This is a genomic window from Paenibacillus sp. yr247 (assembly GCF_900103825.1).
GTDB lineage: Bacteria > Bacillota > Bacilli > Paenibacillales > NBRC-103111 > Paenibacillus_E.
This window is the reverse complement of record NZ_FNIF01000022.1, coordinates 1-57,671: the sequence shown is the minus strand read 5'-3', so window position 1 is coordinate 57,671 and position 57,671 is coordinate 1. Positions and strand designations below refer to the sequence as shown.

55 protein-coding genes and 4 pseudogenes (1 of these 59 running past the window's edge) are annotated in these 57,671 nt (G+C 44.5%); 45 read left to right on the top strand and 14 right to left on the bottom strand.

The annotated features are described in order from the left end of the window. From BLT91_RS24125 to BLT91_RS24095, 7 genes are all read left to right on the top strand, one after another. A protein-coding gene (locus BLT91_RS24125) for an ABC transporter substrate-binding protein (protein ID WP_090825760.1) crosses the window boundary here: on the top strand, window positions 1-557 show its 3' portion. Its footprint begins 541 nt before the window's first position; 557 of the gene's 1,098 nt are visible here — the last part of the coding sequence; the start codon falls outside the window, past its left edge; the stop codon is at window positions 555-557. 72 nt (window positions 558-629) lie between these two features. Then, window positions 630-1,562 carry a nucleoside hydrolase gene (locus tag BLT91_RS24120; RefSeq protein ID WP_090825757.1) on the top strand — a complete coding sequence of 311 codons (933 nt, stop codon included), beginning with the start codon at window positions 630-632 and terminating at the stop codon, window positions 1,560-1,562. Window positions 1,563-1,589: 27 nt separating this feature from the next. Then, window positions 1,590-2,411, top strand: coding sequence for an ABC transporter permease (locus BLT91_RS24115; RefSeq protein ID WP_090825755.1), 822 nt, complete (start codon window positions 1,590-1,592; stop codon window positions 2,409-2,411). A gap of 4 nt (window positions 2,412-2,415) precedes the next feature. Beyond that, entirely contained in the window at window positions 2,416-3,204 is a 789-nt protein-coding gene (locus BLT91_RS24110) for an ABC transporter permease (RefSeq protein ID WP_090825752.1), read from the top strand. Window positions 3,205-3,219: 15 nt separating this feature from the next. Next, window positions 3,220-4,281, top strand: a complete 1,062-nt coding sequence (locus BLT91_RS24105; protein ID WP_090825749.1) for an ABC transporter ATP-binding protein — start codon at window positions 3,220-3,222, stop codon at window positions 4,279-4,281. A gap of 21 nt (window positions 4,282-4,302) precedes the next feature. Then, entirely contained in the window at window positions 4,303-6,015 is a 1,713-nt protein-coding gene (locus BLT91_RS24100) for an adenine deaminase C-terminal domain-containing protein (RefSeq protein WP_090825746.1), read from the top strand. 221 nt (window positions 6,016-6,236) lie between these two features. Further along, on the top strand, window positions 6,237-6,455 hold the full coding sequence (locus BLT91_RS24095) for a hypothetical protein (protein ID WP_090825743.1): 219 nt from the start codon (window positions 6,237-6,239) through the stop codon (window positions 6,453-6,455). Window positions 6,456-6,501: 46 nt separating this feature from the next. Here BLT91_RS24095 and BLT91_RS24090 read toward each other — a convergent pair whose 3' ends face one another. Continuing rightward, the gene (locus BLT91_RS24090) at window positions 6,502-7,938 is read right to left on the bottom strand and encodes a MocR-like pyridoxine biosynthesis transcription factor PdxR (protein ID WP_090825740.1); all 1,437 of its coding nucleotides are present in this window, start codon (window positions 7,936-7,938) and stop codon (window positions 6,502-6,504) included. Between the two features lie 253 nt (window positions 7,939-8,191). Between BLT91_RS24090 and BLT91_RS24085 the strand changes: the two genes are divergently transcribed. The 9 genes and pseudogenes from BLT91_RS24085 (at window position 8,192) to murQ (ending at window position 16,537) form a co-directional block, all read left to right on the top strand. Continuing rightward, window positions 8,192-9,010 (top strand): uroporphyrinogen-III synthase, encoded by an 819-nt coding sequence (locus tag BLT91_RS24085; RefSeq protein ID WP_090825737.1) that lies wholly within the window; start codon window positions 8,192-8,194, stop codon window positions 9,008-9,010. Between the two features lie 117 nt (window positions 9,011-9,127). Continuing rightward, window positions 9,128-9,367: pseudogene (locus tag BLT91_RS33155) on the top strand (hypothetical protein); the annotation flags it as partial. A 98-nt stretch (window positions 9,368-9,465) separates the two neighbouring features. Further along, entirely contained in the window at window positions 9,466-10,323 is an 858-nt protein-coding gene (locus BLT91_RS24080; protein WP_090825736.1) for a MurR/RpiR family transcriptional regulator, read from the top strand. Between the two features lie 13 nt (window positions 10,324-10,336). Beyond that, window positions 10,337-11,332 (top strand): serine hydrolase domain-containing protein, encoded by a 996-nt coding sequence (locus BLT91_RS24075; RefSeq protein WP_254777120.1) that lies wholly within the window; start codon window positions 10,337-10,339, stop codon window positions 11,330-11,332. 41 nt (window positions 11,333-11,373) lie between these two features. Beyond that, on the top strand, window positions 11,374-12,675 hold the full coding sequence (locus BLT91_RS24070; protein ID WP_090825731.1) for an ABC transporter substrate-binding protein: 1,302 nt from the start codon (window positions 11,374-11,376) through the stop codon (window positions 12,673-12,675). A gap of 22 nt (window positions 12,676-12,697) precedes the next feature. Continuing rightward, a complete protein-coding gene (locus BLT91_RS24065; protein ID WP_090825728.1) occupies window positions 12,698-13,624 on the top strand; it encodes a carbohydrate ABC transporter permease in 927 nt (308 codons plus the stop codon). Between the two features lie 52 nt (window positions 13,625-13,676). Then, on the top strand, window positions 13,677-14,501 hold the full coding sequence (locus BLT91_RS24060) for a carbohydrate ABC transporter permease (RefSeq protein WP_090825725.1): 825 nt from the start codon (window positions 13,677-13,679) through the stop codon (window positions 14,499-14,501). A 1-nt stretch (window position 14,502) separates the two neighbouring features. Next, window positions 14,503-15,564, top strand: a complete 1,062-nt coding sequence (locus BLT91_RS24055) for an N-acetylglucosamine kinase (RefSeq protein WP_090825722.1) — start codon at window positions 14,503-14,505, stop codon at window positions 15,562-15,564. Window positions 15,565-15,610: 46 nt separating this feature from the next. Continuing rightward, on the top strand, window positions 15,611-16,537 hold the full coding sequence (gene murQ / locus BLT91_RS24050; RefSeq protein WP_254777119.1) for an N-acetylmuramic acid 6-phosphate etherase: 927 nt from the start codon (window positions 15,611-15,613) through the stop codon (window positions 16,535-16,537). A gap of 130 nt (window positions 16,538-16,667) precedes the next feature. Here the strand turns inward: murQ and BLT91_RS24045 are convergent, their stop codons facing one another. The 6 genes from BLT91_RS24045 to BLT91_RS24020 all read right to left on the bottom strand — a co-directional run bounded on the left by BLT91_RS24045 (window position 16,668) and on the right by BLT91_RS24020 (window position 22,730). Continuing rightward, window positions 16,668-17,615, bottom strand: a complete 948-nt coding sequence (locus BLT91_RS24045) for a DMT family transporter (RefSeq protein WP_090825717.1) — start codon at window positions 17,613-17,615, stop codon at window positions 16,668-16,670. Continuing rightward, window positions 17,612-18,319, bottom strand: a complete 708-nt coding sequence (locus BLT91_RS24040) for an ABC transporter ATP-binding protein (protein ID WP_090825714.1) — start codon at window positions 18,317-18,319, stop codon at window positions 17,612-17,614. The genes BLT91_RS24045 and BLT91_RS24040 overlap by 4 nt, the downstream gene beginning before the upstream one ends. Next, the gene (locus BLT91_RS24035) at window positions 18,316-19,101 is read right to left on the bottom strand and encodes an ABC transporter ATP-binding protein (protein ID WP_090825711.1); all 786 of its coding nucleotides are present in this window, start codon (window positions 19,099-19,101) and stop codon (window positions 18,316-18,318) included. The genes BLT91_RS24040 and BLT91_RS24035 overlap by 4 nt, the downstream gene beginning before the upstream one ends. Continuing rightward, window positions 19,098-20,402 (bottom strand): branched-chain amino acid ABC transporter permease, encoded by a 1,305-nt coding sequence (locus BLT91_RS24030; RefSeq protein ID WP_090825826.1) that lies wholly within the window; start codon window positions 20,400-20,402, stop codon window positions 19,098-19,100. Before BLT91_RS24030 ends, BLT91_RS24035 begins: the two co-directional genes overlap by 4 nt. A gap of 15 nt (window positions 20,403-20,417) precedes the next feature. Continuing rightward, complete coding sequence (locus BLT91_RS24025) at window positions 20,418-21,404, bottom strand: branched-chain amino acid ABC transporter permease (protein ID WP_090825708.1); 987 nt, start codon at window positions 21,402-21,404, stop codon at window positions 20,418-20,420. A gap of 93 nt (window positions 21,405-21,497) precedes the next feature. Further along, window positions 21,498-22,730 (bottom strand): branched-chain amino acid ABC transporter substrate-binding protein, encoded by a 1,233-nt coding sequence (locus BLT91_RS24020; RefSeq protein ID WP_090825705.1) that lies wholly within the window; start codon window positions 22,728-22,730, stop codon window positions 21,498-21,500. 460 nt (window positions 22,731-23,190) lie between these two features. Between BLT91_RS24020 and BLT91_RS24015 the strand changes: the two genes are divergently transcribed. The 6 genes from BLT91_RS24015 (at window position 23,191) to BLT91_RS23990 (ending at window position 31,003) form a co-directional block, all read left to right on the top strand. Next, a complete protein-coding gene (locus tag BLT91_RS24015) occupies window positions 23,191-24,972 on the top strand; it encodes a sensor histidine kinase (protein WP_090825702.1) in 1,782 nt (593 codons plus the stop codon). Then, a complete protein-coding gene (locus BLT91_RS24010) occupies window positions 24,965-26,056 on the top strand; it encodes a response regulator (RefSeq protein ID WP_090825699.1) in 1,092 nt (363 codons plus the stop codon). The genes BLT91_RS24015 and BLT91_RS24010 overlap by 8 nt, the downstream gene beginning before the upstream one ends. A 105-nt stretch (window positions 26,057-26,161) precedes the next feature. Continuing rightward, window positions 26,162-27,487 (top strand): ABC transporter substrate-binding protein, encoded by a 1,326-nt coding sequence (locus BLT91_RS24005; protein WP_090825696.1) that lies wholly within the window; start codon window positions 26,162-26,164, stop codon window positions 27,485-27,487. A 33-nt stretch (window positions 27,488-27,520) separates the two neighbouring features. Beyond that, window positions 27,521-28,408 carry a carbohydrate ABC transporter permease gene (locus tag BLT91_RS24000; protein WP_090825693.1) on the top strand — a complete coding sequence of 296 codons (888 nt, stop codon included), beginning with the start codon at window positions 27,521-27,523 and terminating at the stop codon, window positions 28,406-28,408. Window positions 28,409-28,473: 65 nt separating this feature from the next. Beyond that, complete coding sequence (locus tag BLT91_RS23995) at window positions 28,474-29,322, top strand: carbohydrate ABC transporter permease (RefSeq protein WP_090825823.1); 849 nt, start codon at window positions 28,474-28,476, stop codon at window positions 29,320-29,322. 46 nt (window positions 29,323-29,368) lie between these two features. Further along, entirely contained in the window at window positions 29,369-31,003 is a 1,635-nt protein-coding gene (locus BLT91_RS23990) for a cellulase family glycosylhydrolase (RefSeq protein WP_090825690.1), read from the top strand. Between the two features lie 97 nt (window positions 31,004-31,100). Here the strand turns inward: BLT91_RS23990 and BLT91_RS23985 are convergent, their stop codons facing one another. Then, complete coding sequence (locus BLT91_RS23985) at window positions 31,101-32,687, bottom strand: FMN-binding glutamate synthase family protein (RefSeq protein ID WP_090825687.1); 1,587 nt, start codon at window positions 32,685-32,687, stop codon at window positions 31,101-31,103. Between the two features lie 181 nt (window positions 32,688-32,868). Here BLT91_RS23985 and BLT91_RS23980 point away from each other — a divergent pair, with 181 nt between their 5' ends. Next, complete coding sequence (locus tag BLT91_RS23980; RefSeq protein ID WP_217635273.1) at window positions 32,869-33,900, top strand: sulfite oxidase; 1,032 nt, start codon at window positions 32,869-32,871, stop codon at window positions 33,898-33,900. A 144-nt stretch (window positions 33,901-34,044) separates the two neighbouring features. Here the strand turns inward: BLT91_RS23980 and BLT91_RS23975 are convergent, their stop codons facing one another. Beyond that, a complete protein-coding gene (locus BLT91_RS23975) occupies window positions 34,045-34,341 on the bottom strand; it encodes a hypothetical protein (protein ID WP_254777118.1) in 297 nt (98 codons plus the stop codon). Window positions 34,342-34,564: 223 nt separating this feature from the next. Here BLT91_RS23975 and BLT91_RS23970 point away from each other — a divergent pair, with 223 nt between their 5' ends. The 10 genes and pseudogenes from BLT91_RS23970 (at window position 34,565) to BLT91_RS23935 (ending at window position 44,293) form a co-directional block, all read left to right on the top strand. Further along, complete coding sequence (locus BLT91_RS23970; RefSeq protein WP_090825681.1) at window positions 34,565-35,782, top strand: MFS transporter; 1,218 nt, start codon at window positions 34,565-34,567, stop codon at window positions 35,780-35,782. 160 nt (window positions 35,783-35,942) lie between these two features. Beyond that, a pseudogene (locus BLT91_RS33990) lies at window positions 35,943-36,167 on the top strand (alpha/beta fold hydrolase); the annotation flags it as partial. Between the two features lie 129 nt (window positions 36,168-36,296). Then, window positions 36,297-37,478 carry an alanyl-tRNA editing protein gene (locus BLT91_RS23965; protein WP_090825678.1) on the top strand — a complete coding sequence of 394 codons (1,182 nt, stop codon included), beginning with the start codon at window positions 36,297-36,299 and terminating at the stop codon, window positions 37,476-37,478. A gap of 134 nt (window positions 37,479-37,612) precedes the next feature. Further along, window positions 37,613-37,894, top strand: a complete 282-nt coding sequence (locus BLT91_RS23960) for a hypothetical protein (RefSeq protein ID WP_090825675.1) — start codon at window positions 37,613-37,615, stop codon at window positions 37,892-37,894. A 227-nt stretch (window positions 37,895-38,121) separates the two neighbouring features. Continuing rightward, the gene (locus BLT91_RS33650) at window positions 38,122-38,244 is read left to right on the top strand and encodes a hypothetical protein (protein ID WP_302847543.1); all 123 of its coding nucleotides are present in this window, start codon (window positions 38,122-38,124) and stop codon (window positions 38,242-38,244) included. Window positions 38,245-38,549: 305 nt separating this feature from the next. Further along, window positions 38,550-39,311 carry an SDR family NAD(P)-dependent oxidoreductase gene (locus BLT91_RS23955; RefSeq protein WP_090825672.1) on the top strand — a complete coding sequence of 254 codons (762 nt, stop codon included), beginning with the start codon at window positions 38,550-38,552 and terminating at the stop codon, window positions 39,309-39,311. Window positions 39,312-39,327: 16 nt separating this feature from the next. Beyond that, on the top strand, window positions 39,328-40,308 hold the full coding sequence (locus BLT91_RS23950; RefSeq protein ID WP_217635272.1) for a sugar phosphate isomerase/epimerase family protein: 981 nt from the start codon (window positions 39,328-39,330) through the stop codon (window positions 40,306-40,308). A 36-nt stretch (window positions 40,309-40,344) separates the two neighbouring features. Further along, window positions 40,345-41,130 (top strand): SDR family NAD(P)-dependent oxidoreductase, encoded by a 786-nt coding sequence (locus BLT91_RS23945; RefSeq protein ID WP_090825667.1) that lies wholly within the window; start codon window positions 40,345-40,347, stop codon window positions 41,128-41,130. Window positions 41,131-41,153: 23 nt separating this feature from the next. After that, window positions 41,154-43,148: a YjhG/YagF family D-xylonate dehydratase gene (locus tag BLT91_RS23940; RefSeq protein ID WP_090825664.1), complete on the top strand. Its 1,995-nt coding sequence runs from the start codon at window positions 41,154-41,156 to the stop codon at window positions 43,146-43,148. A gap of 272 nt (window positions 43,149-43,420) precedes the next feature. Then, window positions 43,421-44,293 (top strand): proline iminopeptidase-family hydrolase, encoded by an 873-nt coding sequence (locus BLT91_RS23935; RefSeq protein ID WP_090825821.1) that lies wholly within the window; start codon window positions 43,421-43,423, stop codon window positions 44,291-44,293. Between the two features lie 508 nt (window positions 44,294-44,801). Here BLT91_RS23935 and BLT91_RS23930 read toward each other — a convergent pair. Further along, window positions 44,802-45,113: a YmaF family protein gene (locus BLT91_RS23930; protein ID WP_090825661.1), complete on the bottom strand. Its 312-nt coding sequence runs from the start codon at window positions 45,111-45,113 to the stop codon at window positions 44,802-44,804. 239 nt (window positions 45,114-45,352) lie between these two features. On the opposite strand from BLT91_RS23930, the gene BLT91_RS23925 reads away from it, so the two are divergent. Next, on the top strand, window positions 45,353-45,982 hold the full coding sequence (locus BLT91_RS23925; protein ID WP_090825658.1) for a DUF421 domain-containing protein: 630 nt from the start codon (window positions 45,353-45,355) through the stop codon (window positions 45,980-45,982). 102 nt (window positions 45,983-46,084) lie between these two features. Here BLT91_RS23925 and BLT91_RS23920 read toward each other — a convergent pair whose 3' ends face one another. Further along, window positions 46,085-46,582 carry a YhcN/YlaJ family sporulation lipoprotein gene (locus tag BLT91_RS23920; protein WP_175532496.1) on the bottom strand — a complete coding sequence of 166 codons (498 nt, stop codon included), beginning with the start codon at window positions 46,580-46,582 and terminating at the stop codon, window positions 46,085-46,087. A 277-nt stretch (window positions 46,583-46,859) separates the two neighbouring features. Here BLT91_RS23920 and BLT91_RS23915 point away from each other — a divergent pair, with 277 nt between their 5' ends. The 4 genes from BLT91_RS23915 to BLT91_RS23900 all read left to right on the top strand — a co-directional run bounded on the left by BLT91_RS23915 (window position 46,860) and on the right by BLT91_RS23900 (window position 50,113). Then, window positions 46,860-47,954 carry a low temperature requirement protein A gene (locus tag BLT91_RS23915; protein WP_254777117.1) on the top strand — a complete coding sequence of 365 codons (1,095 nt, stop codon included), beginning with the start codon at window positions 46,860-46,862 and terminating at the stop codon, window positions 47,952-47,954. Between the two features lie 161 nt (window positions 47,955-48,115). Beyond that, window positions 48,116-48,313 carry a hypothetical protein gene (locus BLT91_RS23910; protein WP_090825652.1) on the top strand — a complete coding sequence of 66 codons (198 nt, stop codon included), beginning with the start codon at window positions 48,116-48,118 and terminating at the stop codon, window positions 48,311-48,313. Continuing rightward, window positions 48,294-48,998, top strand: a complete 705-nt coding sequence (locus tag BLT91_RS23905; protein WP_302847546.1) for an FGGY family carbohydrate kinase — start codon at window positions 48,294-48,296, stop codon at window positions 48,996-48,998. The genes BLT91_RS23910 and BLT91_RS23905 overlap by 20 nt, the downstream gene beginning before the upstream one ends. Before the next feature lie 131 nt (window positions 48,999-49,129). Continuing rightward, window positions 49,130-50,113, top strand: coding sequence for an ROK family protein (locus BLT91_RS23900; protein WP_254777116.1), 984 nt, complete (start codon window positions 49,130-49,132; stop codon window positions 50,111-50,113). 68 nt (window positions 50,114-50,181) lie between these two features. Here BLT91_RS23900 and BLT91_RS23895 read toward each other — a convergent pair whose 3' ends face one another. Genes BLT91_RS23895 through BLT91_RS23885 form a run of 3 tightly spaced genes read right to left on the bottom strand, consistent with a single transcriptional unit; the run spans window position 50,182 to window position 54,008 of the window. Beyond that, complete coding sequence (locus BLT91_RS23895) at window positions 50,182-51,309, bottom strand: GerAB/ArcD/ProY family transporter (protein ID WP_090825646.1); 1,128 nt, start codon at window positions 51,307-51,309, stop codon at window positions 50,182-50,184. Between the two features lie 32 nt (window positions 51,310-51,341). Next, a complete protein-coding gene (locus BLT91_RS23890) occupies window positions 51,342-52,451 on the bottom strand; it encodes a Ger(x)C family spore germination protein (protein WP_090825644.1) in 1,110 nt (369 codons plus the stop codon). A 6-nt stretch (window positions 52,452-52,457) separates the two neighbouring features. Next, window positions 52,458-54,008 carry a spore germination protein gene (locus tag BLT91_RS23885; protein WP_254777115.1) on the bottom strand — a complete coding sequence of 517 codons (1,551 nt, stop codon included), beginning with the start codon at window positions 54,006-54,008 and terminating at the stop codon, window positions 52,458-52,460. 87 nt (window positions 54,009-54,095) lie between these two features. Here BLT91_RS23885 and BLT91_RS33150 point away from each other — a divergent pair, with 87 nt between their 5' ends. The 7 genes and pseudogenes from BLT91_RS33150 (at window position 54,096) to BLT91_RS23865 (ending at window position 57,320) form a co-directional block, all read left to right on the top strand. Beyond that, a complete protein-coding gene (locus BLT91_RS33150) occupies window positions 54,096-54,278 on the top strand; it encodes a hypothetical protein (RefSeq protein WP_254777114.1) in 183 nt (60 codons plus the stop codon). After that, window positions 54,278-54,403 carry a hypothetical protein gene (locus BLT91_RS33645; RefSeq protein ID WP_302847542.1) on the top strand — a complete coding sequence of 42 codons (126 nt, stop codon included), beginning with the start codon at window positions 54,278-54,280 and terminating at the stop codon, window positions 54,401-54,403. Before BLT91_RS33150 ends, BLT91_RS33645 begins: the two co-directional genes overlap by 1 nt. Then, window positions 54,400-54,822 (top strand): annotated as a pseudogene (locus BLT91_RS33145) (MFS transporter); the annotation flags it as partial. The gene BLT91_RS33645 and the pseudogene BLT91_RS33145, both read left to right, overlap by 4 nt. 91 nt (window positions 54,823-54,913) lie before the next feature. Next, the gene (locus BLT91_RS33140) at window positions 54,914-55,126 is read left to right on the top strand and encodes a hypothetical protein (protein WP_254777113.1); all 213 of its coding nucleotides are present in this window, start codon (window positions 54,914-54,916) and stop codon (window positions 55,124-55,126) included. 544 nt (window positions 55,127-55,670) lie between these two features. After that, a complete protein-coding gene (locus BLT91_RS23875) occupies window positions 55,671-56,534 on the top strand; it encodes an aldo/keto reductase (RefSeq protein WP_090825641.1) in 864 nt (287 codons plus the stop codon). Window positions 56,535-56,616: 82 nt separating this feature from the next. Then, window positions 56,617-57,024, top strand: a pseudogene (locus BLT91_RS23870) (cupin domain-containing protein). 35 nt (window positions 57,025-57,059) lie between these two features. After that, entirely contained in the window at window positions 57,060-57,320 is a 261-nt protein-coding gene (locus tag BLT91_RS23865; protein WP_090825638.1) for a hypothetical protein, read from the top strand. Window positions 57,321-57,671 lie beyond the last annotated feature (351 nt).

Here is a 57,671-nt window from a genome sequence, read left to right as displayed (position 1 = left end):
AGCTGACATTGCCTAGCATTACGTCTACAACTGGCCCAATGGTCTTGGATGCTGCCTCTCTCGTTGCTGGAAGCACTACATTTAATGAGGATCAAGCTTTTGCAAAGGTTAAAGAGCTGAACAAAGGAGTTGTCAAATACTACGGTCAGACCTCTGAATTCGTTAACATGTTTGCACAAGGGGAGATTGCTGCCGGTCCGATCATGGAAGTGTATGTGAAGGATCTGAAAGCGGCTGTGCCAGAAACGAAGTTCATTTCCCCGCAAGAAGGGGCATATGCCGTCATGAATACGGTCAATGTCATCAAAGGAAGTAAAAATAAACAGCTTGCCGAAGATTTCATCAACTGGCATTTAAGCAAGGATGTCCAAGAGAAATCAGCTAAAGCGAAAGTGGATTCCCCTGTGAACACGACGCTTAAGCTTTCGGATGAAGAAGCTCAGGGGATTACCTATGGTGCTGATGTCGTGAGCAAGCTTCACAAATTGGATATGAAATTTGTCAATCAGAATCTTAAATCGTGGATTGACCGCTGGAACAAGGAAGTTGCAAAATAAATAAACATTCAAGGGTATATGATCGTGTATATACCCTTGGTTTCTTCATGAGGACTTAAAGGGGGTTTAGTCATGCAAAAGAAGGTCATCCTCGATGTAGATACGGGAGTAGACGATGCTCTAGGTATCCTATTAGCTGTCCGCAGCGGGGAAATGGATGTACTTGGCATCACCACAGTGAACGGAAACGTTTCATTGGACCAAGCGACTAAGAATACATGCAAGATCCTTCAATTACTTGGGATGGAGCAGAAGATTCCCGTCGTTAAAGGAGCAAACAGGCCTTTGATGCGCTCTACTTTTTTTGAGCATCGCGTCCATGGTAAAGACGGGCTTGGCGGAGCTTTAAGTGACATGCTGATTCATACGAAGGTGGCCGATGGGCATGCATCCGATTTCATCGTGGACCAAGTGAAGCAGCATGCTGGAGAAGTCACTTTGGTCATGACTGCGCCGCTGACAAATCTGGCCTTAGCTGTGATGAAGTATCCTGATCTGATCCATCAGGTGAAAGAAGTGATTGTGATGGGGGGCGTAGTCCAAGGCTTCGGCAATGTGACGCCCACTGCGGAGTACAACATGTACGTCGATCCTGAGGCGGCAAAGATCGTTTTCCAAGCAGGTTTTCCAGCCTTAACGCTCGTAGGGTTGGATGTGACCCGTAAGGCTCTGCTGACAGAGGAGCATATCCGAGAACTCGGGGATTCTCTACTAAGCCGATATATTAAGGAAAGCACGGCGGACTATATGCAGCGGTACTATGAACGCAACGGAGTCAGGGCATGTGCGCTTCATGATCCTCTTGCCGTCGGAGTTGCTCTGAATAAACAGCTTGTCACTACACGCCATTATTACGTTGATGTAGAAACTAAAAGTGAGCTGTGCGACGGACAAACGGTATGTGATTTTCAGAATCGCTTGTCCAAAGAGGCTAACGTTCATGTTTGTACCGATGTATCGGCTGACGAATTTCTCCAGCTTTTTATCCACGCGCTGCGTGCCTAGCGAACCCATGAACAGGAGAAAAGCTACATGAAAAAAACCCACTTAACTTTATTATTGCTGCCGGGATTACTGTTCCTGACTGTTTTCATGGTGGTTCCGATCCTTCTTACGATAGGTTCGACTTTTATCGATAAAGGGACATTTACGCTTGGAGGGTACTTGAATTTCTTCAAAGACCCTTACTTTCTCAAAATTGTGTGGACGACACTGCGTGTCAGCTTGGTAACCACCCTCCTATGTATATTGCTTGGATTTCCGGTAGCGTACTTTATCTCTAAACAGAGTCAGAGACAAAAGGCGATCCTGCTTGCCTTAGCGATTTTTCCGCTGCTGACGAGCTCGGTTGTCAGGTCGTTCAGCTGGATGATTATTTTGGGAAAAAAAGGATTACTCAACAATGCTCTGATCACCATCGGTCTCATAAAGGAACCATTGGATATTTTGTATACGCCGGCAGCGATGATGATCGGTCTCATCCATTTGTTTTTGCCGCTCATTATTATTACGTTGGTCGGTGTTCTTGAGAATATAGATCCGGATCTGATCAAAGCGGCAGAGAGCTTGGGGGCTAATCGATTTACGGCTTTCGTTAAGGTCATCGTGCCGCTTAGCGTACCCGGATTAATTATAGGAAGTATTCTTGTTTTTGTCGGAAGCTTGACGGCCTATACGACGCCGGCTTTGCTCGGAGGCAAGCAGCGGGTCATTTCCACATTCCTCTATCAGAATGCGATTACTCTTAACGATTGGTATCTCGCCTCCGTTATTGCCGTGATTATGATCGTGATCACCTTTGTGGTCATCGCGATTATGAACAGACTAGCTGCTAAATTAAATCCGAAGGGGTAGAAGTATGCGGGAGAAGAATCGAGGGCTGGCCTTATTTACGCTTCTTGTTTATATGTTCTTGCTCGGGCCGCTCGTCATTATTGCATTTGCTTCATTTGAACCAGGGAGTATATTGAAGTTCCCGCCGACAGGATTCTCTTTAAAATGGTACCGCAACATTCTGGAAGTCAAGATGTTCATGACCACTGCGGGCACCTCAATCTTCGTATCGCTGATCGGTAATTTGTTTGCGCTGCTGATCGGTATACCTGCGGCTTATGCATTAAGCCGATTTGAGTTTAAGGGGAAAGAAGCACTGAATGCGGTTTTTATTTCCCCGGTGCTTATTCCTGGTATCGTCCTTGGGTTTACGATGCTCAAGTACCTTATTGTCATGTATCACCTGCCGATATACGCAGCATTGCTGATTGGGCATACGGTGATCATGCTTCCTTTTATCATCCGCGTTATTGCATCAAGCTTATCGAACTTCGATTTTGCGATCGAGGAAGCTGCGCTAAGTCTTGGGTCCAGTCAACTTAAAACCTTTTTCAAAGTGGTTTTGCCGAACATCAAATCCGGTATTATCGCTGCCATTCTAATAGCTTTTTTGGAATCTTTTAATAATGTCGACATCTCGGTCTTTATGACGGGACCCGGAGTCAGTACACTGCCAATCCAGATGCTGACCTATGTAGAGAACCATTTTGACCCAACGATTGCGGCTATTTCTGTATTGCTAATGATCTTCACTGCGGTACTTATGTTCATCATTGAACGGTTGATGGGTTTATCCTACTTCACCAAACGATAACGGAGGCTTTCATCCATGGCATTGCTATCACTGGAAAATATATCGGTTGCCTATGACCAGCAATATATTCTGCAGAACTTCAACCTGAGTGTTGAAAAAGGAAGTCTGATCTCGCTGCTCGGTCCAAGTGGATGCGGGAAAACGACGACTTTGCGGCTTATCGCGGGATTCATAGAGGCGAAGGCGGGCAAATTCTCATTAAACGGAAAAGATTACACACACGTTCCCGTCAACAAACGGAACTTTGGATTCGTGTTTCAGAGCTATGCATTGTTCCCGCATTTGTCGATTTACGATAATGTGGCCTTCGGCCTTCGTCTTCGGAAGGTGAGTGGAGCGGAGCTTGATCGACGTGTCCGGAACATCCTGGATAGCGTAAGCTTGTCAGGCTTCGAGAAGCGCTTTCCGAAGGAGCTTTCCGGAGGCCAAAGACAGCGGGTCGCCATTGCCCGCGCACTAGTGATCGAGCCGGAGCTGCTGCTCTTCGACGAACCCCTCAGTAATTTGGACGCCAATTTGCGCATTAACACTCGGGTGGAGATTCGCCGCATTCAGCAGGAGTTGGGTATCACCACCGTTTATGTTTCCCATGATCAGGAAGAATGTTTCTCGATCTCGGATCAGGTTGCGATTATGAATAAAGGGATCATTGAGCAGCTAGGCGCTCCGGCAACGATTTTCAAATATCCGAAAACGGAGTTCGTGGCTCGTTTTATCGGATTTACGAATTTTATTACTTTCGATACAAGATTTGATGGAAACGAAGAAATTTTGTTGAAGGTGAAGGACTATATGTTCACCGTAACTAAGCATGCCAGCAAGGGAGAACAACTGGGTAAGCAAGGGGCTATTCGTCCAGATGATGTCGTAATCGGAATGTCAGATGAAATCGAGGAAGGCCCGAATCGATTGACAGGCCGCATCAAAGTCAGCACCTTCCTCGGGAGAAGCTATCAATACGTCGTCGAGACGGCGCTGGGAGACTTTACAGTGAATAAAGAAATGGAACTTCCGTATCACAACGGTCAAGAGGTTCGGCTTCTTTTTCCAAGCGAGAAATTGGTGTTAGTTAAGTAGTGTACTTGGAGGTGAAGACATATGCATGTAGATTTACTGATCGAGAATGTACAGATTTATAACAGCTACTTTAAAACATTCGTTCAAGGCAACGCAGCCATCTTGGATGGAAAGTTCCTATATATTGGGAAGCGAGGAGCCGAAAGCTTTGAAGCGGCCGAGCGCTTGGACGGGGAAGGGCGCTATATGATTCCTGGTCTCATTGATATCCATCTGCATATTGAAAGCACCATGGTCACACCGGAAACGTTCTCCTACGGACTCATTCGCAATGGTGTTACGACGATCGTACCAGAGCCTCATGAGATCGCAAATGTCTTCGGACTAGATGGGGTAAAGGAAATCATTAAGGCTAGCCAGCATTGTGTAGCGGACATGTTCTATGCCATCCCCAGCTCGGTTCCTGCCACTTCGATGGAAACGACTGGTGGCGCAATTGAAATTGAGGATTTGGACGAGCTGCTTCGTACGGAACGAATCATCTGTTTAGGCGAAATCATGAACTACGTAGACGTCATAACGGATCCTGACAGCAAAACGAATCACATCCTAAACCATATTCGCAGCCACTATCCTCATCTCATTATTGAAGGACATGTTCCAAAACTACTGGATTTGGATTTGCATCGGATGATCTACAGCGGGGTGGATTCCGATCATACGCATCAGACGATCGAAGGTATGGAAGCTCGGATCGCCGCGGGCATGTTTATAGAAATTCAAGAAAAATCGATGACGCCTGAAGTGATGGCGTATTTGATGGAGCATGAGGTATCCGAGCATTTTTGCTTTGTTACCGATGATGTGATGGCCGACTCCTTTGAACGGCGAGGGCACTTGAACCATATTGTCCGTAAAGCAATCGAGATGGGCATGAAGCCTGAGCAGGCGATTTATGCCAGTACGCTTTCTCCAGCCAAAAGGATGCGGATGTATGATCGCGGCGTTATAGCGCCCGGGAAAATTGGTGATTTTCAGCTGATTTCCAATCTGGAGCAGCTGACGATAGACCAAGTTTTCAAGCACGGATGTAAGGTATACGATGTACATGAGGCTTACACCCCCACAACAAGCTCACCCGCCTTTCCGGCACACTATTATCAAAGCGTTCATATGTTACCGTTAACGGAAGCGGATTTCTCCGTCAACATCGGAGCAGCGGATGATCGTTATGCATGCCGCGTGATGAGGGTGAAGGATGGATCTACATTTACAGAGGAACATCAGGTCGAGGTTGAAGTTCGGCAAGGGAAGCTTTGCTGGCAGGAAAGCGGTAGCGGACTCATCGCTACGTTTGAACGCTACGGGAAAAATGGAAATCGCGCTTATGGTTTAATCGGCGGCGATACGATCAAGAGAGGAGCCGTGGCGACAACTTATTCTCACGATAACCATAACTTGCTTGTTGTCGGGCACAATCCCCTCGATATGATGATTGCAGCTAATGAAGTGATCAATAATCAAGGGGGCTTTAGCGTCGTTGAGGATGGCAAAGTAATTGCCAGCCTTAGATTGCCTGTCGGCGGTATTTTAACAGAGGTCCCTTTGGAGCAAGTAGCCAAGGAAGTAGAACACCTGCGTAAAGCCATGGAATCGTTAGGCTACTTCCATTATAACCCTATTATGTCAATCAGCACGCATTCTTTACCCGTAAGTCCTGCTCTCAAAATTACGGACTTTGGTTTAATCGACGTCAATAAAGGCAAAGTCGTACCTTTAATCATCCATAGCTAATTTATTGAACTTGATTTAATTCAGAACCTGATAGGAATATGAAACAAGCTAAATCATGATGGCTGTAACCATCGTGGTTTAGCATATTTTCGTTGATGTTGGTTAAACTAGCAATTGGATGGTATAAAAAAGTCCAAAGTGGTTGATGAATTTCAAATCTTTTTCATTTATAATTTGTTTTGTCATCGAGATATCAAATAAATAAAAATGGGGGCTATCTTATGGACATGTATATCTATTATGCGATATTTTCTATTATCTTATTATTTGGTTTAGTTACTACTTTTATGATTGGTTTTTCTCGTAAGAATCGTGAAGGGGATCAAACTTATTTCCAGAAAATGGGTACAAAATGGGTTCGCCTTACATCTTTTTATGTGATTGCAATTGCTGCCGGATTGTTAGCCTTGCTAGCGTATATTCGGTACTCAATCGGATAAATAGAACCACGTTTTCGCAGGGGATTGCGATGACGTGGTCATTTTTTTATTTACAATGAATTTGTAAAGCCTCGTATAGATGTGTAAGTCCTGGAATAATCTCTTCGAAACGTGGTCTTGCAAAGCTAATGCGAATACAATCCTGATCTGATCCATAAACACTTCCCGGAACGAAAAGCACGCCTCTTTTGATCGCCTCATCCAGCAATTTGAAATCATCTACCTCGCGATTGATTTTACACCAGAGGTTAAGCCCACCTTTTGGAGGTGTATAAGTAATGTAATCGCTCATTATATCTTGTAAACCACGCATAAGTTCATTTCTTTTCTTCAATAATCCCTTGCGTAATAAATTAATTTGATTCTCGCAATGCCCATCCGCAATAAATTGGTTGGCTACCCACTGTGGAATGCGGCTCAAACCGAAATCCATTTGCTGCCTAGCATCGGTTAAACGATTCACAACAGCTTGAGGGGCTATTAACCAACCGATACGTAAACCGGATGCAGCAATTTTGGATAGGGAACCTATGTATAAGACATTGCCAGTCTGATCTAACGATTTCAATGTGGGTGGAGGATCCCCGTTAAGGGCAGTCAACGTAAAAGGATCGTCCTCGACAATAGGTATTCCAAGCTCAGAGGCAATCTCTAACAATCTGATTCTTCGTTCTGGAGCAATAACACTGCCTGTTGGATTTTGAAAATTCGGGTTCAAAAAAAGCATGCGTATCCTGTGCTGACGGTGTAAGGTGACAATATCCTCGGGATTAATACCGCGGTCATCCACGGGTAAACGGAATAAACGGAGGCCCGCTGATTGAAACATAGGTAAGGAATAACAATACGAGGGGTCTTCGATGGCAACGGCGTCTCCAGGACTAAGAAGGCACTGTGTAATCAGATATAAAGATTGCTGGGAGCCAGAAGTAATCAAAATGGACGAATCTGTGCTATGGATATGAAGATGCTGTTCGAGAAACGAAACGAGGGTTTCCCTAAGGGGGGAATAGCCCTGCGGGTCATCGTAGCCAAGCTGCTCTTGAAAGGGTTGCTTTTGCAAAAGCTCGCGCACGATTTCGTTCGGAAATAAATCGTCAGATAATTCGCCGCTCGCAAAGTCGATGATACCTGATCCTTTACGCAATTCCTCACGAATACGACGAATGAAAGGAAGATTCGGTAGGAAGGTGCCGCCTTCCACATAGGTTTTCCAGTTTGGAGTTTGTTTGGGGGCAATTCCCCATTTGTGCTTGGTCACCCTTGTACCGCTTCCTTTGGCACTCTCAACGATGCCAGAAGCGCGCAGTTCTGCATACGCGAGTACAACCGTACTGCGGTTTACTTCAAGGTAGTCTGCTAATTTTCTTTCCGAAGGGAGTGTACTTCCCGGTGGAAATTCTCCAAATGATATTCTACGTTCCATGAAATCTGCGATTTGCTGGTAGATTGGTTTTTTAATTGATCTATCTGGTTTCCACATCAACTCTCATCACCTTCATTAAAGTATTTCCAGGGATTAAGAAATATAAAGCAAAATTAGTATATCATCTGGTAGGGATGAGAATTTAGATTAGTTTGAGTCTAATGTTCCAATATTATGAACTTGGATGGGGCAATTTGTACATAATTGGATGGTCACATGGCAGTCATTGACCGATATGATGATTACAACTAGCAAATTGGAGTTGAGTAATAATAAAGATAATCGCTTATAAAGGGGGATTCATAAAGAGATGGACAAGTTAAGCGGAAAGAAAATTGTCATTGCTGGTTCCAGAAAAACGGATGAAATGAGCTTATTAATTGATAAACAGGGAGGAATCCCTATCGTTCGTCCTTTACAAGGTCTTTTATACTTTGATGAGACAGCGGTAAAACAAGAACTATTATTTTGCGTGAATAATAAGGTGGATTGGTTTGTTCTCACTACGGGTACTGGAACAGATACACTGCTGGGTGCTGCAGAAGTGTTGGGAATTCATTCAATCTTGATTCGAAAGATGAAAGAAGCAAAAGTAGCAGCACGTGGATATAAGACATATGCCCTACTAAAGAAATTAGGTATACAACCAGAAGTCGTCGATGAGGATGGAACGACGCAAGGTTTAATTAACCGTTTGATCTCCTATGATTTCTCAGGCCAAACCGTAGTTGTCCAGCTGCATGGAGAACCTCAGCCAACATTGATTCAATTCTTAGAGGAGCGGGGGGCGAATGTCATTCCATTGTTGCCTTATCGCCATATAGAACCCGAGTCTTCCACATTGGAGACGTTGTGTCATGAACTTTCAACAAGTTCAATAGAAGCTGTTTGTTTCACAACCGCGGTGCAGGTACGATATCTATTTGGTTATGCAAGACGGCAAGGGATTGTTGATACCGTTCGAGAAGCGTTTTCCACTCATGTAAAGGCAGTCGCGGTTGGAAAAGTAACGGCCGAAGCTTTGAAAGATGAAGGCTTGAAACTCATAATCACACCTGAAAGCGAACGTATGGGAGCTATGATTATTGAATTAGCAAAGTATTTTGCGAGAGATTCAAACATGAATTAATAGGAATGAATAAGGGGGAAATGAATAAAGAAGAAGCGTAAAGTTCGTGTGGCTGTCGTGCAGTCTGCTCCTACACTTTTCGATAAGGCCTCTGCTTGAGATAGGTACTGGAACAGTGCTATTGAAATTCCTGGAGATGATATAGAAGCTCTTGGTGAAATAGCCAAAGCAGCGAGTGCTTACTTGATTGTTGGCGTAGTTGAAAGAGATCATGAATTCAGCAAATCGACATTATACAACTCTATTGAATATATTGGTCCAGATGGACAATTGCTTTTCTCTTCAACTCGAATAAGCCATGAAACCAACTGGTTTCATGGCTTACTTTATGTCGCGTGTCATCGACACAGAAAGTGAAATAAAATTTCAAAAATATATTTACAAAATGAAATAAAACTCGTTATAATATGAGTAACAAATCAAAGTTACAAATGAAACCGTAGAGGGTGATGCCCATGTTAAAAGGTGGATTAGTAAGCATAGAAGCGGCTATGGGAAGTTTAAAGCCGATGGAGCGCAGGGCTGCACAATATATATTGGAACATCCGGAAAAGGTAGTCAGCATTTCCGTACAAAAGTTGGCGGAGTTCGCTGACGTAAGTGAAGCAACGATAGTTAGGCTTTCACGGTCCCTTCACTGTAAGGGATTTCAGGAATTAAAGCTGCGGATCGCCGGTGATTTATCAAAATCGTCGCTACCTACAGAATCGTATCAGGAATTCCGTACCGATGGATCGATAGTAGATCTCATCAAATCGGTAACCAACAACAATATTGTTTCTATCCAAGATACGTTAACGGTTCTCTCTCCGGAAAGTGTGGAAAAATCCATTAATACGCTGAGCAGTGCAAGGAAAATCGGCATTTTTGGTATAGGTGCATCCGCGGTTATCGCAAAAGATTTCAATCAAAAGCTAACGCGTATTAATCGCTGGTGTGAAATCGGTACAGGATTTGATGCACAAGCAACTATAGCAGCTAATCTGATTCCCGGCGATGTAGTATTCGGCATTTCCTATTCGGGCCAAACAGAAGACATGATTCGCTCGTTGGCTGTCGCTAAAAATAACGGTGCCTCTATCATCACGTTGACCCGTTTCGGATCAAATCCGGTATCGGAGCTTGCGGATATACAGCTGTTTGTAAGTACCTTAGAGAAGAGTATCCGTAGCGGTGCAATGTCTTCTAGGATTGCTCAGTTGAACGTGATCGATATTTTGTATGTTGGAATCGCTGGCCGTCATTATGATGAGAGCATCAAATCTCTGGAAAAGACACGACAAGCGGTAAAGGTTGGGAAACGCAATGGATAAGGTGGACCGCTTAGTGGAAGGTTGGCTTCGTGACGGGCTACTGCCGGGAGGCGTGCTTGACATCACCGTATCAAACCGCTTACGATTCCAAAAATCATATGGATTGTATTCGGATGGCACAAATGAACGTCCGATTCATCTTGATACTTTGTTCGACATTGCATCCCTTACAAAGGTAACTGCAACGCTTCCAGCAATTCTCGTTCTAGTGGCCAAAGGGAAGCTATCGCTGGATAGCTCCGTGCAGCATTACTTGCCTGAATTTCGCTATCCGCAGGTAACACTGCGCCATCTATTGATGCATGCTTCCGGGTTGCCGCCGGATTTGCCTTATCTTCCGCGCAAAGCGGCCCGGACTGGACTTATCGATGAAATTCTGACGCAAGAGCTTCTATTTATACCGGGTGAGGACAAACTGTATAGTGACCTCGGTATGATCCTTCTGGGGATCATTATAGAACGTGTTTCAGGAGAGCCGCTGGATCGCTTCGTCAGGGAGCATGTATTCGAACCGCTTGATATGCGCAATACGTTGTTTACCCCTGGCCCTGAACTCCAAGATCGCATTGCCGCTACCGAACAGGTAGATGGAGATTTCATCATCGGTGAAGTTCACGACGAAAAGAGCTTCCATCTTGGCGGTGTTTCCGGCAGCGCTGGGTTATTCGCAACAGCGGACGACCTGGCACGCTATGCGGCATGGTGGTTACAGCCGGAAAAATGGGGCATAGTTCCTCCTTCGCTGATGCGAGAAGCCACTGCGCATTCCGTACGTGGCCGCGGACTCGGTTGGGAGGTATGGCATGATCCCGCAAGCGTTCCGAGCTGCGGAGAAAGTTGGCCTATGGGAAGTTTTGGTCATACAGGTTTTACCGGAACGAGTTTATGGATTGAGCCTGAACAGGGATTAAGCGTCGTATTTCTTACTAACGCGGTTCATTTCGGTCGAAATAACAAGATCCGTGAGCTCCGTCCGATTTTGCATGAAGCGGTTTTATCCTCTGTATGAGGTTAAACATATAAGTAAACATTAAAGGGAGGCTTTTCTAAATGAAACGTTTATTCAGTGGGGCATTAGTAACAATGGTAGCAGCATCATCCCTGATGGTCGCTTGCAGCAGCAACACCGCAACTCCTAGCACAACCCCTGGAGGAGCAACTACGGCACCAACGGCAGCTTCACAGGAAAAAGTGAAGTTGACAATGGGCAGCTGGCGTACTGAAGATACGGAAGCTTACGCAAAAATCATTGCTGAATTTAAGAAGAACAACCCGAACATTGACATCGAGTTCAAGCCGACCAAAAATACGGAATACAACACAGCCCTAAACACAGCGCTGCAAAGTGGAAACGGTCCTGATATTATTCATCTTCGTCCTTATGCTGCTGGTGCTGCGTTGGCAGATGCCGGTTACTTGGAGCCGCTAAGCAGCCTTAAAGGAATGGACGTATTCGCTAAGGACACTCTGCTGGCCGCAACAGGAAAAGACGGTAAAGTATACGGCGTACCAACTGTATTCAGCTCGACACAAGTGTTTTACAACAAGAAAATCTTCCAAAAATATAATCTTCAAGAGCCTAAAACGTGGGATGAGTTATTGAAAACGGCTGATACGCTGAAAAAAAATAAAGTAACTCCGTTTGCTTTCGGTTCAAAAGAAGGTTGGATTCTTTCCCTGACTCAAGGTACACTTGCACCTTCCATTTACGGCACAGATTTCATTAAGAAAGTACTTGCCGGCGATGCGAACTTCAAAAGCCCGGAATATGTAAGTTCCATTAAAATGCTGAAAGATCTGACGCCTTACTTCCCAGATAATTATGTGGGGGTTGGTATGGACGACATGAGGAACATGTTTGTTACCGAGCAGGCAGCTATGATGGTAATGGGTGATTGGGAGTATGCGGTCATGAAGAAAACGAATCCGGACCTGCAAATGGATGTGTTCCCAGTTCCGCCGATGAAAGCAGACGGCAAGCCAACGGTTACGACTTGGGTAGACGGCTCGTTTTCAGTGAATGCGAAATCTGCTCATAAGCAGGAAGCTCTTAAATTTATGGAGTTTTTGACAACGAAAGAGTTTGGAGCGCTTGCTGTAAACGAACTGCAAAAACCAAGTACAATCCCAGGTGTGGCGGCGAAAGATCCGCTTGTAGCCAAAATCGCTAAGAATGCAGACACAATCTCAACACCTTATGCAGCGGTTGTTTACTTCAATGCAGGCAACCCTACGACAAAAGCTACTTTGGAAAACTCGATTCAAGGCATGTATTTGAATAAATTAACTCCAGAACAAGTGACGGAAGAAGTTCAGAAGAGCGCAGATACATGGTTTAAGCCTAAAAAATAAGTTATAAGAGGGGTGGGGGCACATGAATAACTTGGCAAAATCGTCCGGGTGGAAAAAGGGAGCAGTTCATCTGTTCCCGGTTCCTGCCCTCGCAATTTACATTCTGTTCGTGATCTATCCGATCATTTCGGCGTTCGGTTACAGTTTTTTTGACTGGAAAGGTCTCGTTCGCGGGGAGTTTGTAGGGCTTGGCAACTTTGTAAGCCTGTTTACGAAAGAACCGTTCAATCATTTGTTTTGGAATGCTTTCGGTCATAATCTTTATTATTTTGCTGTAGAGATGGCTGTACAGAACGTGCTTGCGTTTGTGCTCGCCTATCTTGTTTATAGCAAACTTAAGGGTTCGAGCTTTCTGAAAATGGCTTACTTTTTGCCAAGGCTGCTTTCAGTCATCGTGGTGGGCTTTTTGTGGAAGCTAATGCTGAATCCAAACAATGGTGTTGTCAATGTGCTGCTCAAAAAGATCGGTCTTGTTTCATGGGCAAAACCTTGGCTCGGCGATCCGGCTACGGCGCTAACATCAATTACACTGGTCAACAGTTGGTTCGGCATTGGTTTCTCCATGTTGATTTTTCTCGCCGGTCTACACTCTATTTCACCGGAAGTCATTGAAGCAGCGCGGCTGGACGGAGTAAAAGGCTTTCGTCTTATCCGTTCCATAATCCTGCCTATGATGAGCCAGTCGCTTATCATTATTACCGTGTTTACATTTATCCATGCTTTCGAAGCGTTTGAACTCATCTATGCCATGGAAGGTTCGCAAGGGGAACCTTACAACGCCACCGACACGCTCGCCGTATTCTTTTATCGGATTGCGTTTGGCGGCTCGTCAGGCGGCGACTCAGTCGCATTGGGCCTTGGATCGGCATTGGCAGTTGTACTATTTTTCATTATCGCAACGGTATCCGCTTTGTTCTTGTACTTCACAAGGAACCAATCGGCTCAATAAGAAGGTGAGACTTTGAGCTACGCACAAAGATCCCTATAAATGGAGGCAGACCATGAAAACCAACAAATCAGTTCGGGGGCTCCAATACGTTGCGGCGTACCTGGGGGCACTGGTCAGTTTGTATCCGATCTTTCTGATGCTGACCTCCTCATTAAAGACGAATATCCAAATTTTGAAAAACCCGATGTCGCTGCCGACTTCCATATCGTTTACAGCATATAGTAAGCTAATCCATCAAATTCCTTTTGGAACTTATTTTTGGAACAGTGCCGTGGTAAGCGTCGTTTCTGTTGCTTTGATTCTGCTGTTTGGCGTTATGGCGTCATTTTATATCGCAAGATACCCATTCCGTTGGAATGGTGCGTTGTTCTTCTTCTTTCTCCTAGGCATGATGATTCCTATTAAGCTTGGGATCGTACCGCTATTCCTTTTGATGAAGCAGCTTTCCCTGTTGAACAGCATTTGGTCACTTGTTAGCGTGTATACAGCGATCGGATTGCCGCTTGCTGTCCTGATCTTAACCGGTTTTTTCCGTACGCTGCCGAAGGAGCTTGAGGAAGCAGCACGCATCGATGGTGCTTCGGATTTCGGTGTGATGTGGCACGTTTTGCTGCCGCTTATCCGCCCAGCGCTCGGGACGGTCATGATTATGAATTTTATTATGGCTTGGAACGATTTTTTCTTCCCGCTGATTTTTATTCAAGACGATATGAAAAAGACGATACCGGTCGGCATGCTGTCGCTATTCGGACAGTACTCTACGGATTTAAGTATGCTGTTCGCTGGACTAACGCTGGCTTCTGTGCCAATGATTGTCTTGTTTTTCCTCGCATCGAAACAGTTTATGGAAGGCATGACGGCAGGAGCGGTGAAGTAGTATGGCCGAAACGTTGGGTGCGAAAGGTATATTATTGCCAGCTGAATATGAGGGCAGAAAATATATAGGTATTGACGGCGGAGGGACAAAAACGGTATGTATCCTCGGCGACCATGAAGGCAACTTATTAGCTGAAAGCCGGGGAGAATCCAGCAGTGTGAAATCCCGACCTTGGGAGGATGTGCAGCGGGTTTTGCTCACTCTCATCAAGGATGTGTTAGACCGCTCGGGTACGGACGTATCCCGATTAGGCGGAATCTTCCTCGGACTTGCCGGGAGTGACCGACCGGAAGACCGAAAGCGGATTGTCGACTGGCTGCAATCCGAATTGCCGGAAGGCATTCCAATCACCGTACACAATGATGCAGTAACCGCTTTGGCTGCCGGAACTTGGGGGCAGAAGGGCATTGCGCTCATTTCAGGCACAGGCTCGATCGCGTATGGTTTCGATCCGGCAACGGGCGAGTTTGTACGAGTCGGAGGTTGGGGTTATTTACTCGGTGATGAAGGAAGCGGGTTTGATCTTGGGCGGAAGGCGCTAATAGCTGTCATGCGGGCGTATGACGGCCGGGGGGAGCCTACAACTTTAACGAGGTTAGTACTTGAACGTTGGTCCTTACAGCATCCGGGGCAATTGATCAATACCATTTATGGCCAGGACAATGTACGCACCACGATCGCGGATGGATCGAAGCTTGTCATGCGGGCTGCGGCAGATGGAGATCCGATAGCTGTTAAGTTGGTGGAAGAAGCGATTCAGGAGCTCGAAGAGTTGGTTCGGACTGTAGTAACTTCCATGGCGATACAGCTGCCAGATGAGGTAAGCAAGAGCAGCCAATTGGTGGAGAATACGATCCCTCTTGTGATAACGGGAGGCTTATTCTCGGATCAAATGTTCGAACAACGCTTTATGCAAACAGCGACCATGCGGTCCGGCGTGTTCGACGTCCGGCTGCTTGAGCGGCCGCCGGTGATCGGAGCTTATCTGCTTGCCTTGCAGGAACGGGGCTTTGAATTAACGGAACTAATGAAACAACGGATAGCAGCATTTGTCTTCAGTTGACAGATAAAGGCAAAGCCAAATATCCATGAAAAGGAGGCAAGGTAACGTGGTACAACAAGAGAAGAATCAAACGGTTACCGAGCAGAGAAATGCAAAGTCACATCAACTAGATCGACTTAGTGTTCGGGAAATCGTGACTTTAATGAATGAAGAAGACCAAACGGTAGCTCACTCGGTAAGTGGAGCTATACCGCAAATCTCCAATGCAGCTGAAGCGGTTGTTGAAGCGATGACCCTCGGCGGCCGACTTTTCTACATCGGAGCTGGAACCAGTGGACGACTGGGTGTTCTGGATGCGTCGGAATGTCCTCCTACATTCGGTGTAGAGCCGGATTTGTTTAACGGCCTCATTGCTGGTGGGGAAAAAGCGATTCGTGCAGCGATTGAGAACGCTGAAGATGACGAGGAGGCTGGAGTACGTGCCATTGCAGATGTTGCACGAGCGGGCGATATTGTCGTCGGCATCACAGCAAGCGGGACTGCACCCTATGTTATCGGTGCTATGCGAGAGGCAAACCGTCTGGGTTTAGCGACAGTCGGAATTAGCTGTAATCGGGATACTCCATTGAGCGCAGTGGTGAAATATCCGATCGAAGTACCCGTTGGACCAGAAATTATTACCGGATCAACACGGTTAAAGGCTGGGACGGCGCAAAAAATGGTACTCAACATGCTCTCCTCGACTGCAATGATCCAAATGGGGAAGGTTTATGGCAATTTGATGGTAAACGTTCAAGCGACTAATAAGAAGCTCAGGGAGCGTACCATACGGATTATAGAAGAAGCAACCGGCGCTGATGAAGAAACTGCGCGGCGCTATGGAAATGAAGCTGAGGGAGATGCAAGAGTCGCTATTCTGATGTTGATGTTTAAAGTAAGCAGGCAGAAGGCCTCGGATACACTCGTTCAGGTACGCAACCATTTTGGTAATGCGGTAAAACAGCTCGAACAAAGTCAAGGTTCCTCCAGCTAGTCGATGTATTAAGAAGCTAAGTCAATTTGCAGCAGCGGATAGACTTAGCTTCTTTTTTATTTTGCGGGAGCGACCGTTTACGGAGACCAATCCCAGTACAGAAGTTATCTTCTTTTGCTCTGAATCCTATTTACCTTTTCTCCGACATCAAGCTATGAAAGATCATCCCTAAGACGACACATATCATACCTATCCAAGACAGAGCTGAAGGAAATGCAGCTGTAAGAAGCACTAATTCCCCTCCAACTGCAAAAATGATTTCACCCGCCTGCGTCGCTTCTACAGCGGCTAATTGATTTACAGACCCTTTTACCATATCGGTCGCAGAGAAAAAGAGTACTGTTGCAATGACTCCTGAACAGATGGCTACAATTGCCGATTGGCCAATTTGCCCAGCGCTCGGCGTGCCGGCATAAAAAAGAGCATAGATTGAAAGCAGAATCCATAACGGAAGGCTGGCTAATGTCATCCCAAGGACGCGCTGGTAGGCATCCAGCCGCCCTTCGCAAACCTCCATCATTTTACGGTTGCCAAGGGGATAAGCAAAAGCAGCGAGAATTACCGGTATTAACCCTAAAAGAACATCATTGAAGGAGAGAAGACTGGCATGCTCCAATTGTATAATCACTACGCCAAATAAAATGATGAGTGACATTAGCAAACCTTTTACCGGAATTGGTTCTTTCATCCGTATAGGCCCGTCTGTTGTTACAATGACCTTGCTGAACAACGGGGCAAGTAATGAACCAGCAACAATAGTAACCTGCCAGGAAGCCGCGATAAGCCACCCCGGTCCATAGGCAGCGGAAAAACATAGCGGCACATAAAATAATCCGAATCCGACTAAGCTCCAGCCCATCCATGTCCATAATTGCTTCTGCATATGGGTAAGCAGCACCCGCAGATTTCCCCTGATCATAACAATCACAAGAAGAATAGGAAGCATGAATAAATAACGAAGCGATGCACTCCAAATCCAATAGCCGCCAGACAGCTCCATGGCACGGTTCATGATGAAAGAGAAGGAGAAAAAGAAGGATGCCAGAATGCCGTAAAGCATCGGGAGAGATGATTTCATCCAGCCAAATAAGCTTCCTTCACTAGATTGTTGACAAGCAGTAATTTAGCGTCATCCTCTAAAATGATTTCACCGGTCTGTATGACATAGCCGCGATGAGCGATTTGCAGCGCGTGATATGCATTTTGTTCCACGAGCAGAATCGTCATCCCCTTAAGGTTCAGTTCTTGAATGATTTCAAAGATTTGATCTACGATGACCGGTGCTAATCCCATTGATGGCTCATCGAGCAGCAATAGCTTCGGTTTCATCATGAGCGCTCGGGCAATCGCAAGCATTTGTTGTTCTCCGCCGCTCATGGTGCCGCCGGCTTGGTTCAACCGTTCTTTCAAACGGGGAAAATAGTCAAAGGACTGCTCCATGCGCTCTTTGATTACTTTTTTATCCTTCACTGAAAACGCGCCCATTTCCAAATTTTCCTTTACAGTTAAACGAGGGAAAATGCGCCGGCCCTCCGGCACATGAGCAATGCCATCCAGCGCCGTTTGATGAGGCGGACAAGCGGAGATGTCTTTTCCGTTAAATAGGATGGAGCCCTTTGTTTTAACTTGCCCGCAAATGGATTTAAGTGCTGTAGATTTCCCTGCTCCGTTACTACCGATCAATGTTACAATTTCCCCTTCATTCACATGTAACGTAATTCCCTTTAATGCGTGGATTCCGCCATAGTAAGCCTGAACCTCTTGAAGCTGCAGCAAGCTCATGAAATCACCTCTTGTTCTATTGCGCTTTTACCTAAATAAGCTTCGATCACTCGTGGATTCGAACGAATCTCACGAGGAGATCCCTCGGCTATTTTTTCGCCGTGATCCAGTACGAGAATGTGATCGGAAAGATCCATGACGAGTTTCATATCATGCTCAATTAAAATGATCGATATCTCCAACTCCTGCTGAATACGTCGGATTAGCCCGATCAATTCCACCGTTTCGCGAGGGTTCATTCCCGCAGCGGGTTCGTCGAGCAGCAGCACTTTCGGTTTGGCCGCCAATGCCCGCGCGATTTCCAGACGTCTTTGCGCTCCGTATGAGAGGCTGTTTGCTTTTTCATTGAGCAGCGGCTCGAGACCTACATATTGAAGCATCCGGTAGGCATCGTCCACCGCTTTTTGCTCCTCAATCCGAACCTTGGGAAGACCCAATAGTGTGCTGAATATACCTGCTTTCAGATGAATATGCATACCGACCATCACATTTTCGAGAACGGTCATATTCCCAAACAACCTAATATTTTGAAAGGTACGGGCTATGCCCTTCTCCGTTATACGATCCGGCTTAACCTTCACGATCGACTTGCCTTCCAGTTCGATTTGGCCCTCATCAGGTGTATAAATACCGGTGATCATATTGAAAAAAGTCGTTTTTCCGGCACCATTCGGACCTATGACAGCGGAAATCTTACCTTTCTGAAACTCAAAATGGACACTGTTTACGGCAACCAATCCGCCGAACCGTTTGACCAGATTTTTTACACACAAGACGGTCATGGGGCGATCCCTCCGCTTTGTTGATTGACTTGCTGTGCGGAACCTAAAGATGAAGCTGATGCCGATGAAATGCGGTCTTGGATCTGCTTTTCGTTCACCTTGCGATTCTTCGCAGGAATCAATCCATTAGACTTAAAGATAGCAATCAGGATTAAAATTGCGCCAAAAATAAACCGCTGCATTTTGGATGGGGATAAGGCATTAGGAACGTGAACCACTCCTTGCAGCGTCAATTGATTCAACCAGTTCGTGAATTCCGTCAGCACCTGCAGGTTGAGGATTGTAACAAGTGCAGCTCCGAGAATAACCCCTGGAACGCTCCCCATTCCACCTAAAACAACCATGACCAAAATGGTCGTGGACTCAAGGAGTGTAAAGCTTGAAGGATCAATAAACGTTTGTTTGGCGGCAAATACGACGCCCATCATCCCAGAGAAGGAAGCACCTACCGCGAACGCGGTTAGCTTGGTGCGGATTAACGGGATCCCCATCGACTGCGCGGCAATTTCGTTCTCCCGAACCGCTTTCCAAGAACGCCCCAACCGGGAATGCTCAAATCTCCTGACTCCGAAAATAACAAAGGCCAAGATCGCGATAACGATAAAATAAAACTGATGAGGATGCGTAAATTCATAACCGAACAAATTCGGAGGCTTAATCGATGAAATACCCATAGCACCGTTCGTGATATTTACCGGTTTCTCAAGGTTGTTGAAGATGATTCGGATCATTTCCCCGAAGCCGAGCGTGACGATAGCCAAATAATCTCCTTTTACCCTAAGCACCGGTAAACCGAGAAGAACACCGAACAGCGCAGCCATAAAACCGCCAATGAAAATAAACAGCCAAAACGTGGAACCGGAAAGCGGGAAAATATCGCCTGGTATGAAGTGATTCGCTTGAGCGGTGGAAAAGATACCGTACGTATACGCCCCGATTGCGAAGAAGGCGACAAATCCCAAATCCAGAAGTCCAGCGAACCCAACAACGATGTTCAGCCCTAACGCCATCGCGATATAAATGCCGCTTTGCGTTGCGACTTCCATATAGGAATCGTAGGCGGCTCCTCCCGATGTAGCAAATGGAATGATCAAGATGAGAAGGGCGCCTCCGATGATCCATTTGACTCCATTGCTGAAAGATGTGTAGTAAAGCATGAGAAGAGAGGCCAATAATAATAAAAATGCGGTAACGGATTTAGCGGTCAAATATACGCTTAATGACGTGAGCGCGACGAAGATTACAAGGATAAGGGCTTGAATTTTCGTGTTTTGCGACAATACCTGTTTAATTTTATCCATCGCCATCACCTACACCTACACCTTCTCTTTGACGGCTCTTCCGAACAAGCCCTCAGGTTTGAAAATCAGTACGATAATGAGGATCATGAACGAAAATACATCTTTATACTCGGCGCCAAAGCTGCCGCTTGTCAGTAATCCAAGATTGGAAGAAGCGAACATTTCCAATAGGCCGATGACCAGCCCGCCGAACATTGCTCCTCGAATGTTGCCGATACCTCCAAGCACTGCGGCAGTGAAGGCTTTCAAGCCTAAAATATATCCGATAAACGGATCGATTGTGCCGTACTGCTGTGCAAATAATACCCCTGTAGCGCCACCTAACGAAGAACCAATGAAAAAGGTGAGCACGATAATTTTATTCACATTAATCGACATCAGCGAAGCTGTTTCACGGTCTTGCGCAACTGCGCGCATGGCGACTCCCCATTTGGTACGATTAACAAAGAAGTCCAGTCCTGCCATTAGCAATACGGCTACCACGATGATAATAATCGTATTGATTTTCAAAGACGCGTCGCCGAGCCAAGAGCCAAGAGAGGAAGTGCCGATTTTCACATTTTTGTCGTATAAGGTGATGCCGCTTACAATGTAGTTACCTGTTTTCAACTCTGAAATAAAGCGAACGAGATCTTGAAGCACAAAGGAAACTCCGATAGCGGAAATCAGCGAAATCAGCTTGGGCGCTTTCCTGAGAGGCCGATAAGCAATTCGTTCGATTCCTACACCCAGAATCCCCGTAAAAAGCATTGCGATAGCGAGGATTAGAACGTAAGCAATCCATCCCGGCATACCGTCAAGCCAGCCTGTCGAATGAAATACAAATAAGACCGATGTGCCCACGAATGCACCGGTCATAAAGACCTCACCATGTGCAAAATTGATCAGCTCAAGAATGCCGTACACCATGGTATAGCCTAACGCGACGACCGCATAAATAGCTCCTAAAGCAAGGCCGTCGATCAATACTTGTGGGAGTGTGTGAAGGATGTTTAAGAACATGAAGCCCCTCCTTTTCGGAATAAAAACCATAAAGAGGTACGGCGTCAAAGCAAGCACATACCTCTTTACTTAGGTTAGATCATAACATTTAAATTATTTGCTTACTTCGGAAATCATAGTTCCCGGATATGTCGGACCTTCGAATTTATAGATGAATACTTTAGCGTAAGTGTTATCACCTTTGCCATCAAAGCTGATTTTTGTCGCGACACCTTGGAAATCTTTCGTGGAGCGTACGGCATCTCGAACTTTATCGCGAGTAGGTACTTTCCCGCCATTTGCGGCAGCAGCTGATTTAATACCTTCTAAAATAACAGACATGCAGTCATAAGCGTACGCCGAGTAACCGTCAGGGCCTTTGCCGAATTTCGCTTTGTATTGATCGGCCCATTTTTTTCCTTCTGCCGTTTTTGTAATATCCGTGGAGATGGAAGCGTACAAGGCATCCTTCACCTTATCTCCGGCGGTATCAACCAAACCTTGAGAATCCCAACCGTCTGCGCCCATCATCGGCACCGTAATGCCTTTGGCGCGTGCTTGCTTGATGAGCAGACCGCCCTCGGCATACAGCCCTCCGAAGAAGATGAAGTCTGGCTTCTTGTTAAGCGCAATGTTCAGCACGCCGTTGAAATCTTTCTCGCCTACGGTAATTCCTTCGTAACCTGAAATCGTGGCACCGAGCTTCGTCGCCGCGTCTTTAAAGGCTTCCGCCAAGCCTTGGCCGTATGCGGTTTTGTCTTGAATGACAAAAATGTTTTTGGCTTTTACCGTTTTCACAGCATACTCAGCTGCTGCAGGTCCTTGGAAGTCGTCCCGGGCGACGATACGGTTCACGACTTTCAGGTTACGGTCAGTCACTTCTGTTGCCGTATTGGATGGCGATACCATGACAGCGTTGTATTTCTCATAAACGACGGAGGAAGGGATGGCTACGCCGGAGTTCATATGCCCCACGATTCCGAGGATTGTGGGGTCCGCGCCGATAATTTCGGCGTTCGCAACGCCCTTCTTTGGATCTCCTTGATCGTCATAAGGGACGAGCTGCAGATCGAAGCCGAGCTTGTCAAATTCAGCTTTGTGATCTTCCAAGGATTGCTGCGCACCTAGTTTAATAGCTTCGCCTTGAACAGCGCTTCCTCCAGACAAAGGTGATTGGGTGGCGATTTTAATGACGGTCTTAGCGCCGCCACTTTTGGCTGGTACAGCAGCTGCTGTGGAAGTGCTTGTAGTTGTACTTGTGTTTGTGCTTCCGCTTCCGCAACCTGCTAACAAACCTATAGCAAGTGCCGAAGCTGAGATCAATAGAGCTTTCTTTTTCAAATTCATGGTACAGCCTCCCTGGTTAAATTAATAAAATTCTCACTGAATAATGTTATGTAAATTAACATGATGTAAAAAGGAATTTACCAGGTTTAGCTTTCAGAAATTCGTGAAAACGGTTTAAAATCTTAATACTGGTTTCTATCCCATATTTAACTATATTCAAACGCACTAAACTATATTCTATATTAATAGATTCAAGTTTTAACGTCAATATATCTAACATTAATTTGATTTAGTCTAACTTAAGGCAAGATATTGTTATATTAATAAACATAATATGAATCAGATATATTCTACTTTTGTGGCGAATAAGGAAATATCTAACTTATTTGGACCTGAGCTTCGTGTATATAGTGTAAATGATAGTGACATAAAGGAGAGGACTAACTGTAGGTCGAATAATAATCGACAATAGTGATAGGACTGTGCCCATTTTTAAGACAGGGATGAAAGGAATTAGCTTATGAAGCGAATTAGCATTCGTCTGCGTTTGATGGTACTTATGATCTGTTTAACAACACTGCCGGTTATTACTGTAACGTGGATTGCCACGGATAATACGCGAAACTCGGTAGAAAAAGAAATCATTAGTGCAAACAATTCCCGCTTGTTGTGGGCAGATCAGTATTTATTTGAATTGATTCAGCAGATTGATATTTTATTTTACACGTTGCAAATTAATCAGACATTAATGGCTGGTCTGAATGACATCGATAGTTCAGATATTGGTGTTCAATACAGAACGCAAAATTATATCAAAGATACACTTACAACCACCTTTCACTCCAATTCTCGTAAAGTAGATGAACTTATTTTGTATATCGATTCTAATCAGAAGGCGGTCTCGGTTAATTTTGCAAACAGCGGCATAATTTCGTTTCTGGACATCCATAATGGCGCATGGAGTCGATTGCAAGGGAGTCCGATCAATATGTATTTCAAACAGTCCGGTAACGGGATCTATGCTTTTCATAGTATGAATCGATTCGAGGATCGGAAACTATTGGGTGGACTAGCTGTCCGTATCAATAGAGACGTTTGGAAGGAAGTTAGCGACATTCTGAAATCGGAGTCTGAAAGTCATGTATTCCTAATTAATGACGAAGGAGACATGTTATCCGGTTCCACAGGAACGGATGGCTCGAGTGAAATTAAAGATCAAGTTATGAAGTTGAATTTAAAGAATTCAGATTTGAATTTTCTTAGAACAAAGAGCTACTTTTATTTTATGAAGCAGGTAGACAACGGTAAATTGACGATTGTAAAAGCCATTCCACTAACGACAATTTCGCAAAGTGCGCAAGTGACGATAACAGCGGGTATTTGGACAGGAGGTATATTTACAGCTGTTTCTGTTCTGCTTTCAATTCTAGTTTCATTAAGGATTAGCCGGCCTATTGTTAGCTTGGCCCGAACGATGAGGATGGCACAAGTTCATAATTTTGAAATGAAATCAGTGCAAAGTCTAGATGAAATCGGTCTACTGGAAAGTGGATACAACTATATGATGAAACGTATAAAGGACTTCATCGAGATCGAATATCAAAGGGAGATTGACGTGAAAAACGCGCAGTTGATGGCGCTTCAAGCCCAGATTAATCCTCATTTTCTGAACAATACACTCCATCTCATTGGGGGAATGGCGCTGTCGAAAAATGCTCCTGAAATTTATAAAATTACTCGCGTTATTGGCGATTTGCTCCGATATTCAATTAGTTCAGGAGGCGATATGGTCCTGCTGGAAGACGAACTGAAGCATATGCGAAATTACCTTTTTATTCAAGAACAACGGTTTATCGGCCGCTGTAAAGTTATTTTGTCAGTGGATGAAACAGCTCTGGATACCAAGCTTCCCCAATTTATACTCCAGCCTATTGTGGAAAATGCGTTCGAGCATGGGTTACAGCGAAAAGAGGGAGCTTGGAACGTGGAGGTTCGAGTCAAGCAAATTGGAAATAGGATTATCTTATTAGTAAAAGATGAGGGAGTCGGACTTGCTGTTGATAAGCTGCATGAAATTCGGGTTCATTTAGAAAATGACATATCAGCCCTTGATGTTCGATTAGAAGAAGCAGCCGAGTTGCCGAGAAAAAGAAAAGGAATCGGTCTCAAGAATGTCGATACACGGTTGAGGCTGCAATTTGGTAATGGCTATGGTGTCAGGATATTCAGTAAAGAGGGAGCAGGGACAATCGTCATGATGACATTGCCTGCTGCAAAAAGGCGAGGTGGAGAAAATGCTTAATGTATTAATTATTGACGATGAACCTTGGTCTAGAGAAGTAGTTAAAAGACTGGGGGAATGGGAGCGGCTGCAGCTATTTGTAGTAGGTGAGGCGGAGGATGGTACGGAAGGACTCAAGCAGATAGAGGAACTTAAGGCAGATATTGTTGTGACCGATATGCGTATGCCGGGTATCGAAGGTGTAGAGCTGCTAAAGGAGATGAATAAGCAATTTCCGACTCTTAAGATCATCGTTATGAGCGGATATGACGATTTTGTCTACTTGAAGCAGGCTATCCACTCGCGGGCGGTGGACTATTTACTTAAACCAATTGATCCAGATGAATTGAATGCCTCCTTGGAAAAGTGTGTAAGTGAACTGGTTGAAGCGAGGACGTCAGAGAATGGGACTTGGAATATCCCTCTTATATTTACGGATAGCGGCTTTCTAGATTTGTATCTCGGTTACCGGCGACAAATTTACGGATATTTACTTGAACTAAATGAATCCGCTATTTTTCATACTCTTGAGAAGCTGGAGAATTTTCTGGAAAAAGCAATTCAAAATATGCCAGTCAGAAATATGCTGATTAAAGTAGGACATGATTATACGCGTATGTTGGAAGAGTTTATATCAGAAAATGAGGTTGGTTTTGACCACATATGGAACAAGAAGAACGAAGAATGGTCACTACAGAATTGGCATTCAATTCCGCAAGCGACTGAGGGAATCGGTCACATATACATGGACGCAATTAACACCATTAAAGCGTTACGTAAAAACAAGAATAGACTTGACCTCACGGAGGTGCAGGCCTATATCGAGCGGCATTATCAAGACCAGATATCACTGGATACGATTGCACACCATTTTTTTGTTAGCAAGGAACATTTAAGCCGGTCATTCAAATCTTTTACCGGTGAGAATATATCTGACACGATCATCCGCAGACGGATGGAGAAAGCCAGAGAACTGATTGTAGAACATCAGCTGGCAATCAAGAATGTAGCGGAAATAACGGGATACTCGGATATTGCTTATTTCTATCGCGTATTCAAAAAACATTACGGGCTGACGCCCGGCGAATTACGAAATGAAGAATAAGGCATATCAATAAAATACAATTACGGAAGCTAATATCCTGAAATGATAAGGAGAGGCGCCTCTTATATACTAAAAGAGCAGTAAATAACAGAGGGGGAACGAAACATGAAGAAAGCGCTTCATTTTGGAATGGTTTTGGCAACGGTATTAACAGTAACAGCAGGATGCGGGTCCAATTCCACATCTACATCCACATCCACATCCACTGCTGGAAATGGAAACGCACAGTCTACAACTGCCGTTAACACACCAGCGCCAGCTAAGAAAGTAGAACTGAAGGTATTTATGAGCTTCCCAAGGTTTAAAGATCAATTCGACAAGTACTTCGAACAGTTTAAAGCTAAAGAAATGCAGACAAAAAATATCGATGTAACCATTAAGCTAGAAATGCCGAACCCAGATCAAGCTAAACAAATTTTGCAAACTCGCCTAGCTTCCAGTGATGCACCAGATTTATTTACGCTTCATGCGGTTGCCGACGGCCCAACTTACTACAAGGCTGGTTATCTTTCTGATCTGTCTAGTCAACCATTCGTTAATCAATTATACGATGGTGTAAAGAAAACGGTTACACAAGATGGCAAGGTAGTAGCAGCACCTCTTGAAAGCCTTGAATGGGGGTATTTGTATAATAAAAAAATATTCAACGATCTCGGACTTAAAGCTCCACAAACATTAGATGAAATGAAAGCGGTTGTAGAAAAGCTAAAAGCAAATAAAGTAGTACCTTTTGAGTTATCCTTCCAAGAGTCTTGGATACCTCAACTTATGACTGCTCTTTCTCTTGGAGGCATTGTGACCTCGGAACATCCTAACTGGATTGATAAAATGAATAAAGGCGAGGCTTCATATAAAGATGTAGCGGATATCTTCAATATCATCGACATTATTATGCAAAATGGCACAGCTAAGCCTTTTGAAGTTGGCAGCGCAGCGGGCTCCACAGATTTTGCAAATGGCAAAGCAGCTATGTGGGTGCAAGGTCCATGGCAATCGGAAGCGATATTGAAAGTTAACCCGAACTTCGAGTTAGGCGTTGCTCCTTTGCCGGTAAGCAATGATCCAAAAGGAACAATGATTAATCTCTCAACATCTACTTCACTTGCTGTTTCACCGACTAGTAAAAATAAAGAAGTAGCACTTGATTTGGCTAACTATATTCTTGACGAAAAGGATTCCTCTGCACTATTTGAGCAATTGAAATTCAATCCGGTTTCGAAGGTTCATCAATTCAAATCATTACCATGGATCGATGAAGCTACTTCATACGCTTCCAAGGGTAAATCATATCAAGATCTTTCGTTACCGAATGGTGTAACGGATGAACAAGCAAAATTGCTGCAAGGCTACTATGCAAAAACCACGACAAAAGAAGATTTCATTAAAACAATGGATAAAACATGGGCAAATGCAATTAAGAATAATAAATAAATGCAGTTTATGGTTGACCGGGAGTGATAAAAGATGCAGATAACAAAAAAACAAAAACAAATGGTCATCCTGTTAGCCTTCGTATTTCCAGCACTCCTCTTCTATACAGCATTTGTACTCGCCCCCGCTTTCGGGGGAATCGGGTACAGCTTAACAGATTGGAATGGACTAAATCCTACCTATGAAATGGTAGGATTTAGTAATTATATTGAAGCGTTGACGGATGACCCCAACTTTCTGAAATCGATCTGGTTCACTTTAAAATTTGTTGTGTTTATGGTTGTCCTGCAAAATGTATTCGCTATGCTGTTGGCGGTTTTTATTGAATCAATGGGGCGTAGTAAATCGTGGTTCCGCACTATTTTTTTTATGCCAAACATGATCAGCCTTATTATTGGTGGATTTATGTGGTTGTTCATATTCACTAAAGTATTGCCTTATTTGGCTGAACATACCCTATTCACTTTTCTGGATCGGTCATGGATTGGCGATCCCACGTTTTCCTTTTATTCGGTACTAATCCTCTCACTATGGGGCGGGGTTGGCTATCTGATGGTTATTTATATCGCTGCTCTTCAGGGCGTACCGGAGCATTTGAGAGAAGCAGCGGCGATCGATGGGGCAAGTCCGTTCCAAGTATTTAGTAACGTTACGCTGCCGATGATATTTCCTGCGCTTACAATCGGACTTTTTCTTACACTAAATTCTTCGTTTAAAGTTTTTGATGCTGTGTTTGCACTCACAGGCGGAGGTCCCGGGAGGTCTACACAAGTCATAGCACTGAATATTTACGAAGAAGCTTTTAAATTGAATACTCGGTACGGCTATGCAAGCGCAAAAGCAATGATTTTGTTCTTGATCGTATTTCTAATAACACTCATTCAATTGCAGATCATGAAGAAAAGAGAGGTAGAGGCATGAGTAACGGAGACGCGAATGCGGGTAGAGCGAATATCGGACGCCGGCCAGGTGCTGAATTAGGAAGCATGAAAGCTACTCGCGTGAGATTTGGACGTCGAGTCGGTTCTGCCTTTATTTTTCTTTTCTTGCTTGTTGCTTCTGTGTTTACGCTGTTCCCTATCTATATGGGTTTGTTGAATTCCCTAAAGACGGAAGGCGCCATGATGAACAATATGTTGGCAATTCCTGCTCATTTTGAATTTGGTAACTATGCGGATGCTTTCCGAAAAGTAAAATTTATGCAGAGTTTGTGGAATACGTTCTATGTTGCAATGATTGGCTTGGTAGGTATCATCGTATTTTCTTCAATGGCCGGCTATAAACTATCTCGTACATCAAGCAAGTTAAGTGGTTTTTTCTTTGGTTTATTCGCAATGTCAATTTTAATTCCATTCAACTCAATCGTCATTACGCTGACCAAAATTGCTAAAGAATTGCATATACAGGGATCTTTAATTGGACTTGGTTTGGTGTATGTTGGTTTGGGCGTTGCTTTTGCAATCTTTCTTTATCATGGTTTTGTAAAATCAATTCCTCGTGATTTGGATGAAGCGGCAGTAATCGATGGATGCGGCGAATTTAGATTATTTTTCGTTGTTATTTTCCCTATGTTAGTGCCTATAACGGCTACGATAGCGATTCTGAATTTACTTTGGATGTGGAACGATTTCCTGCTGCCCCTGTTAATACTAACAGATTCCGATAAATATACGCTGCTTTTGTCTATTAATATGCTCTTTGGCGAGTACGGAAATAATGATTGGTCTGCCATTTTGGCTGCCTTAATTCTTACTATGTTACCTGTTATTATCATCTATTTGTTGCTGCAAAAATTTATTCTTAGAGGTATTGCGGACGGTGCAATAAAAGGATAATTTCTTGCTTCCAGACAAAAAAGAAATCGGAGGAGGGCAACATACGTTGAACAGATTTAACGGGAACGAAGTAAGCGGATTTTTAAAAGCGAAGGGTCAAAAGTTGATAAACGGCGAAGGGCAGGAAGTATTACTCCGCGGCGTTGGTTTCGGTAGTTGGCTGCTTCCTGAAGGATATATGTGGCGTTTTCCGAAACAGGGAGATCGTCCTCGCAGAATTGAACGCATGATTTATGAGTTGATTGGCAAGGAAAAATCTGAACAGTTTTGGAAAATCTACTATGAACGTTATGTTTCAGAAGCGGATATAAGGCAAATTGCTGCAGAAGGATTTAACTCTGTCAGAGTGCCTATCAGCGCTAGATTCCTACTTGAGGAAGGCCAACTGGATCGTTATAGAGAGAGCCATTTGCAACTTATTGATCAAGTGATCGCATGGTGCAAAACATATCGTTTGTATGTGATTTTGGACTTGCATGGCGCACCAGGCGGCCAAACGGGAACGAACATTGATGACTCGGAGTTTGATAGGCCTGATTTATTCACAGATGAGCGGAACAAACGAAGTACAGTCGATATGTGGAGAATGCTGGCACGGCGGTATAAAGATGAATGGATTGTGGCGGGTTATGACCTCCTAAACGAGCCACTGCCTGACTGGTTTTCTGCCTATAATGATAAAGTTATGCCGCTTTATCGTGATATCGTGGAAGCTATCAGAGAAGTGGATGACCGTCATTTAATTATTCTCGAAGGCGTTCACTGGTCGACCGATTGGTCGATATTTACGGAAAAAATCGACGATAATCTAATGCTTCAGTTTCATAAATATTGGAACAATCCTGATACTGAAAGCATTCAGGGTTATTTGGATAAAAAAGAGGAATGGAATGTACCGATCTTTATGGGGGAAGGCGGCGAGAATAATAAAGACTGGTATGCAGGTGCATTCCGTTTGTTCGAAGACCATGATATTTCCTGGAACTTTTGGACTTGGAAAAAGATGGACACCGATAACTCGCCTTGCTCGATCATTAAGCCTACGAAGTGGATGCAATTGATAGATTATCTAGAAGGCGGCAACAAACCGGATAAAGAAACAGCAGAAAGCATTTTGTGGGAATATTTGGACAACCTTACCTTCGATAAGTGTGTATACCACCCAGAGGTCGTTCATTCACTTCTTCGCAAACCTTCCGTTCGCATACCGGCGATCTTCTATGGATTCAAAGGAGAAGGCGTTAGCTATGGAGTAACAAATCGTTCGGATCAGAGTATTGGATTTCGGATAAACGATGGTACGGACCTCCAATTTATAGAAGGATCGAGGATGTCACCAAATTTTCAGCATGGAGGTGGTGAATCCTGGAGTGCAGATGAACGTCTTTGTATACAATTAGCCGCCGAAGACTGGCTGGCATATGAAATAACAAATGATACTAATTCCGAATCGCCGTTTTTTACAATTGATATACGTTTAAGTGCACCAATCGAAAGAGGTTATCTGACTGTTTCGGTCGATGGAACAACAGTAGGTCAGGCTTCTGCCAAAGGAAAACCGTGGGAAATTGTCCGTGTGAATGGAAATTTCAGCCTTGAACCAGGTTTACACCGCATTGTGCTTAAAGCAATGGAAAACCCAGTTCGTATTGAATGGCTTGAAGTAAAGGATACTCTCTAAAACATTGATCTCGAATTAGGCCAAGGTTGCTTAGAAGATTTGTTCCATAATTCAAAAAAGGTCAGACGACTAAACATCGTTTGACCTTTTCTAGATTTTAGGTGACACTCGAAATGGATTCTTCTGGGTAAGGAAACAATTCCACGATTCGGACACTATGGCCGCTTTCGTTTGTAAATACGACATGCTCTCGTCTAAATCCACGGGGACTATCTAGGCCGCAGGCGGCAGCCAGCGAAAACAAGCCTTCCCTCAACTGAAGAATATAGTTCATCACACGCCATTGTTTCTCTTCGGGCGCCAATGCCTCTTGATATTTGAAATCAGTCGTTGTAATGCCAGTTGGGCACTTGCCGGTGTGACACTGCATCGCCATGATGCAGCCATTGGCCATCATAAAGCCGCGCGCAGAGTTGACGCAGTCCGCCCCTAGCGCCAGAGCGATCGCTACTTTATCAGGTGTAATGAGTTTACCTGAGGCGAAAATTTTGAAACGGTCACGTACGCCAAATTTTCTTGCCGTATCGTCTAGGATGAGCAGCGCGGAAAAGAGCGGCAATCCCATGCCATCCGCCATCGCCTTGAAGGTGGCTCCAGAACCACCCTCGGATCCATCGACGGTAATGAAATCCGGATAGATATCCAACACAAGCATGGCCTGAAAAAACGGTTCAAGCCGCTTCGGATCCCCGACGACGATTTTGACGCCCACCGGCTTGCCGCCCTCTTCTTGTAAGGTACTTATGAAACGGAGAGCTTCCTCTGGATTTGTTAAAAATTCGAATCGGTTCGGCGAATTCACCGTTTTTCCTACGGGGACTAAACGAGCCTTAGCGACTTTTTCAGTGACCTTCGTACCTTCGAGGTGCCCGCCGCGAATTTTAGCCCCCTGATGAAATTTTAGCTCGAATGCCTTGATGTTTGAGACTTTAGCTTTATGCTTGTATTCTTCTATGGAGAATCGGCCCCTATCATCTCGGAAGCCAAACATACCAGGCCCAATCTGCGAGATGACATCGACACCCGTGGCTAGATGTACGTCCGCAACTCCGCCTTCTCCAGTATTGATCCAAGAGCCGTTAGCCACGAATGCGCCGCTCCCTGTGGACTGAATATAATGCTCGCCGACTGCTCCGAAGGAAGTGGCTGAAGCACCAAACATACCTTTGAGCCGCCAAGGATGTTTGCGGTTTTCACCCACAATGATGACATCTTCATCATGCAGCAGCCAAGGTTTTACTTGCTCATCTATGAATTTTTCCTTCCTTGTAAACAGCCCTTCATTGGTAATGATATATTTTTTTCCGGGTATAACCCCTTCGTTATCCACCCTAAGCTCACTCGTCAATTTCGGGAACATGGCATTGGACAAATAGAAACCAGGCTTCTCATAGTCGCGCCTGCCACCGAAGGAGATAAGATCGGTCCGATATTTCGCGGCATACACAACACCAACAAAATCTGCCCGCGAGAACGGTTTCCCTTCCGTGTCATTGTCAAACCAATACTGGCGGAACTCAGGCCCCAGTTTTTCAAGCAAATAACGCAGCCAGCCGAGGAACGGATGTGAGCGAATGATGGAATGCTTTGGTTTTTTGGATAAGGCATACATATAACCGAAAAAAACGAGCGGAGGCAGCGTGACGATAACAACAAGAATAACAAGCAAGACAACATGAACCATGTTGCGAACCCTCCCGAAACGAATTTTTATCTCAATTGAAACAGGTCCTAAATACCATAAATCACCAAAAAAATCGGTTCGTCTATTCATTAATATGAGTCTCAATTTAACAATTGACCCATACCTTTTGGTAAGAACTTTTTTATAAGAAAGGTTGATTAACTTGTTGTATTCGCCTTACTTGATTACACACAAGATGATGCCAGAGAATCAAGAATTCCCAATGCTGTCACTATCCAGTCGTATCACTCCAGAAAATTTGTTTTATATCCGAAATCATTTTCAGTATCCGATTGTGGATATGCGTTCTTGGGGACTAAGTATTAAAGGTTGTGTAAACAGACAAGTCTATTTCCCTTATCATGATCTCTTAAAAATGCCGCAAGCAACACTGCCTGTAACGCTCGAATGCGCTGGAAACAAAAGAGCGTTTTTTCATCCCAAAACACGCGGAGAGCAGTGGGAGCTAGGCGCAATAAGTCATGCTCTTTGGAGAGGTGTTCGTCTTGTAGATTTACTGTATGTAGCCGGAATTCAAATGAATGCACGTGAAGTGACATTCGAGGGCATGGATAGGGGAGTTAGAACGGATATGCCTGGCGAGGTTTCCTATATAAGAAGCCTGCCTCTTGATCAGGCTATAAATCCCGTTACCATTATTGCCCTTTATATGAATGGTAAACCGCTGCCTTTCCGACACGGGTATCCTGCCAGACTGATTGTGCCAGGATGGTATGGAATGGCCTCAGTCAAATGGCTTCACCAAATTACAGTTACTGAGGAGCAATTTCAAGGCCCTTTCCAAGTTGTAGATTATGTATATGATCGAACCCCAATAGCTCAATCAACTCCCGAACCGGTTACAACGATTAGTCTTAATTCAACCATTGCTCGACCAACCGACGAGGAAGTATTGGCAAAAGGGGTAAATTGGGTTGTGGGTACAGCAATATCGGGCAGAGATCCAGTCGTTCTGGTTGAGATCAGTACAGACAACGGAAATTCGTGGCTGCCTACATCCTGGTTGGAGCCACAAGAAACTTATTCTTGGAGGCGTTGGTGTTGGAAATGGCATGTAACTGAATCCGGAACCTACGACATCAAAGTCAGAGCTGCGGATGCAGCAGGTAACATTCAAGGTGAATTGGCAGATTGGAATGTAAAAGGTTATGGCTACAATGCGATACAGCATATACGTGTGCATGTAGATTGAAAGGCTGCTAACAGCAATGGTCGGCAGCCTTCTAACCTATCTTATTCTTATTAAGCTGCGTTGAAGCACTGTATCGCCTTCTTGTGGTGTAAAGGGAGCATTCGTAACACCAAATACATTAGTTACCAGCTTGCGATCAGCATGCTATGTTATGCGAACCTCATATTTAAACCCTACCTTCGACACATCAGCAAACAAGAAAACCGATTTATTAGGTGCAACTGTTACACTGCACGCCTTTTCCCCGCAAGGATTTACCTTCAAGGGAATTGGTGACCCGGTGGACCAGTCAAATACTTGAACCGTTACTATTCGGGAACGCTCTCTATTCAAGTTAACTACATCAACCAGAGCAAACTTCGTTTTATTTGGCCTCCGCAAAATACCAGTTGATAATGTAACACGTTTTGATGTGATCACTTCACCCACTTCACCTTCCATGGTATAGATGTTCCTTTTGAACCTGATTCTATAACATATTCAAAGTAGTATGAGTTTGATAGAGGACAACTATGGATTTAAATAAGCATGCCAATTCATATATTTCCTTCATTTTCAACTCTTTAATTATCGGAAGTAATAGATTACACTAATTTCATGATGTACCCAATATGATCACACTCCGTTATCAGGGAGAGAAGACGGAAGGGAAGTAATCACCGCAATGATAGCGAACAAAATATTTCAAAAACTAGGCTTGCATATGAGCCCAGCAACCCAACACAACTTATACAGTGATTTTGGCGCGGCATGTTTATTTAGTCTATTTAATGTGGTCTTTAATCAGTTTTATATCGCACTTGCTATTAGGCAAGGGGCTACGAACTTGGAAGTAGGGATTTTGGCAGCCGCCCCAGCTATTGGATTGCTTTTCTCGCCAATATGGGCGGCGAGGATCGAACAATCGAGCCCAAAACCTTATGTCATCCTCCCGAATTTGATAGGAAGAGTCCTATTGTTATTTCCGGCGTTTTTCGGTGCTCCAATCGTGTATGTTGTGACCGCACTTGTGTTTCAATTTCTGATGGGTATTCAAGCACCAGCGTATGCTGCGCTAGTAACACGTATGTACCAGCCTGAATTAAGAGGAAGGCTAATGGGCTATGTTCGAGTTGCCATGGGGGCCATCATGATCCCTCTTGCTTACTTGGTCGGTTCATGGACGGATAAGTCAGGACCAAGTGGGCCACTGATCGCAGCGGTTATAACCGGTGTATTATCTATTCTTTCTTTGGCCAGGGTTAAGGAGATCGGTTCAACAACAAAGGCAACGACGCGTAGATCTTCTTTTAAGGAACAACTCAAGCTTGTGAGAGAGCACCGAGAGCTGATGGTGTTTTTTGCGGCAACGACACTGACGGGTTTTGGCAACATATTGGCTAGTCCGTTATTTCAGATCATCCAAGTCAAAGAACTGCATTTGAACAATATAGAAATTGGGATTACACGTATTTCCTATTATTTTTGCTTATTAACGGCCTATTTCGTTGTTGGATGGGTTATCGATAGATTTTCTGCTAAACAAACGCTTATCTACGGTTTGGGAGCGTTCACGATTGTCCCACTACTTTACGGTATTTTTGGGAATTATCCTGCGGTTATCATTGGCAGCGGAATTCAGGGAATCGGGGATGCAATCTGGGATATCGGTATTCTCGCTTATGTACTTCGGGTCGTTCCTGGACGTGAGGCGGTCGTGTTTGGTATGCACTTAATGCTCTTCGGTATTCGTGGCTCCATCGGCCCTTTATTAAGTACTGGACTTTCCAATTACATACCAATTTCCGGGTTATTAATCGCTGCTTCCATTTTCGGAATGGTAGGAACACTTATTTTATTGATGGAAAAAGGAAAGCAATTGACGAAATCGGAGGATGTATAACACTTGCGGAAACTTTATCAGCTGAGTGGAGCGAATGGCCCTAATCCTTCAACCAGGGAGACTTTAAAATGGAATGTCATGTTAGCAAGGGAATTTAGCTTCCGATTGGAAGAAAGAGGGCTATTATTATAAGTTTGAGCCGTTTAGCAATGTTGAACAATTAGAACAGCCAACACTTATCGTTTTGGGAAGGCAAGACGCTATAGTCGGTTATGAAGATCACATGAAACTTTTGAGGAAATTCAGTCACGCATCTTTTGCAATACTCGATCGAGCAGGACATATGATTCAAATTGAGCAAAGGGTGACACTTTCGAGTTTGATGATGGACTGGCTACTCAGAGTTGACAAACATACGATGCATAAAGATCAACTGAGAAGTTGATGATGTGGATATCATTAAAATTCGGACTTACCGAAACGATGAAGGCCTTTACCTTAGGCAGGAAAGAATAGATCGTGTTGGAACGGTTTCTCGGCGCAGCCGAAGCCAAGAATAGAAAGGAAAATAGTCATGTCAAAAAAGCTATATTACGATTCCGTCTATCTGACAGAATGGCAAACTCTTATCAGCGAGACCCTTGAAAGAGAAGACGGGTTTTATGTCATCCTTGAGGAGACGGCTTTTTATCCGCATGGGGGCGGACAGCCCTGTGATGAAGGGCATATTAACGGGATTCCCGTGATTGATGTGATCAGTGTAGAGGATAAAGTGCTGCATAAGCTGGCACGTCTGCCCGAAGAAACGAAGGTGACTTGCAAGGTCGATTGGAACAGAAGATTTGACCATATGCAGCAGCACAGTGGTCAGCACCTGCTCTCGGCTGTATGCCGCGACCTCTATCAGGCCTTGACAGTAAGCTTTCATCTGGGCACCGATTATTCCACCATCGACGTGGAGCAGCCGGAGCTGACCCCGAGCCAGCTGGCTTCACTTGAGAATGAAGTGAACCGGCAAATTTACCAGAACCGCAGCATCGTCAGTTATTTCGTCACCCAAGAAGAAGTGGCGCATCTGAAGCTTGTCAAACAGCCGAAAGTGACGGAAAATATTCGAATTGTCGAGATACAAGGCGTGGAGTACAATGCATGCGGAGGTACGCATGTCTCGTCAACAGGCGAAATTGGAATGATTAAGCTGCTGAAAGCGGAAAAACAGAAGGGAAACACTCGGATTTACTTTAAATGCGGATACCGCGCCTGGGAAGAGTTTAATGAGAGCCTGCGGATTTTGGGCGTGCTGTCATCCAAATTCAACACAGGTAAAGACGAGATTATCGACCGGATTGAGAAGTGGGAGAATGAGCAGAAGCAGCTTCAGGCTGAGCTAATGGATCTTAAAGAGAAGAACGACAGATATGTGGCGAAGGAGCTGTTATCAAGCCAAGAGGGCAATCTGGTCGCGCATGTGTTTGAGGAAAAGTCTCTTAAAGATTTACAAAGTCTGGCAGTGAAGCTGGCTTCGGAAAGCGATCTTCCGGTGCTGCTCGCTACTTTTGCGGAGAATAAAGTTGTTTTTGCACATAACGGCAGTTCTACCCTTTCTTGCGGTGCGTTCTTCAAAGCGCATTTGGGAAAATGCAATGGGAAAGGCGGGGGGAGCGATAAAATCGCGCAGGCGGGATTTCCGACCTCGGAGGATGCCCTTGCTTTCTATGAGTTCACAAGACGGCAGGTTAATGAGAACTCAGATTAGAAGCTGCTAATACTTCAACAAAAGTCACTGAAATAGCGCCCTAATGTAAAAATGATAACGTCAAGCTGGACTTTACAATTGCTTTTAAAAGGTTCCACTTTTGGCTATCATATTACAAAAGGTGGTGTTTTACATTGTGGATTATTAAAACGAAACATAAAAGAGATGAAGATGGCGGGACTGTAGCTCTAGAACTGGAAACCGATGATAAGTGTCTTGATGTTAATGTTAGATGGGATGGTTGTACAGAAATTCACGTATATTCAGTTACAGAAGAAAATCGAGAACTTAAAGATACTTTTCATACGTGTGATTTAAAAGGATTTATTGATAGGTTGCAGAACCTTGACAACGTTTGTCAGGATTACTTTGGTGAGGGAAGTTATTGGGAACGGAAAGAAGATGAAGAGGAATAGCGCACGTGTGGCAATACAATAGAAAATTCCGATAATGACCCGCATAATGCGGGTTTTATTTGTTGAACAGCAGCCCAAGACTGTATTTTTACAGTTTCGGGTTGCTGTTTTGTTGTAAACAATAGATCACAAAATATTTAGGGTACGCCTAAAAATTATCCATTCATCCGGAATCTCAAGAGGGGCTATAATCTAAATGTAAACGGATTCAAAAAAGGAGGGGCGACATGTCCAAACTAAAAAAAGCAATGACATTGCCTGTTGTATTCTCACTCGTATTTGCTGCTGCAGGAAAGACGGGCACTTTTTTCAAAGTGTCTATCTTTCGGGTTACAGCTCAATCTGGCTGACCTTTTTATACTACTATCTAAAAAAAAGATAGGATATAATGGAAGTAATTAAAACCGTATCACGAAACAGCATCTCTATTTGGGGGAAGTTTAAATGATTCATAAGAAGCAAAGTCTGTTGCCTTTGTTGACGATTGGTCTTGTACTTATGTCTGGATGTGATGATAGCGCTTCCAATAAACCGGTTGGGGCACCGAAAACAAAATATTTACGGATGTGCCTAAAAATATTCCATTCTGTCCCATAAACTACGTGACTATAATAGAAATGAAAAGAAAAACGGATGTGAGGGGATGTACAGAACTATGAGTGATTTCAAGCTGGATGGGAAAGTTGCGCTCATAACAGGCGGGTGTCAGGGTCTTGGGCTGGAATTTTCACGTGCATTAGCGAATGCAGGAGCAAGCGTGGTTGTCACAAGCCGTGATGAGCGCAAAGCGCAAGAAAGCGCTGAATGGATCCGCAAGGAAACTGGGCAGGAAACGTTAGGGATTGTCTGCGACGTAACGGACTATGATCAAATTCAAGTCATGAGGAATAAAGTAGTGGAAACGTTCGGGCGTTTGGATATTTTGGTTAACAATGCCGGAGTCAACGTGCGCAAGCCGATTCTCGAATATGACGAACAAAGTTGGGATCTGGTGCAGACGACGAATTTGAAAGCGCCATTTTTGTGTGCCAAAGCGGTCGTTCCACAAATGATTAAACAAAAGTTCGGCAGAATCATCAATATCGCATCCATGCTTGGTACGGTGGCGCTCCCTGAACGGTCCGCTTATTGCTCCAGCAAGGGTGGATTAATTCAACTGACGAAGGTCATGGCGTTAGAGTGGGCAGAGCATAATATAACGGCTAACGCCGTTTGCCCGGGACCTTTCGCAACAGAGATCAACCAGGCCGTCATTAACAATCCGGATGCGAACCAATTTTTCCTTAATCATCTACCAATCAAGCGTTGGGGGAAACCCGAAGAATTGACAGGGTTAATGGTTTACCTTGCTTCAGATCTGTCCAGCTTCATGACCGGGTCAGCAATCGTTATTGATGGTGGCTGGACTTCTGAATGATGAACTTAAGGGAGGTATGAGCGATATGAAATTCGGACTAACGGCTTATGGAACCGTGTATGCCATGGGTATTCACCCTTCAGCAAACCGAACACGTATTACGGCAAAAGGTCTCCTCCAGATGGCTGAATCCTATGGGCTTCAAGGCAGTGAAATTCCTTTGGACATTCTAAAGGGCAGCGATCCCGACGAAGCGGCCGAGTATGCATGTGACAGAGGGCTATTCATCAATATAGCCGCAAGCGGATTTGACGTAGCAGCCCTCAAAGAGGCGCTTCAGCTGGCTAACCGAGTGGGGGCGCTAACGGTAAGAACATTAGTCGGAGGGGCTAAATTCGGCGGTGATCGTCGACATATGGCTGGCTCGTGGAAGCCTTTCCTGCAGACGATCTTACGTTCGTTCCAAGAGGTAATGGAATCAGCTGCTCCAGCAGGTGCTAATCTTGCCGTCGAGAACCATCAGGATTTGGCATCTGAAGAACTGCTCTGGTTATGCGAGAGCATCGGCTCTGATAAGTTCGGTATTACGCTCGATACAGGGAATCCGCTGGCAACTGCCGAAGAACCGGTCGATTTTTTCCGGCGCGTTGCTCCTTTTGTGAAAAACGTGCATCTCAAGGAATACGCGATTTATTCGTCAGAAGAAGGCTACAGGCTGGTGCGAAAACCTCTCGGACAAGGAGTGATCAATTTCCCCGAGTTGCTCCGAATATTGAACGAGGTAAATCCTCAGGTCACAATGTCTGTGGAGCACGGCGCCTTAGAAGCGAGACACGTACGTGTGCTGCAGGAGGATTTTTGGACGGAATACCCTGAACGCACCGCTCTTCAGTTGACTCGCTTACTCCGATTTGTCGAGGATCACGCCAAAAATAAGGGCGATTGGCGAACTCCTTTCGAAAAAGGCGCGCAGCCAGAAGAAATTATTGCTTACGAACTGGAAGAGATGAATGTGGGTATGGCCTATTTATCGAACCTCATGAAGCGCTACGCTTGACTGTTGTTTGTTCAATAATCTGAAGAGGTGATAGGGATGACGACAATCGATTTGCGAGGTAAAAATGCTCTTGTAACCGGTTCCAGCAGAGGTCTTGGCAAGCAGTATGCATTGGATTTGGCTCGTGCGGGAGCCAATATCATCATTCATGATATAAATGAAGAAGCTGCTGCCCGCTTTAACGAGGCGGCATCAGGCAGCGCAGTGGCGCAACAAATCGCTGCCGAGTACGGCGTTGCGGCTCATTTTATCGCAGCGGATTTGTCAGATCCATTACAAGTGAAAGCGCTTGTCGACCGATCTATTGAAGCGCTCGGCTCGATTGATATATTAGTAAACAATGCCGGCGGAGACATCGGGTTACATACACCGCGCCCAGATCCTAACGACGCACTAGACATTTCCGTGGAGGATATTCGCTCGGTTGTGGAGCGAAACCTATTGTCGACGATGTATGCGTGTAAGTTTGCTGGACTTCATATGCGCGAGCGCCGCTCCGGCAAAATAGTGAATGTCGGCTCCATTGCTGGTCATGTTCCCGTTCTTGAGGGCATTATTTACGCTGCGGCCAAAATGGGTATTTCCCATTATACGCGAAGCTTAGCCGAAGAGCTTCGGCCATTCGACGTCAACGTCAACTGTATTTCCCCGGCGCCGACCTACACGGCTCGTTTTCTGGCGACACGCACTGTATCGGATGAAGATGACCGTTCGCGCTTGCAGAAGGTCGCACAACCGGAGGATATGTCCAACATCGTCATGTTCCTCTGCGGACCGCAATCCGATGCGTTATCCGGAGAGACTATTGTCTGTTGGAAATAACCCAATGAGGTGGAGGCTGCGCAATGAGTAAAGCATTGACATATATCATGGGTCAGGAAGATCCCGCAAGCTATAATTTGCAAACCCATGCGGCAGGGCCTGAGGGCTCGCTGCCTTTGACAAGCGACATGCTTCTGAATTGGCCTAGCGGAGATCTGTTCGGCTTGAGTCAGAATGTAGGGATGGGGTGGAAGCCAGAGCGATTGAACGGGAAACAAGTGCTCATTCTCAGCACCCAAGGGGGATTACGGGCCGATGACGGAACGCCGATTGCTCTGGGGTATCATACCGGCCACTGGGAGGTCGGTATTCTCACGAAAGAGGCGGCGCTTGAGATTAGCGAGCTGGGCGGAGTTCCGTTCGCAGGCTACATCAGCGATCCTTGCGATGGTCGTTCGCAAGGAACGACCGGCATGTTCGATTCTTTGCCGTATCGCAACGACGCTGCTATCGTATACCGGCGGCTCATTCGTTCGTTGCCGACGCGCAGCGGTGTGATCGGCATCGCGACCTGCGACAAGGGACTCCCAGCGACGATGATTGCGCTGGCTGGCATCCATGATTTGCCGGGTATCATCGTTCCCGGCGGTGTGACGCTGCCGCCTACGAACGGGGAGGATGCGGCTAAAATACAAACGATCGGCGCGCGTTATGCGCAAGGCCAGATATCTTTACAAGAAGCCTCAGATATGGGCTGCCGCACTTGTGCGACGCCTGGCGGAGGCTGCCAGTTTCTTGGCACGGCGGCGACCGCGCAGGTCGTTGCCGAGGCGCTAGGCATGTCTTTGCCGCACTCCGCGCTCGCTCCTTCGGGACAAGCGCTGTGGAAAAATATCGCTAGGCAATCCGCCAGAGCCATCTATTGGATGCAGTCGAACGGCATCCGGATGGGAGATATTCTAACCGACGCCGCAATTCAAAATGCGATGGTCGTGCATGCGGCATTCGGGGGCTCGACAAATTTGCTGCTTCATATTCCGGCCGTTGCGCATGCGGCGAAATGCCGCATTCCCGATGTGTCGGACTGGAATCGAATCAACAAAAGCGTACCGCGCCTGGTCAGTGTGCTGCCCAACGGTCCAGAATATCATCCCACGGTACGCGTCTTCATGGCCGGCGGCGTACCAGAAGTCATGCTCCATTTGCGGAAGCTGGGGCTGCTCGACGAATCGGTGAAAACCGTTGCTGGCGAAAGCCTGGGCGTCCTGCTTGATTGGTGGGAGTCGTCGGAACGCAGACATCAGATTCGGCAGCATTTGAAGGAAAAGGACGGCGTCGATGCGGATGACGTCATTATGAGTCCTGCCAAAGCGAAGAGCATGGGGATTACTTCGACAGTGACATTCCCGACAGGTAACATCGCGCCAGAGGGCTCCGTCATTAAATCCACGGCCATCGATACTGAAGTGGTTGGGGAAGATGGCATTTATCGCCATACCGGTCGTACCAAGGTATTCACATCGGAGAAATTGGCGGTAAACGCGATTAAGAATGGACAAATCGTCGAAGGAGACATCATGGTATTGATTGGCAGAGGACCTTCCGGTACGGGAATGGAGGAAACCTACCAGCTTACTTCAGCGTTAAAGCATCTGCCGTTCGGCAAATATGTCACCCTGCTAACAGATGCACGATTTTCAGGTGTATCAACGGGGGCGTGCATTGGGCACGTAGGTCCGGAAGCGCTCGCCGGCGGCCCAATCGGCAAGCTTCGCAACGGGGATTTGCTCGAGGTGACGATCGATTTATTCCGGCTTGAAGGGAGCGTGAATTTCATAGGACAAGAGGAGGAACGGTTCAGTCCGGAAGAAGGAGCTGCAATCCTTGCTGCGCGCACCTCGCATCCAGAACTTATGCCTGATCCAAAGCTGCCGGACGATACCAGACTCTGGGCGGCACTTCAGGCAGCCAGCGGGGGGACGTGGCGTGGCAGCGTCTATGATGTGGATCGAATTATTGAGGTGCTGAACGCCGGGCATACGTATTTGAAGAAACTCGAGAAACTTCCTTCAGATTAACTTTGACTTAAAAAAGTTAACCCTAATTCATCCATCAGCGGCTGGATGAATTAAGGTTATTTACGTTGCTCAAACCTCGGTTTGATTTGAGTATCACGCGCAAGGTGGGCTAGTGACTAAAAGGCAACAATTCCGTTTTTATGCAGTCAAAAAAAGTAGCAGCAAGGAGAGATAATGGAAGGACTTCAGTGATCAGAGAGGGAAATATGTATGATATCGAAGACAACAAAGAAAACATCGCAACTGGGGGAATAGTAGTGCAGGCAGACAAGTTGTTACGGAGTGAAGGTTTTATTGATGTCCCTGGAGGCAGGGTTTGGTATATTCGCGTAGGGAGTGGCAATAAAACGCCTCTTGTTGTGCTTCACGGCGGGCCAGGCAATACACACGATCCATTGAAGGCGGTTCTTCAAGCCTTAGCCGACGAAAGGTCTGTCATTTTCTACGATCAGCTTGGATCGGGAAATTCGGATAGACCAACGGATCCTTCATTGTGGAGAACGGAACGGTTTGTGGAAGAGTTGGCTTGCGTAAGGCGAGCGCTTGATTTGAAAGAGGTTCATCTTTTAGGACATTCGTGGGGGACCATGCTTGCAGCATCGTATTTAATAGAGCGCGAGCCTTCGGGCGTTCGCAGCGTCATTTTTTCAAGTCCATGTCTCAGCGCTGAACGCTGGAAAAAAGACGCGGATTACCTCTTGGCAAATTTACCGGAAGATGTTCAACGAATCATTGCGCGTAACGAGGAACAAGGCACAACGGATTCGGAAGAGTATCAAGAAGCCGTGAAAGCTTACTATAATAGACATGTGTGCAGACTTGATCCATGGCCTTCCGTCATCGTTCAGAGCCGTCCAAAAGCAAATAAGCAAGTTTATATGACGATGTGGGGACCTTCCGAATTCTGTCCGACAGGTAATCTAAAAACTTACGATTGCACGCCACAACTTCATAAAATCGATATGCCCTCGCTCTTCGTATGTGGCCGATATGACGAAGCGGCTCCAGAGTCGACGCAATATTACCAATCTATCGTGCCGGGTTCAGAGCTGCATATTTTTGAAAATAGTTCTCATGTAAGCTACTTAGAAGAAACGGATGAATTTGTAAAGATAATTCGGGGTTTTTTGAGCAAAGCAGACTGATACCAATAGCGAACACGATATCAGAAAAAACGGGAACCTTCGAACCGAAGGAGCTCCCGTTTTCTTAAATAAGCCTCGAAATGGAATTTCATGCTTTTTCGAGCAGCTGTTGTAAATACATCATCGAGCGGCTTACACCCTCGATCATGGTGCGAACCGGCTCGATTTCTTGAGGATGCCATAGCTCGAGAGAGAGCCAGCCTTCGTAGCCGATTTCCTTAGTGGCGGCGATTATTTCATGGAAGTTGATGCCGCCATCAAGTAGTTCTTCAGTCGGTCAGCGGCCATTTTGATTACGTAAGTGAAAGTAATGTATCCGTTTCGGATAGGTGCGAATCCAAGCAAGCTGCTAGTTCATCAAGGTTGTCTATATTTCCCTTTCCGCGATACTCTCTTTATCTACTTTGAAAACGGGCGCAACTGGATCGGAGTATAGTGAATAGGATAGTGTCTCCTCATAAATAACACAACAAAAGCTGCTCCGTTTGGAGCAGCTTTGTTTTTTTATTTAAACAAGAGGTTGTTGAATTAAAGTAGCAAAATTAAATTGATGCACATGACCATCATTTAGTGTAGTAGATCCTGATACGAAATGCACATGTTTACCGTTGCCAACTGAAATTGCTGGGCCAGTTCTTATCCTTCTGAGATTATGAAAATGATTCAAGAAATCTGTATGTGTAAGATCTATTTCATGAACATGACTGTTTCCTACACGGATCACTTGACCTGTAACACCAGCAAAACGATGATTATGTCTATCCGCACCTTGTTCTGCTAATTTCGTACTGCCCTCAAATTCATGAACGTGCGTCTGCATTCTAACTAGATTTCTTTTTCTGGATATTTGTCTCTTCACTGAAAATCACTCCCTTAAGTTTAGTACTCAAGGTATATTATTGGAGCTTGGAGCAGTATGTGTTAGGCAATTATCTTCACAAATAAGCCCGAAAACGTAAACCTAATAACTTAAGCACAGCATCAATTGCTAAAATTTGGGCATCATATAAGATGTTTATGTTTAGATTGAGTGATAAAACGAACTAAGTAGGTGGCAGTATGGGATATTTCGAACTAATATGTAGAGTTATTATCACCTACATCGCTATGCTGGGATGGTCGAAGGTGCTCGGAAAGAAGCTAATCTCGCACATGACTATCTTTGATTTTGTATGTGGGGTTGCGTTCGGCGCGATCGGCGGCAATATGATTTTTAATCATACATTGCCGCTGTGGATAGGAGTGATCGGACTATCACTTTTCTCCTTGCTTACATTGTGTTCGGACTACATCTCCCTCAAGAGCAAGATCGGAAGGAAAATCATGGAAAGCAAGCCGCAAGTAATCGTAGAAAACGGAAAAATTCATCTTCAGACAATGAAACAAACTCGGCTGACTGTGGATGATCTGCTGATGCTGCTGCGGAAAAATAGCTGCTTCCATCTAAATGAAATCGAGACGGCGATATTCGAGACAGATGGAAGTATCTCCGTTTTGAAAAAGTCTGCCAATTCCAGTTTTCCGGTGGCGGGGATCATAGATGGCCATATCATGGACGATAACCTGAAGCTGATCGGCAAAGAAGGCGCATGGGTGCAGCGGCAGTTGAAAGCGAGGAACGTCGAGCTAAAGCAGGTGCTGTTGGCTCAGATAGATCGTGAGGAGCATGTTCATCTTTTTCTAAAATAAAGAAATAGGTAGGGGCTGAACATCAATAAATATGACGAAACCCTCCTTGACATTAGTCAAGGGGGGTTTTAAAGCTTAGCCATTCATGAGCTCAGCTTGATTCTAACGAGCTTTTGGGAACAATCTATAAACCACATCACTTAATTCATTTACTAATCCAGATATGGGTCTTCCACTTCTTACTTCACTAACATAGGTATTAACCCTGCCAACGAAATCAGGATTTACAGAAACATATACCTTATCAATTGCCGGATCTACGGATTTTACTTGAGTAGAAATCTGATTTTCTAAATCAGCTGTTAAAGATAGGTTCTTATCAAGAACAACAGCAACATAAGCGGTTCTATCCGTAACAAGTACATTCGCTTGACGAACTCCAGGCACCTTAGTGAGCTGACTTGCGCTCTGTTCAGCTACTACAAATTTCTGGTTAGCATTCTTTGTCGTTACATTCGGAGAAATCGTTGAAAGGGGCTGATTAGTAATGCTTTGCTGCTGTAAATTTTTGTTCCGGGGACTGCTGCATGCAGTAACTGGAAGTAACAGGCAAGATCCGACTAACAGTATCTTAATTGGCAATTTCCATGGTTTACTCAATGAAAGCACCTCCTTGATTAATTGATCTGATATCTAGTATGCTTATTGATTTAAAACATCATACATGGGTGTTCAACTAATCAGCCGCGAACAGGAAACGAATATTAAAAGATCATCCATTGTACTTGACTTGATTCGCCGGTACTCTAGTAAGTGCTTCTAGTCCTGCTTATTTGGAACCTATTTCGTGTGAAAAAAATAGCGAAGAACTTGCTTTTATTCGGTATAATTGGTACAGCAAGAACAAGGCGCTAATAGCCAATAATGGAGGGTCAAATTGAACATTGAGAAGAAAGTAACCTGGCTGGAGCTTTTTTATGATCTGCTATTTGTCGCGGCGGTGTCGAAGGCAACCCATGTTTTGTTACATGCTGACAACGGATATATTTCTATCGAGTACATAGCAAAATTTGTTTTGATTTTCATTCCAATCTGGTGGGCGTGGGTGGGTCAAACGCTATTTAATAATCGATATGGTCAGGACGTCTTCCTTCATCGGATATTTATGATCCTTCAATTGTTTTTTGTGCTCACCATGACGTTTAGTCTATCTACCGATTTCGATCGCTACTACGTCCCTTTTTTCATAGGATACATTGGTTCCAGAGTATTGACAGCCATTCAATATGTAGTCGTACAAAAAAGTGAAATCTCACACCGGGCAGCGACAGCGCGGTATTTGGGTACACGGTTTTGGATAGGTATCGTGATATCCACCGCATCACTTTTTTTTGACTCTTGGTTTCGTTATTCGATTCTTTACGCAGGAATAGCCGTAGATATTATCCTGCCGTTAATCGGTAGACGGTTCATGGTTAAAACACCTATCCATACTCATCACTTGCTGGAACGCTTCGCCTTGTTTACACTTATTTTGCTTGGCGAACTAGTTGTTAGTACGCTAGCTGTTTTACAGTCTAGTGATGGAACTTGGCAATCTATATTATTTGCTTTTCAAGCCTTTATTTTGGTTATTGCGATGTGGTGGCAGTATTTCGAGAATATAGAGAAGAAAGTAGATAAGGCAATGCAAACGGCCGGCCAAACGATTATTTATGTTCATTTACTTATTTATTTGTCCATGAGTACAATAGCGGCATCGATTCAACTATTATTCATGGATCAACTAGCCTATCGGTTTATGTTAGGATTTGTCTTCCTATCCGTGCTGCTTTATTTCCTATCAACATCCATCGTATTTCATCGATATAGGCATAAACATCGTCAGCTGAGACCTTTTCACTTAGTTATTTTTTTAGGATTGCTCGGAAGTTTCTTTTTAATAGATATGTGTGTCGTTGTACCTAATTACGTGATTATTGGAGAAATGATGGTGTTTTTTATTGTTTATGCTAGATTGGCAACCCGTTAGATTATCAATTCAAAAGCTTGAAAGGCGAATAATTTCCTGATAAAGCCTTATATTGTTGTAGTTGGCAAACTGTGCATTGGATTAATCCTATATGCTTCACAAGCATCCTTACCCTATGAAAATCATTTAGATCTATACGTACGATGAAGGGAGTGTGCCTTATGTATTTGGCGGGAATTGATATTGGCACGACATCGATTTGTATCATTGTGACGAATGCAGAAGATGGACACGTAGTTCGACTCGTATCCAAAGCAAATGATGCAGCGTTGCAATCTATGAAACTTTGGGAACGTACGCAGAATGCAGATAGAATCGTAGAGTTGGTCATATCATTAAATCGAAGAATGTCAGGATGACTGGACAAACGTTTGTTCAATTGGTATTTCCTGTCAAATGCACGGCGTATTATATGTAAACGGAGAGGGTCATGCGGTCAGCCCGCTCTTGACTTGGCAGGACGGCCGCGGAGATTTGCTCACGGCATCCGGTAAAACTTACGCATCAACACTGAGTGAAATAACAGGCTATCCGCTTAATACCGGATTTGGATTGGTTACGCACTTCTATATGACGAAGCAAGGCGAAATTCCAAAAGGTGCGATGAAGCTGTGCACGATTGGTGATTACTTAGCCATGAAGCTGTGCGGGAAAACTGCACCTTTGATGGATAGCTCGAATGCGGCAAGCATAGGCCTATATTCACTGGAGAAGGGGCAATTTGACAAGCAAAAACTGAGCGAGGCGGGGATGGATGCCAGCATTCTACCGGAACTTGCGATCGAAAGAAAGTCGACGGGACAAACGGCTGACGGGAAAACCGTAATCTGTGCGATTGGCGATAACCAAGCAAGCTTCCTGGGTGCCGTTCCCTCTTTCACTGGTACTTTGCTTGTAAATATCGGAACCGGCTCACAGATATCTGTGTATTCTCCAGAATATATCGAATGTCCGATGTTGGAAACGCGTCCGTTTGTAGACGGCGGGTATTTGCTTGTCGGAGCTTCGCTCAGCGGGGGGAAATCGTATGAACTGCTTGAATAATTTTTCCGAGACGTGTGCGGCGCATGCGATGTCATCATACGTGTACCTTATCGCTCAACACCAGACATTCAGGAACGCCATCTTCCGATCTACCATGTGTTATGCATGATGCTGGAGGAGGCTTTCTTTGTATGAGTATGAGTCTCCTGCTAGGTGGAATTGATATCGGAGGCACCAAATGTGCGGCAGTGTTAGGTACCAGCGCTTCCGAGACGGTTAACATTTTGGATAAAATCAGTTTTCCGACTCCGGCAACGCCGGAAGAAGCACTGGTGCAGCTAGGTGATGCGCTGGAACAATTGCTCCAGCGCAACCCGAGAGGTGAGTTACAAGCCATCGGCATTAGCTGCGGCGGTCCTTTAAGCAGTAGGGAGGGCCTCGTGCTGTCACCGCCGAATTTACCGGGTTGGGACCGGATTGATGTGTTAACTCCCTTTCGAAAACGTTTCGGTGTTCCCGTCGGCTTACAAAATGACGCTAACGCCTGTGCATTGGCGGAATGGAAATGGGGAGCCGGACGCGGATCGAACAATATGGTCTTTTTGACCTTTGGAACAGGAATGGGTGCGGGTATTATTCTAAATGGTCGCATTTATGCGGGCGCAAACGATATGGCCGGCGAGGTTGGGCATATCCGTTTAGCGGAAGATGGACCTCTAGGCTATGGGAAACAAGGTTCGTTCGAAGGATTTTGCAGCGGTGGCGGGATTGCTCGACTGGCTCAAAAGATGGTGGAGGACGGGGGACTTGTGGAGAAATCGACACTTCTCCTAATCGACAATCATCTTCATGAGCTATCAGCGAAAGATGTGTTTGAAGCCGCACATGCCGGAGATGAGCTTGCGTTGATGGTTATCCGTACCGTTAGTCAACAGCTAGGCCGAGGACTTGCTATCCTGGTTGATATCCTCAATCCCGATACCATCGTTATTGGCAGTATCTATGAACGGCAGGAATCTATGCTTGCCCCCCTTGTCATGGAGGAGCTGAAGCGCGAGGCTTTGCCGATTTCGTTGGGTGTTTGCCGAATAGTTCCTTCGGGTTTAAAAGATAATGTCGGAGATGCAGCCAGCTTATCGGTCGCACTTCATGAATATGAACAACAGTGGGATTAAGTACAAAGCGAACCCAGCAGCACACCGCTTCTGGGTTCGTTGTATTCAGCCTAGTTAATAAGTGTACATCATTGGCTAGTAGTGGGCTGCCCTTGCTTTGTCAGTTTGAGTTTTTTCCTGACCAAAGTGATGATAAACAAAATCGGAATATAGATGTAAATTAAATAACCCCCAATATTCGCATACACCTTTGCTACCGCATCTATACTGTTTCGATCTTTGACGAGCAACTGCATTATCACAAATAACACCAAGAAAATAAGTAAACTGATCCGAGGCTTCGTCCGCAAAGAAAGTTTCAAACTGTGACAAGCAGCCCACAAATTTATTGAAATATTGCTAAGCATTTTAATAAACCATACAGAGATAACGAGATATTCCAGTCTTTGCATAAGCGGAAATTGAAGTATCGAGATCATATTGAGTGTTGGCCATATCGTTTTTAATAACTGACCTTGGCTGAAATACATGAATGTAACAAACAACACCAAAAGATACAACATGGTCGAGGTTAACACCGCTAACTGCGCCCACTTTTGCGACTTAGCCTGTAACTGAATAAACGGGTACACGACCAGCAAAACCTCGACTCCTAAATATTGTTGTACCATCGATTTTGAAGATTCAACGACTTGCGCGGCTGTATGGTTAAATAATGGCAATAAGTTTTGAGGATGCAGATACGGTGTGAGCATAATAGCTACCGGTACAATAAATAAAAATATACTGATGGCCCCCCAGAAGCAGATCCCTGTAACGGTTCGAAAGCCTCCAGATACCGTATAATAAATGACAACAAGAATAAGCAGACTGAGGGGTAACATTTGCATCGCGGGAAATATCCAAACATTAATGACTTCAATATACGTTCTATACGTAACGAATGCACCGAGGATGAAATAGAGAATGATCGCAAGATTCAAGCCGTTTCCGATCATTTTGCCGAAATAGGCACAGTTAATGGAGAGGATACTTGCATTCGTTTGATTTTGGCTGGATAGAATCTTGTACATCATCCAGACAATGATCTGAATGCTTATTCCTGTAATAAGGACAGAGATCCAAGCATCGTAACCTGCATCATTCACTACTTCGCGTTGAAAACTCATCATGCCGATATCTACGATACTCACGTAGAGGGGAAAGTAGAGCAGAAAAGGAGAAATGGTAAATTTATCACTTACTGCACTACCCATGATCTCGACCTCCCCGTATAGGTAAACTTAACTTACAACTCCCCGACACCGCTTTGAACAATAGCGAGGTCAACCTTTACATTCGTTTTTAATAATGGATAAGAGGCTTGAAAGTCCTTTTCGTTCCAAGCCTTGGACCTGCTTCTGATAAAGTCACCAAAGCCGATCGGATCCACCTTCTTCGACTTACAAAGCGAAATGAAGTCGTCGACTTCTTGCTTTATGTATTCCCCCAGCTGCTGTTCAAAAAGTGAAAATTCTTCTTTCGATGACAAGTGCAACCAATCTGGGATATCTTTGACAGCTACCTTTAACTTAAGCTTTATGAATATGGAGGGGACTGGTTCTATAGAAATGAATTTATAGTTAACTTTCGAAGTAACGCTTTTCATTAGCACAAAATCATGAGGCCCTGATTTTGACCCTTTCAGAGGCATCAGTAAGCTTCCGTTTCGAGAGTTTTCGGTTAGCAATTTCAGAATGAAAGCTTCCCGATTCCCCACCTTGGTTACAAATTTATCATCTTTAAACAAGGCTAATCCATCGATCTTAATGTTGTCACGCTCGAATATGAAGTAAGGCAAGAAAAAATCCCGTCCTTCACCATAAAAATTAAACAGATGTGTCTTAAAGTTCATTTGTGGTAAGCTGCCTGATTTCATATTCTGTTCGATCATATTCGTTAAAAACAACGATTCCTGTGATTTGTTTGCGAAAGCGAGCAATTCCGAAGCATCCATCTCGGATACTCCCAGCTGGACTCGGCTTGAAATCTTGGCGTCTCGAGAGAAACTCGCTAAAACAGGGCCGATGCCTTGCTCCGCAAAGTTTTTCCCATATAACACCAATCCCATATGGCCGTATTGAATGGCTTTATCCGTCTTCGTATTTAATCTTGGTATCATATCAAAGTCAGAATCGGATTTCGTTTCTAAGAGTTGTAAATCCGTTTTACCCTTCTCTTTGTAATTTGCGCAAATTATCGAACATTTTACGCGCTCGCCCGCCATATCATAACCAGCGGTTTGCACAATCTTGATCTTATTTATGATTTGCTGGCTGCCGCAGGAAGTTACAATAAAACAGGAGGTCAGAGCTATAACGGCTTTATAGAAACTATAACCAGAAATTCCTCCTCTCATGCAAACTCACTCCTCATCAAAATCACTTTTCTTTTTGGCAGCTTTAGGCTTGTATTCTAACATGTTTTCCGGCTTCAGATGTTGTGGCCTTTTATTGGTAACTTGGTAAGAGGATCTTATGAAACTGTCATTAAATTCTTTTAGACGCAAAGGATATACAGGTACTGTATAAGGAATTCCTAGGGACTTTAGACGTGTGATATGAACGAGTATTAAACTGATGCCGATTAACAAGCCTAAGCTTCCCCATAAAGCGGCCAAGATAATCACGGGAAACCGCAGAAATCGGATGGTGTTAGACATCTTGTAAATAGGGGTTGCGAAGGAGGCTAAAGCAGATAAAGAGACTATGATAATGAGAATATTACTGGTTAAAGCCGCCTCTACTGCTGCTTGTCCAACGATAATGCCACCTACAATGCCAAGTGTTTGACCGATCTTGCTCGGCAACCTAGCCCCCGCTTCACGAAGAAACTCTATTGTAATCTCCAAGAAAAGAACCTCCAAAAAGGGAGGAAACGGGACATTCTGTCTTGAGAAAATAAGAGGAGCAAGCAGGTCCCTAGGAATTACCTCATAATGAAAAGTGGTAATGGCTACATACAGCGCTGATGCAAAGAGCGAGAATATGACGCCAAGGATTCGGATCACCCTGAAAAAAGATCCAAGCATCCATGGTAAATAATAATCTTCCGGAGAGACGAAGAAATCAAACAACGTCGAAGGTCCTGTAATAAAATAGGGAGATCCATCGCTTATCACCGCAACCTGGCCTGAAATCAAGGAATAAATGACTCGGTCTCTACGTTCCGTGGATATAAATAAAGGAAAAGGTGATAAGGAATTGTCGGAGATGATCTGATCCAATTGCGCTGTATCGAACACCACATCAAAGTCGATATCCCCTAACCTCTGTTCTATCGTAGCAACATTCTCTTTATTCGTAATGCCATCAATATAAATAATGGCTACTTTGGATTTGGACAAACTCCCGATCGTCATTATCTTCACAATCAGATTGGGTATATTAAGCTGGGTTCGGATCAGATGAAGGTTCGTGTCCAGATCCTCAACGAAACCTACTTTCGGTCCGACAACACTGAATTCATTCTCCGTATCATTGTTCTGGCGCAGCCCTTCTTTGCTTGTTAACGGAACTAACGCACATATCGGGTCATTCTCTTTCAGTTGAACAATGGCATATCCTTTAAGCAGCTTAGATTGGATTTCATCGATTTGGTCTGTTATTTGAATGCCGTCAATGGGAAGGTACGTTTTGATTGCTTCTAGATGTTTAAGTTCATACCTGCTTGCTTTCTGATGTTCCAGCGCATGGAATACATGCTGTTGGAGTATTTTCTCATCGATTAATGTCTGATAATAACAAATCTTCAGCGGAGGCTGGGTGAACGTAATCATACTTATCATGAAGTCACTGGACCGTTTAGAGAGCGAGATTAATTCCTCAATGTCCTTGGCATTCGTAATCAGCATTGCGTGTTTCACCCATTCTTCATTTTTTTTGGTATTTTCTGTTATATGCCGTTTTTTATGCATAAAGTTACGTTAAATTTAAATGTCACCTGCCAAAAATGAAGCATTAACAACAAAGAAATTCGTTCGTTTATCCAAACCTTAAGATATATGCAAAACACAGTAAAAATATATATGCTTGCTTTTATCAGCTTTTTTGTCAGTACCTCGGAGTATGTAATCGCCGGTAGTTTGGACAATATAGCGCAATGGGCACATATTTCAGTGGCAGCGGCTGGACAGCTAATCACTGTATTTGCGATAGCAAACGCCATCGGCTCCCACTATTCGTAATGTCAGCAGCGAAAATGGACCGGCGTAAGTTAATGATCGTTTCGCTCTGGATCGTAGTGCTCGGAAGCGTTTTGACCATCACGCTTCCGGGGTTCGGCTTTCTGATCGTCTCACGAATCATCTGACGATAGGTGCCGGCGTTTTTGTAATTGCCGCCAAAACGATAGCTGCGAAACTCGCGCCACCCGGAAAGCAAGCTGGAGCAATCGGCACGGTTCTCATCGGATTTAGCGCCGCACTAATTGTCGGGGTCCCGATCGGACGGGTAATCGCAGCGTCATTCGGTTGGAAATTTATTTTTGTCGGTATCGGTATACTTAGATTGTTCGCAGTTTTCGCAGTGTATCGAATGATTCCTTCCACCGAGGGAGAAGTTCCTATTCCACTCGGCAAGCAGATTGCCCTTGTGAAGAGCCCAATTATATTGACGGGTTTTGGGATCACTTTTTTCTGGCAATTGGGATATGCCATTCTTTATGCATATATTGTCCCTTTTCTGCTCAATGTAACAACGATGGGAGCGCATCAGATTAGTCTTGCTCTTTTCGTCTTCGGTATCGCAACTTTAGTCGGCTCGAAATTCGGCGGCTTTTTGACCAGATCGGATTGGGATTCCACAGTCACTATTAGGCGGCATGGTTGTCCATGTGGTTGCGCTCGCTTTGCTTTCGACGATAGCCGAATCCGCTGCTGTCACCATTCCGCTTCTTATGCTGTGGGACTTCTCTGCTTGGTCGTCGGGGCCGGGGCTGCAGTTTAACTTGGTGGCACTGGCGCCTGAAGCTTCAGGAATTATGCTGAGCTTATACGGATCCGTCTTGCAGATCAGCATTGCGGTTGCCGGCTGAATAGGTGGTCTTGCTGCCGACAACTATTCCGTACACGCGGTAAGTTAGACTGCAGCGGTATCCGTTGCGATAGCCGTTATGTTAGCGGTCATTTCCTTTCGTCAAAAACAGAATAAGGAGGTGTATTCATGAACCGAGTGGAAAAAAGCAAAGAATAGTACAAACAGCTGTTTGGTGACACAGTACAGGCAGCCTATACGATGGATCCGGATTTTCAGGAAATCCTGAGCCGCTTTATTTTTGGAGAAATTTTTTATCAAGGTAATCTGGATAATAAACAACGTGAGCTAATCACTTGTGGGCAATGACAAGGAAACATTGATCACGGCTATTAACCAGTGCCTTCCATATATAGGCTTTCCGAGAACGCTGAACGCATTAGCATGCGTTAATGAAATTATTCCTGAAATTTAAAGATATATTAAACGCTGGAGAGTCAAGCATCTCTGTTTTATTTAAGGAAATTTGTAATACGAGAAATGGAAAACCGAGTTTTTAGAACAAGGTACTACAAAAAATATACCAATGCAAAGGAGACAAAAACATGTTTAACGAAACTTACGAATTATCAAATGGTGTAATAATTCCAAAATTAGGTCTTGGTACCTGGCTGCTTGACGATGAACAGGCGGCACAGGCAGTTCGTGATGCGGTATCTATCGGATATCGCCATATTGATACTGCTCAGGCTTATATGAATGAAACTGGTGTAGGCAAGGGAATGCATTCCTGCGGTGTCGCCAGAGAAGAACTTTTCATTACGACAAAGGTTGCAGCTGAAGCAAAGAACTATGATGCAGTTACGCAATCCATTGATGAGTCTTTAGCAAAAATGAGGCTAGATTACATTGACCTTATGATAATCCACAGCCCACAGCCTTGGAGTGAGTTCCGTGAGGAGAATCGTTATTTCGAGGAAAACAAAGAAGTATGGAAAGCAATGGAGGATGCTTATAAGACAGGCAAAGCAAAGGCAATCGGTCTTTCTAACTTCCTTCAGGACGATATAGAGAATATTCTTGCGAGCTATGAGATCAAGCCTATGGTAAATCAGATATTGGCACATGTGAGTAATACTCCTTTGGAGTTAATTGAATTCTGCCAGAAGAATGACATCCTGGTAGAGGCATATTCACCAATTGCACACGGTGTAATCCTTGATAATGGAGAGGTTAAGGTAATAGCTGATAAGTATGGAGTATCTGTTGCTCAGCTTTGCCTTCGTTATGATATCCAGCTTGGTCTTGTAGTAATTCCTAAGACGGCAAATCCAAATCACATGAGAATCAATGCAGATCTTGATTTTGTTATCAGCGATGCAGATATGGAGACTTTGAAGAATGTTGAGGCCATCCAGAATTATGGTGAGCATAGCTTCTTCCCGGTCTTTGGCGGAAAATTAAAGTAAACAAATAATGAATGAGCACTTTTTATAGAAATTGATCAGCCAGAAGCTACAAATATTAATGATGTTTATTGGAGGAACCAAAATGGCAAAACATGAAGAAGTAAAAAATGGCGTGATTTTCCCGTGGGAGAGAAGAATGAAGCATATGCAAAATATTTCGTGGGACAAAGTTACCTAAAAACGTTGGTTACCGGTCCTAAAGTTAATGTTGGAGTTGGGAACGTGACCTTTGAACCGGGTTGCAGAAATAACTGGCATATCCATCGAAATGGGTTTCAACTTTTATTAGTAACTGGCGGCGAAGGCTGGTACCAAGAAGAAGGGAAACCTGCGCAATTCTTACAAGCAAGTGATGTTATTGTAACCCACGACGGTGTAAAACACTGGCATGGCGCTACGAAGGATAGCTGGTTTGAACATATTGCAATCACTGCAGGTATACCGGGAATGGCTGGAGCTAGTCTCAGATGAGGAATATAACAAACTTTAAGATATAAAAACACCAATTAACGGTAGCCCTCAGGCTTGCCGTTACTTCAACTTACGATTGTTCTGGACAATGCCGGCGGCAACAATAGAATGACCATTTACAGTAACATTAATGCCAGCATTCTGATAGACAGAAATTTGTTTCAGAGTTGTTTCCGCGTACGCTGCAAAACGCCGTTATTTGTTTATCGAATCCGTCTTGTTGTAGGTGCAGAGGGAGTTGCAGGAACTGTAGAAGTTGCGGTTGTCACAGAAGCAGAAGGAGCAGGCGAAACATTCACTTGCGACGCTGGTTGAACCAAATTTCCTATTGCAAACTTTTTTCAGGTCATCTCAACTCCAATCGTAGTCATTAAGCGTGAAGACAAGTGACTCAAGAGTCCTGATTTGTGTTTTACAAAAAAACTGACTTTAGTTAATTCATTTGTGTTATTTCCTTCTACTTCAATCCTGCATTCTCAATTTAATATTAGGAAATTCAATGCTTTTAATTATGATTTTTATAAAAATATTTTACTATAAAAAAAGTATTGACTAATTTAATGTAAGTTAGTATTATGATAAATGTAATCGGAATTCCTTACACAATTTCAAATACAAAACAGTAAGATGTGAGGGTTATAACGGGAAAAAGTAAGTTCGCGTTTG

What these genes read in the sequence shown, in the direction of transcription:
- BLT91_RS24010 (WP_090825699.1), top strand. Translation starts at nt 24,965, where the DNA reads ATGCTTAATGTATTAATTATTGACGATGAACCTTGGTCTAGAGAAGTA.
- BLT91_RS23975 (WP_254777118.1), bottom strand. Translation starts at nt 34,341, where the DNA reads ATGGAAGGTGAAGTGGGTGAAGTGATCACATCAAAACGTGTTACATTA.
- BLT91_RS24020 (WP_090825705.1), bottom strand. Translation starts at nt 22,730, where the DNA reads ATGAATTTGAAAAAGAAAGCTCTATTGATCTCAGCTTCGGCACTTGCT.
- BLT91_RS23930 (WP_090825661.1), bottom strand. Translation starts at nt 45,113, where the DNA reads ATGCAGACGCACGTTCATGAATTTGAGGGCAGTACGAAATTAGCAGAA.
- BLT91_RS23995 (WP_090825823.1), top strand. Translation starts at nt 28,474, where the DNA reads ATGAAAGCTACTCGCGTGAGATTTGGACGTCGAGTCGGTTCTGCCTTT.
- BLT91_RS33650 (WP_302847543.1), top strand. Translation starts at nt 38,122, where the DNA reads ATGTCCAAACTAAAAAAAGCAATGACATTGCCTGTTGTATTCTCACTC.
- BLT91_RS24080 (WP_090825736.1), top strand. Translation starts at nt 9,466, where the DNA reads ATGTTAAAAGGTGGATTAGTAAGCATAGAAGCGGCTATGGGAAGTTTA.
- BLT91_RS23970 (WP_090825681.1), top strand. Translation starts at nt 34,565, where the DNA reads ATGATAGCGAACAAAATATTTCAAAAACTAGGCTTGCATATGAGCCCA.
- BLT91_RS33140 (WP_254777113.1), top strand. Translation starts at nt 54,914, where the DNA reads ATGGTTGTCCATGTGGTTGCGCTCGCTTTGCTTTCGACGATAGCCGAA.
- BLT91_RS23955 (WP_090825672.1), top strand. Translation starts at nt 38,550, where the DNA reads ATGAGTGATTTCAAGCTGGATGGGAAAGTTGCGCTCATAACAGGCGGG.
- BLT91_RS23965 (WP_090825678.1), top strand. Translation starts at nt 36,297, where the DNA reads ATGTCAAAAAAGCTATATTACGATTCCGTCTATCTGACAGAATGGCAA.
- BLT91_RS24120 (WP_090825757.1), top strand. Translation starts at nt 630, where the DNA reads ATGCAAAAGAAGGTCATCCTCGATGTAGATACGGGAGTAGACGATGCT.
- BLT91_RS24015 (WP_090825702.1), top strand. Translation starts at nt 23,191, where the DNA reads ATGAAGCGAATTAGCATTCGTCTGCGTTTGATGGTACTTATGATCTGT.
- BLT91_RS24030 (WP_090825826.1), bottom strand. Translation starts at nt 20,402, where the DNA reads ATGGATAAAATTAAACAGGTATTGTCGCAAAACACGAAAATTCAAGCC.
- BLT91_RS24040 (WP_090825714.1), bottom strand. Translation starts at nt 18,319, where the DNA reads ATGAGCTTGCTGCAGCTTCAAGAGGTTCAGGCTTACTATGGCGGAATC.
- BLT91_RS24005 (WP_090825696.1), top strand. Translation starts at nt 26,162, where the DNA reads ATGAAGAAAGCGCTTCATTTTGGAATGGTTTTGGCAACGGTATTAACA.
- BLT91_RS24085 (WP_090825737.1), top strand. Translation starts at nt 8,192, where the DNA reads ATGGACAAGTTAAGCGGAAAGAAAATTGTCATTGCTGGTTCCAGAAAA.
- BLT91_RS24025 (WP_090825708.1), bottom strand. Translation starts at nt 21,404, where the DNA reads ATGTTCTTAAACATCCTTCACACACTCCCACAAGTATTGATCGACGGC.
- BLT91_RS33150 (WP_254777114.1), top strand. Translation starts at nt 54,096, where the DNA reads ATGCAAAACACAGTAAAAATATATATGCTTGCTTTTATCAGCTTTTTT.
- BLT91_RS33645 (WP_302847542.1), top strand. Translation starts at nt 54,278, where the DNA reads ATGTCAGCAGCGAAAATGGACCGGCGTAAGTTAATGATCGTTTCGCTC.
- BLT91_RS24060 (WP_090825725.1), top strand. Translation starts at nt 13,677, where the DNA reads ATGAAAACCAACAAATCAGTTCGGGGGCTCCAATACGTTGCGGCGTAC.
- BLT91_RS23890 (WP_090825644.1), bottom strand. Translation starts at nt 52,451, where the DNA reads ATGAGAGGAGGAATTTCTGGTTATAGTTTCTATAAAGCCGTTATAGCT.
- BLT91_RS24070 (WP_090825731.1), top strand. Translation starts at nt 11,374, where the DNA reads ATGAAACGTTTATTCAGTGGGGCATTAGTAACAATGGTAGCAGCATCA.
- BLT91_RS23895 (WP_090825646.1), bottom strand. Translation starts at nt 51,309, where the DNA reads ATGGGTAGTGCAGTAAGTGATAAATTTACCATTTCTCCTTTTCTGCTC.
- BLT91_RS24090 (WP_090825740.1), bottom strand. Translation starts at nt 7,938, where the DNA reads ATGTGGAAACCAGATAGATCAATTAAAAAACCAATCTACCAGCAAATC.
- BLT91_RS24000 (WP_090825693.1), top strand. Translation starts at nt 27,521, where the DNA reads ATGCAGATAACAAAAAAACAAAAACAAATGGTCATCCTGTTAGCCTTC.
- BLT91_RS23885 (WP_254777115.1), bottom strand. Translation starts at nt 54,008, where the DNA reads ATGCATAAAAAACGGCATATAACAGAAAATACCAAAAAAAATGAAGAA.
- BLT91_RS23910 (WP_090825652.1), top strand. Translation starts at nt 48,116, where the DNA reads ATGTATTTGGCGGGAATTGATATTGGCACGACATCGATTTGTATCATT.
- BLT91_RS24100 (WP_090825746.1), top strand. Translation starts at nt 4,303, where the DNA reads ATGCATGTAGATTTACTGATCGAGAATGTACAGATTTATAACAGCTAC.
- BLT91_RS23940 (WP_090825664.1), top strand. Translation starts at nt 41,154, where the DNA reads ATGAGTAAAGCATTGACATATATCATGGGTCAGGAAGATCCCGCAAGC.
- BLT91_RS23875 (WP_090825641.1), top strand. Translation starts at nt 55,671, where the DNA reads ATGTTTAACGAAACTTACGAATTATCAAATGGTGTAATAATTCCAAAA.
- BLT91_RS23945 (WP_090825667.1), top strand. Translation starts at nt 40,345, where the DNA reads ATGACGACAATCGATTTGCGAGGTAAAAATGCTCTTGTAACCGGTTCC.
- BLT91_RS23950 (WP_217635272.1), top strand. Translation starts at nt 39,328, where the DNA reads ATGAGCGATATGAAATTCGGACTAACGGCTTATGGAACCGTGTATGCC.
- BLT91_RS24115 (WP_090825755.1), top strand. Translation starts at nt 1,590, where the DNA reads ATGAAAAAAACCCACTTAACTTTATTATTGCTGCCGGGATTACTGTTC.
- BLT91_RS24095 (WP_090825743.1), top strand. Translation starts at nt 6,237, where the DNA reads ATGGACATGTATATCTATTATGCGATATTTTCTATTATCTTATTATTT.
- BLT91_RS23900 (WP_254777116.1), top strand. Translation starts at nt 49,130, where the DNA reads ATGAGTATGAGTCTCCTGCTAGGTGGAATTGATATCGGAGGCACCAAA.
- BLT91_RS24055 (WP_090825722.1), top strand. Translation starts at nt 14,503, where the DNA reads ATGGCCGAAACGTTGGGTGCGAAAGGTATATTATTGCCAGCTGAATAT.
- BLT91_RS24045 (WP_090825717.1), bottom strand. Translation starts at nt 17,615, where the DNA reads ATGAAATCATCTCTCCCGATGCTTTACGGCATTCTGGCATCCTTCTTT.
- BLT91_RS24065 (WP_090825728.1), top strand. Translation starts at nt 12,698, where the DNA reads ATGAATAACTTGGCAAAATCGTCCGGGTGGAAAAAGGGAGCAGTTCAT.
- BLT91_RS24105 (WP_090825749.1), top strand. Translation starts at nt 3,220, where the DNA reads ATGGCATTGCTATCACTGGAAAATATATCGGTTGCCTATGACCAGCAA.
- BLT91_RS24110 (WP_090825752.1), top strand. Translation starts at nt 2,416, where the DNA reads ATGCGGGAGAAGAATCGAGGGCTGGCCTTATTTACGCTTCTTGTTTAT.
- BLT91_RS24035 (WP_090825711.1), bottom strand. Translation starts at nt 19,101, where the DNA reads ATGACCGTCTTGTGTGTAAAAAATCTGGTCAAACGGTTCGGCGGATTG.
- BLT91_RS23985 (WP_090825687.1), bottom strand. Translation starts at nt 32,687, where the DNA reads ATGGTTCATGTTGTCTTGCTTGTTATTCTTGTTGTTATCGTCACGCTG.
- BLT91_RS23925 (WP_090825658.1), top strand. Translation starts at nt 45,353, where the DNA reads ATGGGATATTTCGAACTAATATGTAGAGTTATTATCACCTACATCGCT.